We start from the raw sequence: 54,869 nt of genomic DNA, 5'->3' as shown, positions 1-54,869 counted from the left end.
GGCGATCACGATGCCACCCTTGATCGCGCCCGACACCTTGGCCTTGAGCGCACCCAGGATCGCCGCGATGACGACGATGGTCACGAGGGCGTACATCATCTCGGTGGTGATGGCGCGCAGCATGGAGTAGAACGGCGTGAAGTACCAGACCGGCGCAATGTGCAGCGGGGTCACCAGCGGGTCGGCCGGGATGAAGTTGTTGTATTCGAGGAAGTAGCCGCCGAACTCGGGGGCGAAGAAGACGATCGCCGAGAACACCATCAGGAAGACGGAAACGCCCAGGATGTCGTGCACCGTGTAGTACGGGTGGAACGGGATGCCGTCCAGCGGCTTGCCGGAGGCGTCCTTGGTCGCCTTGATCTCGACGCCGTCGGGGTTGTTGGAACCCACTTCGTGCAGCGCGATCAGGTGAGCCACCACCAGACCCAGCAGCACCAGCGGCACCGCGATCACGTGGAAGCTGAAGAAGCGGTTCAGCGTCGCATCGCCCACCACGTAGTCGCCGCGGATCAGCAGCGCCAGGTCAGGGCCCACGAAAGGAATGGCCGAGAACAGGTTGACGATCACCTGGGCGCCCCAGTAGGACATCTGGCCCCAGGGCAGCAGGTAGCCCATGAAGGCCTCGGCCATCAGGCACAGGAAGATCGCGCAACCGAACACCCAGACCAGCTCGCGCGGCTTGCGGTAGCTGCCGTAGATGAGGCCGCGGAACATGTGCAGGTACACCACCACGAAGAATGCCGAGGCACCGGTGGAGTGCATGTAGCGGATCAACCAGCCCCAGGGCACGTCGCGCATGATGTACTCGACCGACGCGAAGGCCAGGTTGGCGTCGGGCTTGTAGTGCATCACCAGGAAGATGCCGGTGACGATCTGGATCACGAGCACCAGCAAGGCCAGCGAGCCGAAGAAGTACCAGAAGTTGAAGTTCTTGGGCGCGTAGTACTCGGAGAGATGCTCTTTGTACAGCTTGGATGCCGGGAACCGGTTGTCGATCCAGTTCAGCGCTTTCTGACCGATCGGTGCGTCGGGGGAAATTTCTTTGAATTCAGCCATGGGGATGCCTCTGTGATCCGTTGTCTGTCAGCGCCGCTCAGGCCTGCTTCTCTTCACCCACCAGCAAGGTGGTGTCGGACAGGTAGTAGTGCGGCGGCACTTCCAGGTTGTCGGGCGCGGGCTTGTTCTTGAACACGCGGCCGGCCACGTCGAACGTGGAGCCGTGGCAGGCGCACAGGAAACCACCCTTCCAGTCGTCCGGCAGCGAGGGCTGCGGGCCGGGGGTGAGCTTGTCGCCCGGGGAACAGCCGAGGTGGGTGCAGATGCCCACGGTCACGAGGAATTCGGGCCTGATGGAGCGGTGGCGGTTCTTGGCATAGGCCGGCGTCGGGTAGGCCGTGCGATCCGAGTTCGGGTCGGCCAGTTGCCCTTCGATGGCCTCGAGCGCGGCGAGCTGCTCGGGCGTGCGGCGCAGGATCCAGACCGGCTTGCCGCGCCACTCGACGACGAGCTTCTCGCCCGGCTGGATGCCGGAGATGTCCACTTCCACAGCGGCGCCTGCGGCCTTGGCCCGCTCGGACGGCTGGAAGGTGCTCACGAAGGGAACGGCGACGGCGGCTGCACCAGCACCACCCATGGCGCAGGAGGTGATCAGCCAGGTTCTGCGGCTGCGATCGACAGTCGCACCGGCGGTTGCTTCACTCATGGGGATCTTTCAATGGAGTCGAGACGGGACACTAGGGACAACCCGGCATTGTACTGGAGCAGTCAAGGGGCTTTACCGCTTGTCGGGGTGTGGGACTTGGCTATTGCCCGAGAGCGCTCCAGACAAGCAGCCCTCGCGCACGACTGTGTGAGAATGCCTCTCGCATTTCCGCCATTCATTCAATCACTCGTCAACCGGAGGACCTCATGGGCATGTTGCAAGAGTTCAAGGAATTTGCCGTCAAGGGCAACGTGATCGACCTCGCCGTGGGCGTGATCATTGGCGGGGCCTTCGGCAAGATCGTCACCTCCATGGTCGACGATGTGATCATGCCCATCGTGGGCGCCATCTTCGGCAGCCTGGATTTCACCAACCTGTACCTGGCACTCGGCAAAGTGCCCGAGGGCACGCCCGCGACGCTGGCCGGCCTGAAGGCGGCTGGCGTGCCGACCCTGGCCTACGGCAACTTCATCACCGTGGCGCTGAACTTCACCATCATGGCGTTCATCATCTTCATCATGGTCAAGCAGATCAACCGCCTGAAGCGGGAAACGCCGCCCGCGCCGGCCGAGCCGCCGGCCACGCCGGAAGACATCGCCCTGCTGCGCGAGATCCGCGACAGCTTGCGCAAGTAAGAAGCACCGACCGCTGCCGGCCACGCCGCACCCCCTCGCGGGGCTGCGGCGTTTTTCATGCCTCAGCCGCCCGTGGCAGCCAGGGCGGCGTCGATGGCCGCCAGCAGGCTGGAGGCACTGGCCTGGCCGGTGCCGGCGATATCGAATGCCGTGCCGTGGTCCGGACTGGTGCGCACAAAGGGCAGGCCCAGCGTGGTGTTCACCCCGTGCTCCAGCCCCAGCAGCTTGACCGGAATGAGCCCCTGGTCGTGGTACATCGCCACCACCACGTCGAAAGCGCCTTGTCGGGCGCGCATGAACACCGTGTCGGGCGCATGGGGCCCACTGGCCTCCATTCCCTCCTTTCGAGCCTGCGCCACCGCCGGCTCGATGACCTCGATTTCCTCCCGCCCGAACAAGCCGCCCTCGCCGGCATGCGGATTCAGCCCGGCCACCGCGATGCGCGGCGCAGCCACCCCGGCCCGCCGGAAGTGCGCGTCGGTGATGCGGATGGTCTGCAGCACCTGCGCCTGCGTCACCGCCCGCAGCGCCTGCTGCAGGGACACATGGATGCTGACCAGCACCGTGCTCAGCCCGGGGCAGCTGAGCATCATGCGCACGGGCAGGGCCGAGACCGGCACACCGGCATGCGCGGCCGCAAGCGATTGCAGCAACTCGGTGTGGCCCGGATGGTCCACGCCCGCCGCCGCCAGCGCCTCCTTGTGGATCGGTGCGGTCACCAGCGCACGCGCCTGCCCCGACAAGGTGGCCTGCGCGGCCCAGCGGATGCAATCGGCCGCCGCCAGGCCGGCCTCTGCGCTCACGCGCCCCAGAGGCACCGGCTGCGCCAGTGAACACGCCTGCACCACCGCCATGCACTCCGGCGGCACGTCCTCCAGACCCGACAAAGCATCCACCTCGGCCAGCATGAGCGCCCCGGCGGCCGATCCCGGCTCGGATGCCGTGGCGCGCAAGGCCTGCCGCAAGGTCGCCACGTCGCCGGCCACCACCACCTGGCGGCCCAGCGCAGGCCTCTCGCGGAACGCCTTGGCAATGATCTCGGGCCCGATGCCGGCCGGATCGCCCATGCTCAGCACCAACGGAAGGGAGTGGAACGCCGGCATGCTGCGCCTCAGGCCGGGTTGTCGATGTCGATGAACACGTGCGCCAGCCCCAGCTGCGCCGCCACGTGGGCGCCGACCGCGGGCGCCCCATAGCGCTCGGACGCGTGATGGCCGCACGCAATGTAGGCCACTCCACACTCACGGGCGTAATGGGCCTGAGGCTCGGAAATCTCGCCGGTGATGAACACATCCGCGCCGGCGGCGATGGCCGCCTCGAAGTAGCCCTGGGCACCGCCCGTGCACAGCGCCACGTGTCGCAGCGGGCGATCGGGCTCTGCCACCAAGGTCACGTTGCGCGCCAGACACCGGGCCACGTGATCGGCGAGCGCGGCGGCCGATTCGCTGTGCCGCTCACCCATGAACCCCAGGGCCTGATCGCCGAAGCGGCCACGGGCGTCGGTGTACACCTGCACGCCCAGTTGCCGCGCCAGTTGCGCGTTGTTGCCCAGCTCGGGATGCGCATCCAGCGGCAGGTGGTAGGCGAACAAATTGATGTCGTGCGCCAGCAGCAAGGCCAGGCGCTGCTTCATCCAGCCGGTCACCCGGCCGTCCTGGCCCCGCCAGAACAGACCGTGGTGCACCAGGATCGCGTCGGCACCCTCCTCGATCGCAGCCTCGATCAGCGCCCGGCTGGCGGTCACGCCGCTCACCAGCTTGCGCACCTCGCCCCGGCCCTCGACCTGCAACCCGTTCGGCCCGTAGTCCTTGAACTGCGCCGGCTGAAGCAACTCGTCCAGCGCCTGGCTCAGGGCGGCGCGGGAAACGGCGGGTGGATGGGAGCTCGGGTCGGGCATGGACGGCTGGTGTGAGGCGGTGTGGAGCCCTCCATTCTGACACCGCACTCCCCATCGGCCGACCGGGTCGCCCTCGCTCTTGAAGCCATCGCCGTCCCCACCCATATGCGGGACAATATCGGCGCACGCGGCCCGCACCGCGCCCTTTCAACCCGCTCGACACCTCCATGAAACGTCTCTGGCTCCTGTTCGCCCAAACCGTCACCGTTCTTGTGGCGGCGCTGTTCGTGGTGAACACCTTGCAGCCCCAATGGTTGGGCCGCCAGGCCTCCATCGTGCCCGTGTTCGAGGCACCGTCCGGGGCGCCGGTGGCGACGGTGGAAGGCACCGGCAGTTTTCGTGCCGCCGCCCGCACCGCATCGGCCGCCGTGGTGAGCATCAACACCAGCAAGGCGCCGGTCAACAACCCCCAGAGCAGCGACCCCTGGTTCCGGTTTTTCTTTGGTGACCAGGCGCCCTCGCAGCAGCAGAGCGGCCTGGGATCGGGGGTGATCGTCAGCCCTGCCGGCTATGTGCTGACCAACAACCACGTCATCGAGGAAGCCGACGAGATCGAGGTCATCCTCAACGACGGCCGCAAGTCGGTCGCCCAGGTCATCGGTACCGACCCGGAAACCGATCTGGCGATCCTGAAAATCAACCTGACGGACCTGCCCGTGATCACCCTGGGCAACTCCGACGCGCTGGAAATCGGCGACCAGGTGCTGGCCATCGGCAACCCCTTCGGCGTCGGCCAGACCGTGACCAGCGGCATCGTCAGCGCCCTCGGTCGCACGCAACTGGGCATCAACACCTTCGAGAACTTCATCCAGACCGATGCGGCCATCAACCCCGGCAATTCGGGAGGTGCGCTGGTGGACGTGAGCGGCCAGCTGATGGGCATCAACACCGCGATCTACTCGCGCTCGGGTGGCTCCATGGGCATCGGCTTTGCCATCCCCACCTCCACCGCGCGCAGCGTCATGGAAGCCATCGTGAAGGACGGGCAAGTCACGCGGGGCTGGATCGGTGTGGAGCCGCAGGACCTGAGCCCAGAACTCGCCGAGAACTTCGGCATGCAGCCGGGCACCGGCGTCATCATCAGCGGCGTGCTGCAGAACGGCCCCGCCGCGCAGGCCGGCATCCGCCCGGGTGACGTGATCACCGCCGTGGCAGGCCGTCCGGTGAACAACGTGGCGCAGCTTCTGTCGGCCGTGGCAAACCTCACCCCCGGCACCCCCGCGTCGCTCGACGTGGTCCGGCGCGACGGCAAGACGAAGGTCGAAGTCACCCCGGGCAAGCGCAATCTGCCGCGTCAGCAAGCCACGCCGCGCTGAGGCGCGGTGCCCTGGATCAGGAAGCCGTTTCTTCCTTGGCTTCTTCGTCGGGCTTGGCAGAGACCTTGATGAACCACTGCGCACCCCAGATACCGAGCTCGTAGAGCAGGCACATGGGCACGGCCAGCGCCAGCTGGGAGATCACGTCTGGCGGCGTCACGACGGCGGCGATGACAAAGGCCACCACGATGAAGTAGCCCCGGAACTCCTTGAGCTTCTGCACCGTCACCATGTTCATCTTGACCAGCAGCACCACCACGATGGGCACCTGGAACGCCAGGCCGAAGGCGAGGTACAGCGACAGGATGGCCTCCACGTAAGAGGCAATGTCGGGCGTGGCCGCCACGCTCGCGGGCGTGAACTTCTGGATGAAGCCGAACATCTTGTCCAGCACGAAGAACTGCACGAAGGCGATACCAATGTAGGCCAGGAAGCTGCCCAGCACGATCAGCGGCACGGCGAAGCGCTTTTCGTGGCTGTACAGGCCGGGCGCCACGAAAGCCCACACCTGGTACATCCACCAGGGCAGGGACAGGAGCAAGGCCGCCATGGCCAGCACCTTGATGGGCACGAAGAACGGCGAAAAAACGCCCACGGCGATCAGTTTGGCGTCGGGCGGCATGTGGGCCCGGATGGGCACCGCGATCAGGTCGATCAAGCCGCTGGGGCCGGGCCAGACCGCCAGCAGTGCCATGCAGATGGCGAGGCCGATGACACCGCGCAGGAGCCGGTCGCGCAGCTCCATCAGGTGCTGGACGAACGGCTGTTCGGAACCGGCGAGTTCGTCGGTGGAGTCTTTGGGGTCGGACATCAACGGGGGGCGGAAGGGGAGCGGGGCCGGAAGCGGGCCACGCGGGCCGCACCGGATTGGGTGCGGGTGCGCACACCGGTGCGGGCCTTGAACCACTGGGGCATGGCCTTCTGCTTCAGGCGCCAGTTCTTCTTGGGGTGCTTGTAGACCGGAGGTGTTTCGAGCGAACCCATGGAGCTGCCCGAGTCGTAGGCGTTGGACGTGCCATCCAGCCCGGCTGTGGCTTCCGACCAGGATTTCTCGAAGTCGTTGGCGGTGTTCTGGACCGAGTTCTCCACGTCCCGCGCGGCCTCGGTCATCGATTCCTTCATCTTCTTGAGCTCTTCGAGCTCCATGGAGCGGCTCACCTCGGCCTTGACGTCCGACACGTAGCGTTGGGCCTTGCCAAGCAAGGCACCCACCGTGCGGGCCACGCGAGGCAGCTTCTCGGGACCGATGACGATCAACGCCACCGCCCCGATGAGCGCGAGCTTGGAAATGCCCAGATCAATCATGTATCGGCCGTTCTGCGGGCAGGAATGGGTGCGGGTTCACCCCGGGGAGTATGCCGTCGGACAAAAATGGTGCCGGCGGCAGCCAGGACATCAGCTTTTCTGCTTGGCCTCGACGTCGATGGCGTTCTTGTCGGTGCGGGTGTCCTGGGTGACCTGACCCGGGGCGGCGGCGTTGTCGGCGGCGTTCTGCCCGCCTTCCTTCATGCCGTCCTTGAAGCCCTTGACCGCACCGCCCAGATCAGAGCCGATGTTCTTGAGCTTCTTGGTGCCGAACACCATCACCACGATCAACAGCACGATCAACCAGTGCCAGATGGAAAACGAACCCATGAGTTACTCCAGATTGGGAAATAGGGAAGCGAGAGCCGCTGTGCGTGGGATTCTAAGCCCCGGTGGGAGTTCAGCCGCTCTCGCGGCGCAATACCAGAGCCCGCCGGACGGCACTTATCCACGCAACCAGGGTCGCGGGCCGCCCATGACGTGCACGTGGAGGTGATGGACTTCCTGCCCGCCCTCTGCACCGTTGTTGCACACGATGCGAAATCCGCCTTCGGGGTATGGATTGCAACCCTGTTCCAGCGCCAGGCGCGGGGCGAGGGTCATGATGCGGCCCATCAGCCGCTCGTGTTCGGGACCCAGCTGGGCCATCGACGGAATGTGCGCCTTCGGCACCATCAGGAAATGCACCGGCGCCCAGGGATGGATGTCGTGAAAGACGTAGATGTCCTCGTCTTCATAGACTTTTTTGGATGGAATCTGGCCGGCGATGATCTTGCAGAAGATGCAGTTCGGGTCGTGAGCGCTCATGGGATCGTTGGTCTTAGTCGGGCATGGCCTGGCTGGCGTTCATGCGCACCATGCCCTTGACGATGCGGTAGAGGAACCAGATGGAAATCAGGCACCAGGCGATCCAGCCGGGCGCCAGGAACAGCAGCCACAGCGGCAGGGTCACCAGGTACAGCACAGCCGCCCAGATGACGGTGCGGATGCGCCAGGAAAAATGGCTCGCCTGCCAGGTGCCTTCGGCATCGCCCTTTTTCACGAGATCGATGATCAAGGCGATGATGAGCAGGGCCGGGCTGGCCTGCGCGCCCGGCAGCACCGCCGCCACGGCCACGATCAGGTGCAGGGCGTAGCTGACCCAGCCCACGGTCTTGAGGGATTGGGCCTTCTCGCTGTCGATCGCCTTGACGTCAATGATGTCGCTCATCACAAGCTCCTTTCAACCGGCATCCGGTCCGGTGGCTTCCCGCTGCAGCACCTTGCGCATCGCCTTTTCCTCCAGGCCGCTGAGGCCTTCGCGCCGCACCAGCTCGGCCACCACGTCGGCGGCGCTCAGGTTGTAGTGCGCCAGCGCGATCATGCAGTGGAACCAGAGGTCGGCGGTTTCGTTGACCAGCTTCTGGCGGTCGCCGCCATGGTCGGCGTCCTTGGCCGCCATCACGGCTTCGGTGGCTTCCTCGCCGATCTTTTTCAGGAAGGTGTCGGGGCCCTTGTGCAACAGGCGGGCCACGTAGCTTTTCTCGGGATCGCCCCCGTTCGCCGGTTTGCGGCTTTCGATCACGGCACTCAGGCGCGCCAGGTCATCGGTGGTGGACATGTCGGTTTATTTGTAGATCGATTCAGGGTCTTTGAGCACGGGTTCGACGGCATGCCATTGGCCACCCTCGAAGCGCTGGAAGAAGCAGCTGTGGCGACCGGTGTGGCAAGCGATGCCAGGTTCGTGACCCAACTGCGTGACCTTGAGCAGCACCACGTCGTTGTCGCAGTCCAGGCGGATGTCGTGCACGGTCTGCACGTGGCCCGATTCCTCACCCTTAAACCACAGCCGTTCGCGCGAACGGCTGTAGTAGACCGCACGACCCAGTTCGGCCGTCTTCTGCAACGCCTCACGGTTCATCCAGGCGAACATCAACACGTCGCCCGAGGCGGCCTCCTGCGCGATCACCGGCACCAGGCCTTGCGCGTCCCACTTCACTTCATCGAGCCAGTTCATGGCAGGAATCTACCATGGGCCCAGGCCTTGATGCCCCCGGCAACCGGAATGCCGTTAGGATGGTCCTGCCACCACCACGACAAGGAACACCATGAAAATCCGCACCCTGCTCCTGGTCCTCTTCATCCTGTTCATCGCGGGCTTCGTGGCCCTGAACTTCGAACAGATCCTGCAACCCACCGCACTCAATTTCGGCTTCACCGAGGTGCAAGCCCCCATGGGCCTGGTGTTGCTGGGCATGCTGGCCCTGGTGCTGGTGGTGTTTCTCGCGGCGCTGGTGTACTACCAGACCCTGCACCTGATGGAGGTGCGCCGCATCACGCGCGAAGCGGCCGACCAGCGCCTGCTGGCCGACAAGGCCGAAGCCTCGCGCTTCACCGAACTGCGGCAGTACCTGCAGACCGAGTCGCAGGCCAGCGTGTCGCGCGAGCAGGCGCTGTCGGACCAGGTGCAGGCGAAACTGGACCAGGTTCAGGCCGCCTTGACCCAGGTGATCGAGCAGACGGGCAACGGCCTGAGCGCGAGCGTCGGCGAACTGGAAGACCGGCTGGAGCGGCAATTCCCCCCGCGAGGCGGCGACCACCTCTGAAAAGGAGGCTCAGCGCCGAACCGGGATGCCGCGTTCGGCCATACGCGCCTTGGCCTGCGCCACGGTGAACTCGCCGTAGTGGAAGATGCTGGCGGCCAGCACCGCGTCGGCCCCGCCCTGCTGCACCCCATCGGCCAGGTGGTCGAGGTTGCCGACGCCGCCCGAGGCGATCACCGGCACGCTCACCGCGTCGGCCACGGCGCGGGTCAGGGCCAGGTCGAAGCCGGACTTGGTGCCGTCGCGGTCCATGCTGGTGAGCAGGATCTCGCCGGCGCCGAAATCGGCCATCTGCGAGGCCCAGGCCACGACGTCCAGGCCGGTGTTCTTGCGCCCGCCGTGGCTGTAGACGTCCCAGCCTTCACCGCGCTGGGCGAGGTCGTCGCCCAGCCGGCGTTTGGCGTCGATCGCCACCACGATGCATTGCGCCCCGTACTTGTCGGACGCGTCGCGGATCACCTGCGGGTTGGCGATCGCGGCGGAGTTGAAGCTGGTCTTGTCGGCGCCGGCATTGAGCAGGCGGCGGACGTCTTCCACGGTGCGCACGCCGCCACCCACGGTCAGGGGAATGAAAACCTCGGAGGCGACGGCCTCGATGATGTGCAGGATCAGGTCCCGGCCGTCGGAAGTGGCGGTGATGTCCAGGAAGGTGAGTTCGTCGGCACCCTGCTCGTTGTAGCGGGCGGCGATCTCCACCGGGTCGCCCGCATCGCGCAACTCCACGAAGTTGACGCCCTTGACGACGCGGCCCCCGGTGACGTCCAGGCAGGGAATGATGCGCTTGGCGAGCATGGGCGGCGTTATCCGTTCAGGTCGTCGGCCAGCTGCTGCGCGGCCTCGAAATCGAGGTCACCGCTGTAGATCGAGCGGCCGCAGATCACGCCTTCGACGCCCTCGTCTTCCACCGCGCACAGCGCGCGGATGTCTTCCAGGTTGGACAGGCCACCCGAGGCGATCACGGGGATCGACAGCGCCTGCGCCAGCTTGACGGTGGCGTCGATGTTGATGCCCGAGAGCATGCCGTCGCGGCCGATGTCGGTGTAGATGATGCCTTCGACGCCGTAGTCCTCGAACTTCTTGCCCAGGTCCACCACCTCGTGGCCGGTGAGCTTGCTCCAGCCGTCGGTGGCGACCTTGCCGTCCTTGGCGTCCAGGCCCACGATGATGTGGCCGCCGAACGCGGTGCAGGCGTCCTGCAGGAAACCGGGGTTCTTCACGGCGGCGGTGCCGATGATCACGTAGCGCAGGCCGGCGTCCAGGTAGCGCTCGATGGTGTCGAGATCGCGGATGCCGCCTCCCAGCTGCACATCCACCTCGGCCCCGACCTCTTTCAGGATGGCCCGGATCGCCTGCTCGTTCTTGGGCTTGCCGGCGAACGCGCCATTGAGGTCCACCAGGTGCACGCGGCGCGCGCCCTTGTTGACCCAGCCGCGGGCAATGGCCGCCGGGTCGTCGCCGAACACCGTGGATTGGTCCATGTCGCCCTGTTTGAGGCGAACGCACTGGCCGTCTTTCAGATCAATGGCAGGAATCAGCAGCATGATGGTTTGAATGGAAGGCAGAGGGACTCAAGGGTTCCAGGACAGGAAGTTGCGGTAGAGCGCCAACCCCTGGTCGGCGCTTTTTTCCGGGTGAAACTGGGTGGCAAAAATATTATCGCGGGCAATGGCGGCCGCAAAGCGCCCGCCGTAGTCGGCTTCACCCACGCTGTGGACCGCCTGGGCGGGCCGGGCAAAGAAGCTGTGGACGAAATAGAAGTAGGCGCCATCCGCAATGCCCGACCACAGGGCGTGGGCCGGACCCCGGCCCAGCTCGTGGAACACCGGGTTCCAGCCCATCTGGGGCACCTTGAAGCGGCTGCCGTCGGCCTGCAGTCGCCCTTCGAGCTGAAAACGCACGACTTCGCCGGGAATCAGGCCCAGTCCGTCGGTCGGCCCCTCCTCACTGCGGTCCAGCAGCATCTGCATGCCCACGCAGACCCCGAAAAGGGGCTTGTTGGCGGCCGCATGCAGCACAGCGTCCAGCAGGCCGGAGGCGGCCAGTTCGCGCATGCAATCGCCCATGTGGCCCTGGCCGGGCAGCACCACGCGATCGGCGTCCAGCACATCCTGGGCCCGGGCCGTGACGAGCACGTCCACGTCCTGCGCGCGCGCCACGTGTTGCACCGCCTGCGATACCGAGCGCAGGTTCCCGCTGCCGTAGTCCACCACGGCGACCGTCTTGCGTTTCATCGGGGTGAGGAACTCAGAGCGAGCCTTTGGTCGAGGGAATCACATCGCCCATGCGCGGGTCGCGCTCCAGGGCCATGCGCAGGGCACGGGCAAAGGCCTTGAACACCGTCTCGGCCTGGTGGTGCGCGTTTTCACCGTGCAGGTTGTCGATGTGCAGGGTCACGCCGGCGTGGTTGACGAAGCCCTGGAAGAACTCGAAGGCGAGCTGCGTATCGAAGGCGCCGACCATGCCGCTCTTGAACGGCACGCGCATGTGAAGGCCCGGGCGACCCGAGAAGTCGATGACGACGCGCGAGAGCGCTTCGTCCAGCGGCACGTAGGCATGGCCGTAGCGGCGCAGCCCCCGCTTGTCGCCCACAGCCTGTGCAAAAGCCTGGCCCAGCGTGATGCCCACGTCTTCCACCGTGTGGTGCCCGTCGATGTGCAGGTCGCCCTTGGCCTGGACGTCGAGGTCGATCAGCCCGTGGCGGGCGATCTGGTCCAGCATGTGGTCGAAGAAACCGATGCCGGTGGACAGGTTGGCCTGCCCGGTGCCGTCGAGGTTGATGCGCACGCCGATCTGCGTCTCCGAGGTGTTGCGTTGCACATGGGCCACGCGGTCGGAGACGGAAGGGGCGAGAGGCGTCTGGGTCATAGGGCGGTCTGGAAAGCTCGGATCAGTTGGGCGTTTTCCGACGGTGTACCCACCGTCAGGCGCAGACAATGGGTCAGCAAAGGATGCATTCTAGAAACATTCTTCACCAGAATGCCCTGGGCCTTGAGCCCATCGAAGCAGCGTTGCGCATCGGGCACACGCACCAGCACCATGTTGCCCTCGCTCGGGAAGGGCGTGACACCCGGCAGGCGGGCCAGCGCGTCGATGAGCAGCGCACGCTGCTCCCGGATCTCGGCGGCCTGGCCAGCGAACACCTCGGCATGCTCCAGCGCGAACAGGGCGCACTCGGCATTGAGCACGCTCACGTTGTAGGGCGGGCGCAGCTTGTCGATTTCGTGCACCAGCGCCTGCGCACCCACCATGTAGCCGATGCGCACCCCGGCCAGGCCGAACTTGGACAGGGTGCGCATGAGCAGCACGTGCGCATGGGCCGCCGGCTGGGCGCGGATCTCGTCCAGCCAGCTGCGGCTGGAAAAGGGCTGGTAGGCCTCGTCCATCACCACCAGGCCGCCGAAACCGGCCGCCTCGGCGATCAGGCGGCGGATGGTGTCCGCGCTCCAGAGGTTGGCGGTGGGGTTGTTGGGGTAGGCGATGTAGGTGATGGCCGGCTTGTGTTCGCGCATCGCGGCCAGCATGGCCGGCTCGTCGAGCTCGAAATCGGCCGTGAGCGGCACACCGACGAACTTCAACCCCTGGAGCTGGGCGCTCATGGCGTACATGACGAAGCCCGGCAACGGCGCCAGGATGGTCGCGCCCGGCAGGTCGCAGCCCATGGCCAGCAACGAAATGAGCTCGTCCGAGCCGTTGCCCAGCATCAGGCTGCAACCCGCGGGCAGGTCCACGTAGCGGGCCAGTGCCTGCTTGAGGTCGTCGATGCGGGCACCGGGATAGCGGTGGATGGCCACGGCGCCCAGGCGAGCGCCCAGTTCGGCCTGCAACGCGGGCGGCAGCGAGAACGGGTTTTCCATCGCATCGAGCTTGACCATGCCGGTCGAGTCCTGGATGGCGTAGGCGTGCATGGACTGCACGTCCTGGCGGATCGCCTTCAAGGGGTTCGCGCTCATGCGGCACCCCGCATCGGCGGCACGTCCTTGAGCCGCATCTCGGCCGCCCGGGCATGCGCCTGCAGGCCCTCGCCGTAGGCCATCTCGGCCGCAATGGCACCCAGGCTTTGCGCGCCGGCCTGGCTCACCTCGATCAGGCTGCTGCGTTTCTGGAAGTCGTACACCCCCAGCGGCGAGGAAAACCGCGCGGTGCCGCTGGTGGGCAGCACGTGGTTGGGGCCGGCGCAGTAGTCGCCCAGGCTTTCGCTGGTGTACGCGCCGAGGAAGATGGCGCCGGCGTGCCGGAGCAGCGGCTCCCAGCGGTGCGGCTCGCTGCTGGACACCTCCAGGTGCTCCGGCGCGATGCGGTTGCTGATGGCGCAGGCCTCTTCCATGCTGCGGGTGTGGATCAAGGCGCCCCGGTCATTCAGGCTTTTGGCGATGATGGCCGCGCGCGGCATGGTCGGCAGCAGGCGGTCGATCTCGCGCTGCACCGCGTCGATGTAGGCGGCGTCCGGGCACAGCAGGATGCTCTGGGCCAGCTCGTCGTGCTCGGCCTGGCTGAACAGGTCCATCGCGACCCACTCGGCCGGCGTGCTGCCGTCGGCCAGCACCAGGATTTCGCTCGGGCCGGCGATCATGTCGATGCCAACGGTGCCGAACACGCGCTTTTTGGCGCTGGCCACGTAGGCATTGCCCGGCCCGGTGATCTTGTCGACCTTGGGCACGGTCGCCGTGCCATAGGCCAGCGCGGCCACGGCCTGCGCGCCACCGATGGTGAAGGCCCGGGTGACGCCGGCCACGTAGGCCGCCGCGAGCACCAGGTCGTTGCGCTCGCCGCGCGCCGAGGTGCCGGCGCCGCTGCCACCGGTGGCCACGCTGCCGCGCACGGGCGTGGGCACCACCATGATGATTTCCTGCACGCCGGCCACGTGCGCGGGCACGGCGTTCATGATCAGGCTGGACGGATAGGCCGCCTTGCCACCAGGCACGTAGATGCCCACGCGGTCCAGCGGCGTGACCTTCTGGCCGAGCAGCGTGCCGTCCTCGTCGCGGTAGCTCCAGCTCTCGCCGCCGGCCTTCTTCTGCGCCTCGTGGTAGCTGCGCACGCGGCGCGTCGCGGCTTCCAGGGCCTGCCGCTGGGCGGCGGGCAGGCCATCGAACGCGGCCTTGAAGTCGGCTTGTGTCAGCTCCAGGTCGGCCATGCCGTTCGCCGTCAGGCCGTCGAAACGCGCGGTGTACGCCAGGACGGCGGCATCACCGCGCTCGCGCACGTCGGCCAGGATGTCGGCCACGCGCTGCTCGATCGCCCCGTCGGTCTCGGCCGACCAATGCAGGCGGGCCGCGAACTGCGCCTCGAAATCTGCGGCGGTGGTGGACAGTCGGGCGGGGCGGGCAGAGAGGCTCATGAGGAGACGGAATCCTTTTCGATGGCTTGCGCGAAGGCGTCGATGATGGGGCGGATGGCCGCCTGCTTGAGTTTGAGCGAGGCCTGGTTCACCACCAGGCGCGCGCTGATGTCCATGATGCGTTCAACCTCGACCAGGTGGTTGGCCTTGAGCGTGTTGCCGGTGGACACCAGATCGACGATGGCGTCGGCCAGGCCGGTCAGCGGCGCCAGCTCCATGCTGCCGTAGAGCTTGATCAGGTCCACATGCACGCCCTTGCCGGCGAAGAAGTCGCGCGCGATGGCGGTGTACTTGGTCGCGACCTTCAGGCGCGACCCCTGGCGCACGGCCGAGGCATAGTCGAAATCGGCGCGCACCGCCACGCTCACCCGGCAGCGCGAGATGCGCAGATCCAGCGGCTGGTACAGGCCCTGGCCGCCGTGCTCGATCAAGGTGTCCTTGCCGGTCACGCCGATGTCGGCGCCGCCGTACTCTACGTAAGTCGGCACATCGGTGGCGCGCACCAGCACCACGCGCACCTCGGGGTTGCTGGTCGGCAGGATGAGCTTGCGCGACTTCTCGGGGTCTTCCAGCACCTCGATGCCAGCGGCCTTGAGCAGCGGCAGGGTCTCGTCGAAGATGCGGCCTTTGGAGAGGGCGAGAGTGATCATTTGATGCGTTCGATGTCCGCGCCGATGCCGCGCAGTTTGGCTTCCATCTGGTCGTAGCCCCGGTCCAGGTGGTAGATGCGGTCGACGATGGTTTCGCCGTCGGCCACCAGGCCGGCGATCACCAGGCTGGCCGAGGCGCGCAGGTCGGTGGCCATCACGGTGGCACCCGACAGGCGCGGAATGCCCTCGATGACCGCCACTTTGCCGTCGGTCTGGATGTGCGCGCCCAGCCGCACCAGCTCGTTGACGTGCATGAAGCGGTTCTCGAAGATGGTCTCGGTCACCTTGCTCGCGCCCTCGGCGATGCAGTTGAGCGCCATGAACTGGGCCTGCATGTCAGTCGGGAAGCCCGGGTACTCGGTGGTGCGGAAGCTCTGCGCCTTCAGGCGGCCCGAGGCGCGCACGCGGATGAAATCACCACCCGCGTCCTTGCCGGCATCGATCTGGGCACCCGCCTCATGCAATTTGTCGATCACGGCGTCGAGGTGGTCGGCGCGGCCATGGCGCAGCACCACGTCGCCGCCCGCCGCGGCCACGGCGCACAGGAAGGTGCCGGTCTCGATGCGGTCGGCCACCACCTGGTGCGTGCAGCCGTGCAGGCGGTCCACGCCCTGCACATGAATGCGGCTGGTGCCGTGGCCTTCGATCTTCGCACCCATGGCGATCAGCATCTCGGCCAGGTCGCCGATCTCCGGCTCCTGCGCGGCGTTCTCCAGCACCGTCTCGCCCTCGGCCAGCGCCGCCGCCATGAGGAAGTTCTCGGTGCCGGTGACAGTCACCATGTCGGTGGCGATGCGCGCACCGTGCAGGCGCGTCTTGCCCGCAGGCAGCCTGGCGACCATGTAGCCGTGCTCGACCACGATCTCCGCGCCCATGGCCTGCATGCCCTTGATGTGCTGGTCCACCGGCCGCGAGCCGATGGCGCAGCCGCCCGGCAGCGACACGCGCGCATGGCCGAAGCGCGCCAGCAGCGGCCCGAGCACCAGCACCGACGCGCGCATGGTCTTGACCAGCTCGTACGGTGCCTCGGCCTGGATCGGGTCGGCCGCCTGCAGCGTGATGCCGCTGCGGTCGGCCCGGGTCTGCGTCTGCACACCCATGTTGTCGAGCAGCTTGCGCATGGTGACCACGTCCTGCAGACGCGGCAGGTTGTTCAGCGTCACCGGCTCGGACGTGAGCAGTGCGGCGCACAGTTCGGGCAGCGCGGCGTTCTTGGCGCCGGAGATGGTCACCTCACCCTGCAGGGTGCGGCCGCCGTTGATTCGCAGTTTGTCCATGGGGCGCGTCAGTTACGGGGTTGGGTGGCCCATTCGTCGGGCGTGTAGGTCTTCATCGACAAGGCATGCACTTCGTCGGTCTGGATGCGCGTGCCCAGCGTGCCGTAGACCGCCTGGTGGCGCTTAATCAGCCGCAGCCCCTCGAACGCGGGCGAGACGATGACCGCCGCCCAGTGGCGGCCGTCACCGGTGACTTCGAGGTGCTCGCAGGGCAGGCCGGCGGCGATGAGGGATTGCAGTTCTTCGGCGGTCATGGGGTTTCGTCAGTGCCGGATCTTGTAGCCGGTCTTGAGCAGGTGCAGCGCGATCGCGCTCACCACGGCCAGCGCGCCACCCACCAGGGCCAGGCTGATCCAGGGGGAGACGTCGCTCACCCCGAAGAAGCCATAGCGGAAGCCGTCGATCATGTAGAAGAACGGGTTGAGGTGGCTCACGCGCTGCCAGAAATCGGGCAGGGAATGGATGGAGTAGAACACGCCCGACAGGAAGGTCATGGGCATGATGATGAAGTTCTGGAACGCGGCCATCTGGTCGAACTTCTCGGCCCAGAGCCCGGCGATCAGGCCCAGGGTGCCCAGCAGCGCCGCGCCCATGAAGCCGAAAGCCAGGATCCACAGCGGCGCCACCAGCGAGGGCTGCGCGAACCACCAGGTGACCAGCATCACGCCCAGGCCCACGGCCAGGCCGCGCACGATGGACGAACCCACGTAGGCCACGAACCAGGCGCGGTGCGACAGCGGCGTGAGCAGCAGGAACACCAGGTTGCCCATGATCTTGCTCTGGATCAGCGAGGACGAGCTGTTGGCAAAGGCGTTCTGCAGCACGCTCATCATCACCAGGCCGGGCAGCAGGAAGGCGGTGTAGCTCACCGACTCGTAGACCTGCACCCGGTCTTCGAGCACGTGGCCGAAGATCATGAGGTACAGGATGGCCGTGATCACGGGTGCCGCCACGGTCTGGAAGCCGACTTTCCAGAAGCGCAGCACCTCTTTGTAGAACAGCGTCTGCCAGCCGGTCATGCCGTCACCTCCGCGGGCGCGGCGGTGCGCGGTTGCGCACCGGTGAGGTCCAGGAAGACGTCTTCCAGGTCCGCCTTGCGGATCTCGATGTCCTCGGGCGAGACGCCCACCTCGCGCAGGCGCGCCAGAATGCGCTCGACCGCCAGCGCGTCGTTGGCCGGCAACTGCACCACCCGACCGGTGATGCGGGCCTGCACGGCCAGGTCAATCGGCAAGGCCGCGTCGGTCTTGAAGCGCAGCACGTTGGACGCCGCGCGCGCCAGCAGCGCCGAGGTGGTTTCGAGCGCCACCACCCGGCCCTGCTTGAGCATGGCGATGCGGCCGCACAGGGCTTCGGCCTCTTCCAGGTAGTGCGTGGTCAACAGCACGGTGCTGCCCATGCGCTTGTTGAGATCGGACACGAACTGCCACAGGGTCTGGCGCAGCTCCACATCCACGCCGGCGGTGGGCTCGTCGAGCACGATCACCGGCGGCTTGTGCACCAGCGCCTGCGCGATCAGCACCCGGCGCTTCATGCCACCCGAGAGCTGGCGCATGTTGGCCGTGGCCTTGTCGGCCAGGCCGAGGCCTTCGAGCAGTTCGTCGATCCAGGCGTCGTTGCGCTGAATGCCGAAGTAGCCGGACTGGATGCGCAAGGCCTCGCGCACGTTGAAGAAGGGGTCGAACACCAGTTCCTGCGGCACCACGCCGAGTTGCCGGCGCGCAGTGGCGTAGTCGGCCTGGACGTCGGCGCCGTGCACCAGCACGCGGCCCGAGGTGGCGCGCGCCAGGCCCGCGAGCACGCTGATGAGCGTGGTCTTGCCCGCGCCGTTGGGGCCGAGCAGGCCGAAAAACTCGCCGGGCTCGATGTCGAAGGACACCGATTGCAGCGCGTGCAGGTCGCCGCGCGGGGTCGAGTAGGTTTTGGAAACTTGCTGGAAGGAGACGGCTGGCATGCGCGGGCGGAACCCATGGGTCACCGGCCACGGGGCAGGACATCTGGCGGCCGCCGGTGAACCGGGTATTTTATGCGCCCCCCTCCCGCCGCGCTGGCGCGGGGTCGCTTGGCCGCCCTCAGGCCGCGAGCAGTTCGTGCACGCCGTAGAGCGAGGCGAGGTCTTCCAGCCGCCGGGGCCAGCCGCTGACCTGCAGGGCCTTGCCCTGGGCCAGCACACGCCGGCGCAGCTCGAGCAGCACCGACAGCGCCGAGGAGTCGAACACCTGGAGCGCGCCGGCGTTGACCACCACGGTGGCCTCCGACTGACCCGCCAGTTCGCCGCCGAGACGGGCCAGGGTCTGGTCCGCCTCGGCCAGGGTCAGCCGCTCGGGCAATTCAAGGCTGGCCATGGTTCAGCTGGCCTTGGGGGCCGCACCGCTCTTGTTGCGCTGCGCCAGCGACGCGATCAGGCCGTCGATGCCCTTGCTGCCGATTTCCTGGGCAAACTGGGTGCGGTAGGTTTCGACCAGCCAGACGCCCAGCACGTTCAGGTCATAGATCTTCCAGCCGGTGGGCGTCTTCTCCATGCGGTAGTCGAGCTGGATCGGATCGCCCTTGCCGCGCACCTCGGAACGCACCACCACCTCGGTGTCTTCGGGCTTGGAGCGCATCGGGCGGAAGCTCAGGGTCTGGTCCCGGACCTCGCCGAGCGCACCGGAATAGGTGCGCACCAGCAGGGTCTTGAACTCGTCCTGCAGTTGCTTCTGCTGCTCGGGCGTGGCCTGGCGCCAGTAGCGGCCCACCACCGAGGCGGTCATGCGCGAGAAATTCACGTTGGGCATGATCTTGCTGTCCACCAGCGCCACGATGCGGTTCACGTCGCCCGCCTGGATCGCCGGATCGGCCTTGATGGTGGCCAGCACCTCGGAAGACAGGCGCTTGACCATGGCATCCGGCGCCTCATCCTGGGCGAAGGCCGGGAGAGAGAAAGCGCCCGCCGCGGCGGTCATCAAAAAGGCGGCAAGCCAGGAGCGGCGTTTCATCATGTGGTTCCTTTCGAGGCCAGACGGCCTTGCTGCAGACACCGCAGCGTAGTTCATCGGAGCGCCCGGATTGTGAAGCGCGCCCCTTTCAATCGTTGCGATTCGTATCCGTGTGACGGGCTTCACCGCTCACCGTCGCCCAGACCGATGCCCTTGTCGATCAGGTCGTCGATCTGGTTTTGCCGGCGGTTCAGGTAGAAATCGCGCATGAAGCTGTATTTATCCAGTGCGGCGTCATCCAGCAAGGTGCCGGCGCGCAGCAGCCCGGCACGGGTGTCGACCACGCGCAGCGCCATGAGGGAATTGCGCGACGGCACGTGGTTCACGCTCGACACCGGGTCCCCGACGAAGTCCACCACCAGGCCGGTGCCGTCGCGCACGGACGACGGGCCCAGCAGCGGCAGCACCAGGTAAGGACCCGACGGCGCGCCCCAGCGCCCCATCGTCTGCCCAAAGTCCAGGCGCGTGCGGGGGATGCCCATCTCGCTGGCGATGTCGAGCACGCCGGCGATGCCGAACACCGTGTTCACACTGAAACGCATGAGATTTTCGGTTGCCTCGCGCGGGCGCAGCTGGAGGCCGGCATTCACCGAGGACCAGAGGTCGCCGAGGTTGCTGAAGAAGTTGCTCACGCCGGTGCGCACCGGGCTGGGCGTGACCTTCTGGTAGGCGGTCGCCACGGGTTTGAGCACGGCCGTGTCCACGGCGTCGTTGAACTGGTAGACCCCGCGGTTGAACGGTTCGAGCGGGTCGCGCGGGTTGGCGTCGGGCCCGGTGGCGCAACCGGCCATCAGCGAGACGGTCAGCGCCAGCGCGGCGCCTTTGAAGACGGCCCCGGCGGGGCTGTGGTGGAGATTTTTCATGGTGTGATTTCCCTGAGTTGTGCACCCGGCTGTCGTGTTGTTATGCGAACAGCCTACATTCTCGGTGCCCAGGGAATACCCTCGCGAGGGGGCGTTGCAAAGCCCCCACAGGCTTATTTCGCCGTTTCGGCTTCCTTGCTGCCGCTTCCATCGGCGGCCCGACTGAAGAGGAACTGGCTGATCAGGTTCTCGAGAACGATGGCCGACTGCGTCTGGGTCACCACGTCACCGTCCGCGAAGTTGCGCTCGTCCCCGCCCGGCTCGATGCCGATGTATTGCTCGCCGAGCAGGCCGCTGGTGAGGATCTTGAGCGAGCTGTCCTTGGGGAAGGCATAGCGAGACTGCAGCTCCAGGCGGATGTTGGCCTGAAACGTCTTGTCGTCGAAGGTGATGGACTCGACGCGCCCAACCAGCACGCCGGCGCTGCGCACAGCCGCCTTGGGTTTGAGGCCGCCGATGTTGTCGAAGCGCCCGACCACGTGGTAGGTCTTCTCGAAGTTCAGGCTGAGCAGATTGGCCGACTGCAGCGCAAGAAACAGGATGGCCACCGCGCCGATCAGCACGAACAAGCCCACCCAGACGTCATTTTTGGAAGTTTGCATGTCCATCCACTCCAATCAGATGCTGAACATCATGGCGGTGAGGACGAAGTCCAGCGCCAGCACGCTCAGCGAAGCCACCACCACGGTGCGGGTGGTGGCACGAGAAACCCCTTCAGGCGTCGGGTGCGCCTGGAAGCCCTGTAACAGGGCCACGAAGGTGACGGCAAAGCCGAACACCACGCTTTTGATGATGCCGTTGCCGACGTCGGCCCAGACGTCCACCCCGCCCTGCATCTGGCTCCAGAAGGCCCCGCTGTCCAGGCCGATGAGCAGCACGCCCACCACCCAGCCGCCCACGATGCCGATGGCACTGAAGACCGCCGCGAGCAAGGGCATGACGATGGCGCCGGCCACGAAGCGCGGGGCCAGCACGCGGCGCACCGGGTCCACCGCCATCATTTCCATGGCACTGAGCTGTTCGCCGGCCTTCATGAGGCCGATCTCGGCGGTGAGCGAGGTGCCGGCGCGCCCCGCGAACAGCAGGGCCGTGACCACCGGGCCCAGCTCGCGCATGAGCGAGAGCGCCACCAGCAGACCGAGCGCCTCGGTGGCGCCGTAGCGTTGCAGCGTGTAGTAGCCCTGCAGGCTGAGCACGAAACCGACGAACAGGCCGGAAACGCCGATGATGGCCAGCGAGTGGTTGCCCAGGAAATGGATCTGGTCGCGCACCAGCGCGGGGCGGCGCAGCGCGGCCCCCATCAGCCACACCAGGCGGCCGAACAGGCGGGTGCCCCGGCCGATGGCGGCGAGCTGCAGGCGCACCGCACGGCCCACGCGGGCGGGATGCAGGGCGTTCATGGGCGAGCTCCCCGACGGGTCGGGCCGAAATCCTCCAGGAGGTCCGGGCCCGGGTGGTGGAAACGCACCGGCCCGTCGGGCAGCGCGTTGACGAACTGGTGCACCAGCGGGTCCTGGCTGTGCCGCACTTCCTCGGGCGTGCCCTGGGCGGCGATCTTGCCATTGGCCAGCACGATCACCTGGTCGGCAATGTGGAAGGTTTCGTCCAGGTCGTGCGAAACCACGATGCTGGTCAGGCCCATGGCGTCGTTGAGCTGGCGGATCAGGCGCGCGGCGGTGCCGAGCGAGATCGGGTCCAGGCCCGCGAAGGGCTCGTCGTACATCACGAGTTCGGGGTCCAGCGCGATGGCACGGGCCAGCGCGACGCGCCGGGCCATGCCGCCGGAGAGCTCGCTGGGCATGAGGTCGCGCGCGCCGCGCAGCCCCACGGCGTTGAGCTTCATCAGCACGATGTCGCGCACCATGGCTTCGGGCAGTTGCGTGTGCTCGCGCAGCGGAAAGGCCACGTTGTCGAACACGCTCATGTCGGTGAACAGCGCACCGAACTGGAACAGCATGCCCATGCGGCGGCGCGCCGCGTACAGCGCCTTCTCGCCCATGATGGTCACGTCCTGCCCGTCGAACAGCGTCTGGCCGGACTGGCCGCGGATCTGCCCGCCGATCAGGCGCAGCACCGTGGTCTTGCCACCGCCGGACGCGCCCATGAGCGCCGTGACCTTGCCACGCGGCACGGTCAGCGAGATGTTGTCGAGGATGGCGCGCTCGCCGTACCCGAAGGTCAGGTTGCGCAGCTCGACAAGAGGGGATGTGGAATCGGTGGGCATCAAACAAAAACCGGGCAGTTCAGCGCCCGGTTTTTGGATGATACGGGATTCAGGGTTGACCCTGATCCGTTACCAGCGGTATCAGCGCGGCAGGTCGGAGAAACCCATCAGGAACTCGTCGACCGAGCGGGCGGCCTGGCGGCCTTCGCGGATCGCCCACACCACCAGGCTCTGGCCGCGGCGCATGTCGCCAGCGGCGAAGACCTTGGGCACGTTGGTGACGTAGCCGCCGGTGAAGTCCGTGCTGGCCTTGGCATTGCCGCGCGCGTCCTTCTCGACCCCGAAGCCGTCCAGGATGGTGGCGACCGGGTTCACGAAGCCCATGGCGAGCAGCACCATGTCGGCCTTGTAGGTCTTTTCCGTGCCGGGAATTTCGACCAGCTTGCCGTCCTTCATCTCCACATGAACGGTGGTGAGACCGGTGACCTTGCCCTTTTCGCCGATGAATTCCTTGGTGGAGATGGCGAACTCGCGCACACAGCCTTCCTCGTGGCTGGAGCTGGTGCGCAGCTTGAGCGGCCAGTACGGCCACACCAGGGGCTTGTTTTCCTCTTCCGGCGGCTGCGGCATCACCTCGAACTGCGTGACGCTGACCGCACCATGGCGGTTGCTGGTGCCCACGCAGTCGCTGCCGGTGTCGCCGCCGCCGATGACGATGACGTGCTTGCCGTCGGCGCGAAGCTGGCCCTTGAGCTTGTCGCCGGCGTTGACCTTGTTCTGCTGCGGCAGGAATTCCATGGCGAAATGGATGCCGTCCAGATCGCGGCCGGGCACAGGCAGATCCCGGCTCTGCTCGGAACCGCCAGTCAGCAGCACGGCGTCGAAGTCCTTCTGCAGCTGCTCGGGCGAGATGGTTTCCTTGGCCCAGTTCGTGACTTTGCTGCCCTTGGGCAGGGCGCCGACCATGACGCCGGTGCGGAACACCACGCCTTCGGCCTCCATCTGCTTCACGCGCAGGTCGATGTGGCTCTTCTCCATCTTGAAGTCGGGAATGCCGTAGCGCAGCAGGCCGCCAACCCGGTCGTTCTTCTCGAACAGGGTCACGTCGTGGCCGGCGCGCGCCAGCTGCTGCGCCGCCGCCATGCCGGCCGGGCCAGAGCCCACGACGGCGACCTTCTTGCCGGTCTTGTGGCGCGGCGGCTGTGGCTGCACCCAGCCTTCGGCCCAGGCGCGGTCGATGATGGCGTGCTCGATCGACTTGATGCCCACGGCGTCGTCGTTCACGTTGAGCGTGCAGGCGGCCTCGCACGGGGCGGGGCAGATGCGGCCGGTGAACTCGGGGAAGTTGTTGGTGCTGTGCAGCACGGTGATGGCGTTCTGCCAGTCGCCCTGGTACACGAGGTCGTTGAAGTCCGGAATGACGTTGTTGACCGGGCAGCCGCTGTTGCAGAACGGCGTGCCGCAGTCCATGCAGCGCGCGGCCTGGACCTTGGATTGCGGCTCATTGAGGCCGACGACGAATTCCTTGTAATGCTTCAGGCGCTCGGGCACGGGCTTGTAGCCCTCTTCCAGACGCTCGTATTCCATGAAGCCGGTGACTTTTCCCATGATGCGATTCCTTCGTGTTCGTGCGTGCGGCGGGCTTACTTGGCGGGCGCCGTGGCTTTCTTCGCCGTGGCCTGGGCCTTGGTGGTGACGTCAGCCGCGGCCTTGCGGGCGTTGATCTCACCCAGGGCGCGCTTGTATTCGTTCGGGAACACCTTCACGAACTTGCCGCGCGACTGCGCCCAGGTGTCGAGCAGTTCGCGCGCACGCTTGCTGCCGGTCCAGCGGTTGTGGTCTTCCAACAGCTTTTTCAGCTGCGCCTCGTCGCTCTGGTCGCGGTGCCAGATGGCCCGGTCCAGCGTCGCCTCCTGTTCGGCGGCGGGCAGCACCTTTTCCAGGCTGACCATGGCCGAGTTGCAGCGCTTGGCGAAGTCGCCGTCCTCGTCGTACACATACGCAATGCCGCCGCTCATGCCGGCGGCGAAGTTGCGGCCGGTCTTGCCGAGCACGACCACGGTGCCGCCGGTCATGTATTCACAACCGTGGTCGCCCGTGCCTTCCACCACGGCGGTGGCACCCGACAGGCGCACCGCAAAGCGCTCACCGGCCACGCCGCTGAAGAAGGCTTCGCCGGTGGTGGCGCCGTACATCACGGTGTTGCCGACGATGATGTTGCGCGTGGCTTCGCCGCGGAAATCGATGCTGGGTCGCACCACCACACGGCCGCCGGAAAGGCCCTTGCCGGTGTAGTCGTTGGCGTCGCCGATCAGGTACAGCGTGATGCCGCGCGTGAGGAAGGCGCCGAACGACTGGCCGCCCGTGCCCTCGAGCTGGATGCGGATCGTGTCGTCCGGCAGGCCTTCGGGATGCACCTTCGTCACGGCGCCCGAGAGCATCGCGCCCACCGAGCGGTTGACGTTGCGCGCCACCTCGATGAACTGCACGCGTTCGCCCTTGTCGATCGCCGCGCGGGACTTCTGGATCAGGATGTTGTCCAGCGACTTCTCCAGCCCGTGTTCCTGGCTCTGGGTGTGCAGGCGCGGCACGTCGGCCGGCACCATCGGCTGTGCCAGCAGGCGGCCGAAGTCCAGGCCGCGCGCTTTCCAGTGCTCGATACCCTGCTTCATGTCCAGCAGGTCGGCGCGACCGATCAGGTCGTCGAACTTGCGGATGCCCAGCTGCGCCATGATCTGGCGCGCTTCTTCGGCGATGAAGAAGAAGTAGTTCACCACGTGCTCGGGCTTGCCGCTGAACTTCTTGCGCAGCACCGGGTCCTGCGTGGCCACGCCCACCGGACAGGTGTTGAGGTGGCACTTGCGCATCATGATGCAGCCCTCGACCACCAGCGGTGCGGTGGCGAAGCCGAACTCGTCGGCACCGAGCAGCGCGCCGATCACGACGTCGCGACCGGTCTTCATCTGGCCGTCGGCCTGCACGCGGATGCGGCTGCGCAGGCGGTTGAGCACCAGCGTCTGCTGCGTTTCGGCCAGACCGATTTCCCAGGGGCTGCCGGCGTGCTTGATGGACGACCAGGGCGAGGCGCCCGTGCCGCCGTCATGGCCGGCGATCACCACGTGGTCGGCCTTGCACTTGGCCACGCCGGCGGCGATGGTGCCCACACCGATCTCGGACACCAGCTTGACGCTGATGCTGGAGTGCGGCGCGACGTTCTTCAGGTCGTGGATCAGCTGCGCCAGGTCCTCGATGGAGTAGATGTCGTGGTGCGGGGGCGGCGAGATCAGGCCCACGCCCGGCACGCTGTGGCGCAGCTTGCCGATGTAGTCGCTGACCTTGCCGCCGGGCAGCTGGCCGCCCTCGCCGGGCTTGGCGCCCTGCGCCATCTTGATCTGGATCTGGTCAGCGCTGTTGAGGTACTCGGCCGTGACACCGAAGCGGCCCGAGGCGACCTGCTTGATCTTGGAGCGCATCGAATCGCCCGCCTGCAACTCGTAGTCCACCTCAAAGGTGTCCTTGCCCAGCAGGTCCGACATGGTCTGGCCCTGCTTGATCGGGATGCCCTTGAGCTCGTTGCGGTAGCGCAGCGCATCCTCGCCGCCTTCACCGGTGTTGCTCTTGCCGCCGATGCGGTTCATGGCGACGGCCAACGTGGCGTGCGCCTCGGTCGAGATGGAGCCCAGCGACATGGCGCCGGTGGCGAAGCGCTTGACGATCTCGGCCGCCGGCTCGACCTCGTCGATCGAAATCGCCGTGCTGGGGTTGATCTTGAACTCGAACAGGCCGCGCAGCGTCATGTGGCGACGGCTCTGGTCGTTGATGATCTGCGCGTACTCCTTGTACGTGTTCCAGTTGTTCGCGCGCGTGCTGTGCTGCAGCTTGGCGATGGCGTCGGGCGTCCACATGTGCTCTTCGCCCCGGGTGCGCCAGGCGTATTCGCCGCCGGTTTCCAGCATCGTGGCCAGCACCGGGTCGTCACCGAAGGCCGCCTTGTGCATGCGGATGCCTTCTTCGGCGATCTCGAACACACCGATGCCGCCCACGCGGCTGGCGGTGCCGGTGAAGTACTTGTCCACGGTTCCGCTGTTGAGGCCGATCGCCTCGAACAGTTGCGCGCCGCAGTAGGACATGTAGGTCGACACGCCCATCTTGGACATGATCTTGGACAGGCCCTTGCCGATGGCCTTGACGTAGTTGTAGATCGCCTTGTCGGCGCTCAGGTCGCCCGGCAGGCCCTGGCTGATGGCGGCCAGGGTTTCCATCGCAAGGTAGGGGTGCACGGCCTCGGCGCCATAGCCGGCGAGCACGGCGAAGTGATGCACTTCGCGGGCCGTGCCGGTCTCCACCACCAGACCGGCGCTGGTGCGCAGGCCCTCGCGCACCAGGTGCTGGTGGATCGCGGACAGCGCCAGCAAGGCGGGAATGGCGATCTGCGTGGCGCTGATGGCGCGGTCGCTGATGATCAGGATGTTCTTGCCGCCCTTGATGGCGTCCACCGCGCTCGCGCACAGCGAAGCCAGCTGGGCTTCCACGCCTTCGCGGCCCCAGGCAGCGGGGTAGGTGATGTCCAGCGTGTGGCTGCGGAACTTGCCCTGCGTCACGGCGTCGATGTCGCGCAGCTTGGCCATGTCGGCGAAGTCCAGCACCGGCTGGCTCACCTCCAGGCGCATCGGCGGGTTGACCTGGTTGATGTCGAGCAGGTTGGGCTTGGGACCGATGAAGGACACCAGCGACATCACAATCGCTTCGCGGATCGGGTCGATCGGCGGGTTGGTCACCTGCGCGAACAGCTGCTTGAAGTAGTTGTACAACGGCTTGTTCTTGTCGGACAGCACGGCCAGCGGGCTGTCGTTGCCCATGGAGCCGATGCCCTCTTCGCCGTTGGCGGCCATGGGGCTCATCAGGAACTTGATGTCTTCCTGCGTGTAGCCGAAGGCCTGCTGGCGGTCCAGCAGCTCGGGCGCCACGCGCTCGACGCCGGCCGACTGCGGCTCGGTGGCCGTGATGCGCTGCTCCTGAGCGGCCTCGCCCGCCACGGGCGTTTCCACGTCATCGAGGCGGATGCGCAGGTTGTCGATCCACTGCTTGTAGGGCTTGCTGTTGGCGAGGTTGGCCTTGAGCTCCTCGTCGTCGATCATGCGGCCCTGTTCCAGGTCGATCAGGAACATCTTGCCGGGCTGCAGGCGCCATTTGCGCACGATCTTGTTTTCCGGCACGGGCAGCACGCCCGACTCGGAACCCATGATCACGAAATCGTCGTCGGTGATGCAGTAGCGCGAAGGGCGCAGGCCGTTGCGGTCCAGCGTGGCGCCGATCTGGCGACCGTCGGTGAACACGATGGAGGCAGGGCCGTCCCAGGGCTCCATCATCGCGGCGTGGTATTCGTAGAAGGCCTTGCGACGGCCGTCCATGGTGGTGTGCTGTTCCCAGGGCTCGGGAATCATCATCATCACGGCCTGGGCCAGCGGATAGCCCGCCATGGTGAGCAGCTCGAGGCAGTTGTCGAAGGTGGCGGTGTCGGACTGGCCGGCGAAGCTGATCGGGTACAGCTTCTGCAGATCGGCGCCCAGCACCGGCGAGGACATCACGCCCTCGCGCGCCTTCATCCAGTTGTAGTTGCCTTTGACGGTGTTGATCTCGCCGTTGTGCGCGACGTAGCGGTACGGGTGGGCCAGCGGCCACTCGGGGAAGGTGTTGGTCGAGAAGCGCTGGTGCACCAGGCCCAGGGCGGAGACGCAGCGCTCGTCTTCCAGGTCGCGGAAATAGGTGCCCACCTGGTCGGCCAGCAGCAGGCCCTTGTAGACCACGGTGCGGCTGCTCATGCTGACCACGTAGTACTCTTTGCTGTGGGTCAGCTTGAGGCGCTGGATGTTGGCGCTGGCCGTCTTGCGGATCACGTAGAGCTTGCGTTCCAGCGCGTCCTGCACGATCACGTCGTTGCCGCGGCCGATGAAGACCTGGCGGATGATCGGTTCCTTTTCGCGCACCGTGGGCGACATCGGCATGTCGCGGTTGACCGGCACATCGCGCCAGCCCAGCAGCACCTGGCCTTCGGCGGCGATCGCGCGCTCCATCTCCTGTTCACAAGCCAGGCGGCTGGCGTGTTCCTTGGGCATGAAGATCATGCCCACGCCGTACTCGCCCGCCGGCGGCAGTGCCACGCCCTGGGCCGCCATCTCCTCGCGGTACAGCGCATCGGGCAGCTGGATCAACAGCCCTGCCCCGTCGCCCATGAGCTTGTCGGCACCGACCGCGCCCCGGTGGTCCAGGTTCTCCAGGATCTTCAGGCCCTGCTTCACGATGGCGTGGCTCTTCTCGCCCTTGATGTGGGCCACGAAGCCCACACCGCACGCGTCGTGCTCATGCGAAGGGTCGTACAGACCGTGTTGCTGGAGGTGCTGCTGTTCGGCTGCCGTGGTCATGGCGCTTCCTTCTCGGTTCGTGGGGCGTAAAGCAAAAACGGGATTGCGAGCTTATTGCATTGCAACAACAATGCCAAGCAGATTAATAGGGGTCAGATTCCAATTAAATCCCGACAAATTTGATCGGCGTTTTATTGGGGACAGATTAAAAGTAGCGAGACGAATCGTTTGAACAGGGTGTTGGGTGTGTTCAGCCCTCGTCGGAGGGCGTGGACGCGGGGCGCCCGGGGCGGCCACGTGCGATGCGGCGCGGTGTGCGCTTTTGCAACTCCGCCGCGAAGTCCGCATCCCCCAGGGCCCAGCCGTGCAAGGTGGCGTCGGTGATGGCGCCCTGCTGCGCGCCGGTCTGTCCCGCGTGCACCAACTCGGTGTACGCCGCTTCCCGGGCGAAGGGGGTGTTGCCCAGCGCCCAGTAAACGGCCGGCGGCGTGATGCGGCGGTCCGGGGCCTGCCCGATGTAGTGGCGGTGGCTGGACCAGGGGTGGTTTTTCGGGTCCACCACCATGCCGGCCCGCACGGGGTTGAGGTCCATGTAGACCATGCAGGCCAGGAGGTAGCGTTCGGTCTGGACCAGGGTGGACTTGTAGCGCCCTTCCCACAAAGTGCCGGTGCGTTGGTAGCGGTCGTTGAAGTAGCGCACGTAACGCCGCCCGACGGCCTGCATCATCAGCGGCACGCCTTCCGCCGTTTCCGGCGTGAGCAGCAGATGGAAATGGTTGTCCATCAACACGTAGGCGTTGAAGGCCACACCGTGCTTGCGCGCGTTCTCGCCAAGCAACTCCAGCAGGAACTCGCGGTCGGCATCGCTGCGCACGATGTCCTGGCGGTTGTTGCCACGCTGGATGACATGGTGCGCGTAACCTGCAACGGTCAGGCGGGGAAGACGGGCCATGAAAGCAGTCGAAAGGGGCGCCGCACAGCGGCTCGGGGGAATCCGACCCCGATTATGGTCGGGCGCGCCAGGCGGCCTGCAGCCGGCCCGCGAGCATCACGCCCAGCAACGAGGAGGCGCCGGTCACCGTCCAGGTCCATTGCCAGCCGCCGACCAGGGTGGCCACCCAGGCCACCAGCGGCGGCCCGAGGAATTGACCGAGGGCAGAGAACTGTTGCATCCAGCCCACCGTGGTGGACACGGTCTCGTTGTCGGGGGCGAGTTTGACCGCCAGGCCAAACAGCGTGCCGGGAATCAGCCCACCCACCCCGGAGAAGACCAGCACGGCGAGGTACTGCGCCACCGGGTACCCCTCGGCGCCAAAGGCCACCCAGGCTCCCACGCCCATCGCGACGTAGGCCAGCGCCAGCACCACCCCTGGGCGCGCGCCCCTGGCGAGCCACCAGCCCCCGCCGATGTTGCCGACCATGTTGATGCCCGCGGCCAGGGCGCTGAGCACGGCCACCGTGGCACCGGTGTACCCCGCCTGGTGGTAGATCGTCGGCAGGAAACCGACCACGGCCAGCCATTGGCCCGAATACAGGAAGAACGCCAGGGCCATCAGCCACGGGCCCGGGGCCTTCAGCGTGCGTCGAAGGCGCGGGCCCAGGGCGGTGGCCACCGGTGCGGTGCCGGACTGCGCCTGTGCATCGGGCGGCACCCACTTCGCCAACCCGACCGCAGCCAGCAAAGACAGCAGCGCCAGCAGCAACCAGGCCCAGCGCCAACCAACGGCGGACAGCAAGGGCACACCGAGCAACAGGGCCAACGATGTACCCAGGGGCATGTACGCCCCCCACCAACCCAGCGAACGGGACAGCGTGGGCGCATGGTGCACGCGCTGTCGAAGCAAGCCGGGCGCTGGCAGAACCGCCGACAGGAACCCCATGCCTTCGATCACGCGCGTGGCCAGCAACACATGAACGTTGGGGGCCAGGGCACCCAACGCACTCCCCACCGCGAGCAGCAACAGCCCGGCCAGCATGACGCGGCGCGGCCCCAAACGATCCGCCATCAGCCCCACCACGAGGCCCAGCGTCATGCCGGCGAGCTGCACCAGCGACAGCAGGAAGCCGGCCTGCACCAGGCTCAGGCCCAGGCTTTCCCGCAGCACGGGAATGGCGACAGGCAGCTTGCCCACGTGCAGGGCGCAGGTAACGCCCACGGCGACCACCAGGGCCGCGAGGGGTCTGGCTGCGAGACCTGTCGATGCCGTCATGGGAACAGCACCGCGCCATAGAGGCGCTCATGTTCACGGATCGCAAAGCGGTCCGTCATGCCGGCGATGTAGTCGGCCACCGCCCGGGCCAGGTGTTGCTTGCGCCCATGCGCTTCGGGCAATTCACCAGGGGCGTTCATGTAGCGATCAAACAGATCGCTGACCACGCGGCGCGCGCGGTCGGTGGTTTCCATCACCTGCGGATGCCGGTAGAGATTGCGAAACAGGAAGCTCTTCAGCACCTGCGAGCGCTCCCGCATGCCGTCGGAGAAAGCCACCAGGGGCGGGCGCGCCCGCACGGCTTCCACACTGTGGACCTGCGCTGCCGAAAGCCGCGCGCGCGTCGTGTCGATCACGTCATAGACCTGATCGCTGAGCATCAGCCGAATGGACTCGAACAACAGCCTGCGGCCTTGCAACTGCGGGTGCGCCTTCAAGGCCGTGCGGCGGTAGTGCTCGAACAACTCCACATCGGCCATCTGATCCATGGTCAACAAACCCGATCGCACGCCGTCGTCGATGTCGTGCGCGTTGTAGGCGATCTCGTCGGCCAGGTTGCACAGTTGCGCCTCCAGCGAGGGTGACCCGCCGTGAAGGAAGCGCGAGGCCACGCCACCCGGCTCCTGCTGCTCCAGCCGCAAGGCATTGGCCTTGGAGCAGTGCTTGAGGATGCCTTCTCGGGTCTCGAAACACAGGTTCAATCCGTCGAAGGCGGGGTAACGCTCTTCCAGCTCATCGACCACGCGCAGGCTCTGAAGGTTGTGCTCGAACCCCCAGCTGTCCGTGTCGCCCGGGGCGGCTTGTGCGGACGCGGCCTTGAGGCAGGCGTTGAGGGCATCCTGTCCGGCATGCCCGAACGGCGTGTGCCCCAGATCGTGCGCCAGGGCGATGGCTTCGACGAGGTCTTCGTTCAAATGCAGCGAACGCGCGATGCTCCGGCCCAGTTGAGCCACTTCCAGCGAATGGGTGAGGCGCGTGCGAAACAGGTCGCCCTCATGGTTCAGGAACACCTGGGTCTTGTAAACCAGCCGCCGGAACGCGGTCGAGTGGATCACGCGGTCCCGATCGCGCTGAAACGCCGTGCGGGTCGGCGCCTCGGGTTCGGGGTGTCGGCGGCCACGGCTGTGCGCCGGACTGCTGGCGCAATCCGCGAGTCCGGCGGGCATCGCGGGGGAGGTCATGGCCATCAGGCCCGGCAGCTGGTTTCGATCACCTGGGCCACGGTCGCATCGGGGGCGCTGCGCACGGCGGCATGGCCCGGGGTATCGATCAACACGAACTTGATGGCCCCGCCTTCGGACTTCTTGTCCACTCGCATGAGGTCGAGGTAGCGACCCACGTTGTCGCGGCTGTCGAGCACGGGTGCCACCGTGGGCAGTCCCGCGCGCCGCACCAGGGCAACCAAGCGCTCGACGAACGCGGCGTCCACCAGACCGAGCGCGGCCGACAGGCGCGCGGCCATCACCATGCCGCACCCCACAGCCTCACCGTGCAACCAGGCGCCGTAGCCCATGCCAGCCTCGATGGCGTGCCCGAAGGTGTGGCCGAAATTGAGGATCGCGCGCATGCCCGCTTCGCGTTCGTCCTGCCCCACCACCCCGGCCTTGATCTCGCAACTGCGGCGCACCGCAAAGGCCAGTGCGGCGGCATCGCGCGCCATGAGCGCGTCGATGTTGGTTTCAATCCAGTCCAGCAGGGCCATGTCGGCGATCGGCCCGTACTTGATGACTTCGGCCAGCCCCGCGCTGAGCTCGCGCTCCGGCAAGGTCATGAGCACGTCGAGGTCGCACAACACGCGCTGAGGCTGGTAGAAGGCCCCGATCATGTTCTTGCCCAGGGGGTGGTTGATGGCGGTCTTGCCCCCCACCGACGAATCCACCTGCGCGAGCAGCGTGGTGGGCACCTGCACAAAGGGCACGCCCCGCATGTAGCTCGCCGCGGCGAAGCCGGTCATGTCGCCGACCACGCCGCCGCCCAGCGCGAAGAGCACCGTCTTGCGGTCGCAGCCGTGCGACAGCAAGGCGTCAAAAATGAGGTTGAGCGACTCCCAGGTCTTGTAGGCCTCGCCGTCGGGCAACACCACGGTGTGGATCACGGCATAGTGCGGTGCCAGCACCTTGAGCAGCCGCTCCTGGTACAGCGGGGCCACCGTCTGGTTCGTGACGATCATGGCGCTGGCGGCGCGAGGCAGATCCGCGTAGCTCTCTGGTGCGTCCAGCACACCGGGGCCGATCACGATGCCATAGCTGCGGTCACCGAGATCGATGTTCACCTGTTGAACGCGCGGGGTCGTGGGCTGTGAGGTCATGGGCACCGAGTTTATTCGGTGCGAGGGCCATGGCCCGGCGGCTACAAGGCGCCAGGGTCCGGGGACTCCGCCGCGGCAGGCGGCACCGCACCGGCGAGCTCCAGCTGCATCACGATCATGTTGACCAGCGTGGCCACCGAGGGGCGCCCGGTTTCAATGACGAAATGCGCGGTTTCGCGATAGAGCGGATCGCGCGCATCGAACAGGTCGCGGATGCGCTGCAAGGGATCGTCCACCTGCAACAGGGGCCTGTTGCGGTCGTACCGGAGCCGGCGGTACACCTCTTCCGGTGTGGACTTCAGGTAGAAGACCTTGCCGCGGTCGTGCAGGCACGCTCGGTTCTCAGGCCGCAACACCGAGCCGCCACCGGTGGACACGATGGCCGACGGACCCTGGGTCAATTCGTCGATGACCGCCGCCTCGAGGTCGCGAAAACGCGCCTCGCCCTCCCGCTCGAAAAACTCACGGATCGAACAACCCAGGCGTTGCTCGATGACGTGGTCGGAATCGAAGAAAGGGAGGGCGAGGCGCCGGGACAGTTGTCGCCCGACCGTCGACTTGCCGGACCCCGGCAAGCCGATCAGGAAACTGGATGAGCCGCTCAATTGATCGCTGAGCGCCCCAACACACGTGGCGTGATGAAGATCAGGAGCTCCGATTTGTTCGCAATGCGGTTGCGCGACTTGAACAGGTTGCCCACCGCGGGCAAATCACCCAGCAAGGGCACCTTGTTGACCTCGTCGCGCTCGGTCTGCTCGAAGATACCACCGATCACCACCGTACCGCCGTTCTCCACCAGGACCTGCGTCTGCACGTGCTTGGTGTTGATCGCGATACCGTCCGGCGTCGATTCGCCGCGGCTGTCCTTGTTGATGTCCAGGTCCAGAATGATGTTGCCCTCAGGCGTGATCTGCGGCGTCACTTCCAGCTTCAGGTTGGCCTTGCGGAACGCAATGGCCGTGGCACCGCTGGAGGTCGCCGTCTGGTACGGGAATTCCGTCCCTTGTTCGATCAAGGCCTTGACCTGATCGGCCGTGACCACACGCGGGCTCGACACGATGCGGCCCTTGCCGTCCGATTCCAGGGCGGAAATCTCGAGGCTCAGGAACCGGGAGGCGCTGGGGTTGAAGAGCGACAGCGCGAAGGAAGCCGCCTGAGCCGTGCTCGGGTTGGCCGGCAGGTTCACGAATGGCGCCGACGTCAGCGTGGGGCCCGTCGTGGCAGCACCGTAGTTTGAACCGAAATTGCCCTGGATCGGGTTGCCGTTGGCCGAACCCGCGTTGAATCCACGCACGCCGCCGCCCAAACGAACGCCCAGGGATTTGCCGAAGGTGTCGTCGGCTTCCACGATGCGTGCTTCGATCATCACCTGACGGATCGGGATGTCGAGCTTGCGGATCAGCTCCTGCACCTGCTCCAGGCGCGACGCGATGTCGGTCACGAAGAGCTGGTTGGTGCGAGGCTCGGAAATCACGCTGCCGCGATCGGACAGAATGCGGGCACTCGTGCTGCCGGAGCCACCGCTGCCGGTCGAGGTGAGCTGTGTCGCAATGTCGGCCGCCTTGGCGTAGTTCATCTGGAAGCCCTGCGTCCGCAGCGTTTCCAGGCTCTCGATGGACACCTTGGATTCGAGTTCCTGCTTCTCACGGGCCGCGATCTCGTCCTTCGGGGCGATCCACAGCACGTTGCCGGACTTGCGCATGCCCAGCCCCTTGGCCTGCAGGATGATGTCCAGCGCCTGGTCCCAAGGCACGTCCTTGAGTCGCAGCGTGACGGCGCCGGTGACCGAGTCGGAGGTCACGATGTTGAAGTTGGTGAAGTCCGCGATGACTTGCAGCAGCGACCGCACTTCGATGTTCTGGAAATTGAGCGACAGCTTTTCGCCGCTGTAGCCCGGGCCTTGCGTCAGCTTGGTGGAGTCGATCTTTTGCTCGCGCACTTCCAGCACGAACTGGTTGTCGCTCTGGTACGCGGAATGCTCCCAGTTGCCGGTCGGGCTGACCACCATGCGCACGCGGTCACCCGCCTGCGAGGTGGTGACGCTTTGAATCGGCGTGCCGAAGTCGCTGACGTCCAGCCGGCGGCGCAGACCCTCCGGCAGCGAGGTCTTGAGGAATTCGACCACCAGGTTCTGGCCCTGCTGGCGAATGTCCACACCGACCTGGTTGTTGGCCAGCTCGACCACCACCCGGCCCGCATTGCCCACGCCGCGGCGGAAATCGATGTCTCGCAAGGCCGCCACATCGCGGTTGCGGTTTTCGGCAAAGGCCGAAGAAGGCGGTGCCGACGCAGCGCTCACCGACTGGGTGCGCTCCAGCACCACCAGCAGGGTCTTGCCTTCGATCCGGGCTTCGTAGGCGGCCGACTGCTTCAGGTTGATGACCACGCGCGTGCGGTCACCGGCCTGCACCACGTTGGCCGACCGGAGGTTGCCTTCATTGATGTCCACCGCATTGCGGCCGATGGCATTGGCCACGCCGGGAAAATCCAGCGCGATGCGCGCAGGGGCCTGAATGGTGAAACCGGTCGGCAACGCCGTCAGCGGCTGGGTGGTGTTGATGCGAATGACTTCGACGCCACCCTGGATGCCCCCCGTGATCGACTGGATCGCGTTCTGAGCCTGCGCCCACACGGCCGTCAGCGTCATGCAGGCAAACACGGCCCCCTTGAGCAGCCCTTGCCCCACTGCTGCGATTCCCGTTGCCCTGTTTGGCTTGTTCATTTAGAAGCACCCTCTTGTAGTTGCAGCGCCGCAGCGCGCTCGATCCATTCCCCTGCCGAATCCTGCACGATCTCGCGCATCACCACCTCGGTCTCGGTGATGCGGGTGACGCGTCCGAAGTTTTGGCCCAGGTAGTTGCCGGGCCTGACCTGGTACAACAGGCTATCCACTTTCACCAACGCGACCAGCTTGCCATCGCGGTTGAGGCTGCCGACCATGACCATCGCGTCCAGCGGATGGGCTTCGAGCGGTTGCTTGCGGCGGTTCAATTCAGGTTCGATGAGCCCCGCGTTGGCCACGGGCGACGGCTGGGCACCGCGCAGCACGCTGGCCAGCTTCTCTTCGCTGAACGGCGGCAACTGACGCTCGCCCAGGTAGGCCTGGGGCACGAACTTGGTGGGTTCGGGAATCGGCTGAACCGAAGGCTTGATCGAGTTGCGCTCGGTCTGCATCCAGACCTGGAGTTCATCCTGGCCGGACGAGGTACAGGCCGTCAGGGTCGATGCCAGCAGCACGGTGGCAACCGTTGGGATCCATCGGCGGTGCGTCACTTCTTGGCTCCCTTCGGTGCGGCAGCCTTCTGCTGGGCGGCGATCTCTTCCTGATCCAGGTAGCGGAATGTCTTGGCCGTGCCATCAAGCGTCAGGACGCCTTCGCGGTCCCTGATAGGCGTAAGCGTCAGATTGTTCAGGGTCACGATGCGCGAGAGGTTCGCGATGTCGGCCGCAAACAGCCCGATGTCGTGGTAGGTGCCGGTCACGCGCACCGAGATCGGCAGTTCCGCGTAGTACTCCTTCACACTCACCTGACCGGGGCGAAAGAGCTCAAACTGCAGGCTGCGGCCCAGGCCTGCCTGGTTGATGTCCGACAGCAGCGCGTCCATCTCGGCCTTGCTCGGCAGCTGCTTTTCGAGCTGCGTCACGTATTGCTGCACCTGCTCCAGCTGTTTGCGCAAGGCGTCCAGATTGACCGCCTGCACGAGCTTCTTGCGGTAGTCCTCGCGCAGCTGAACTTCGCGTGCCTTCTCAGCAATCAGTTCTTCGTCCGAGTTCTTGAGCCAGGCGAACCACAGCGCAGCCACGAAAGCCACACACACCGCCACAAACAGCAGGTTGCGGGGCAACCCAGGCCATTGCGATGGGTCATTGGGGTCCAGTCCGGTGAACTGGGCTTTGAGCTTGTCCTGGATTCCTTTGAAATCCACGTTGATCTTGGGCGTTTTGGCCATGTTGCGCGGGTCCCTTGATCAGACTTTGCGCGGCGCGGCAGGCGCAGCGGTGGCCGGTCCGGCCGCAGGCGGCGCGGAAGGACGCTTCAGCGAAACCCGGATGGTGAAGTTCGACACACGGCGTTGATCGCGGTTGCCTGCCGTGGGCTTGGCCGCCACAATCTCCACCAACTCCGGTCGCACCAGCCAGGGGCTGTTGTTCGACAGGTTGCGCAGCAGATCGGACACGCGTTCCTGGGACTGGGCCACGCCCACCAGCAGCACGCTCTGGTTGTCCTGCTTCATGCTGGTGAGGTAGATACCGTCGGGCAGTTGCGCGACCAGCTCGTCCAGCAGGTGCACCGGCAGATTGCGGTCGCCCTGCAGGTTTTCCACCGCGGTCTGGCGTGCCCGCAAGGAGGCGATTTCCCGCTGAAGGTTGGCAATGTCCTTGATCTCGGCGTCCAGCTTCGCGATCTCACCCTGGAGAAAGGTGTTCCGATCCTGCTGCGCAGAGATCTGGCCTTGGTACCAGGTGAAAACGGCACCGCAGATGACCCCACCCAGCAACGCGGACAGGCCCAGCTGCGTGAAGAACTGGTCCTTCTGGCGCTTGCGGGTTGCCTCACGGTGAGGCAACAGGTTGATGAGGATCATTGGTAGAACCTCCGCAGCGCCAACCCGGTGGAGGTCAGGTACGAAGGCGCCTCGCGAGACATCTTCCGCGCCTGCACGGAGGCGGCCATTTCCATGGCGTCAAAAGGATTGATCACCATGCAGGCAAACGAGGTCTGGTGGGTCACGGCCTCGGTCAGGCCCGGCAGCGCGGCGCTGCCGCCGGCCAGGAGGATGTGATCGACCTTGTTGTAAGGCGTGCTGGTGAAGAAGAACTGGAGGGCGCGGCCGACTTCCTGGGCCATGCTTTCGATGAAGGGGTCAAGCACCGCGGAACGGTAGTCGTCGGGCAGATCGCCCGAGCGCTTCTTGGCCTCGGCTTCGTCTGAGGAAAAGCCGTACTGGCGCACGATGAGTTGCGTCAGCTGGGCACCGCCAAAGGCCTGATCCCGCTCGTACAGCACGTCGTCGTTGCGCATCACCTGCATGCTGGTGGTCAAAGCGCCCACCTCGAACAAGGCCACCAGCGAGTCCACCCCCTGGTTGGGCAAGGTTTCGATCACGCGGCCAGCGGCCATGCGGGACGCGTAGGACTCCACGTCCATCACCACCGGTTTGAGCCCGGCCGCTTCGGCCAGACCCTGGCGATCCGAGACCTTCTCCTTGCGCGACGCGGCAATCAGCACCTCCACGTCACCCACGGAGTTGGCGCTGGGGCCGATGACGCAGAAGTCGAGACTCACTTCATCGAGCGAGAACGGGATGTATTGGTTGGCTTCCGACTCGACCTGGGCCTCGAGCTCCTTGTCGGACAGTCCGCCCGGCAGAATGATCTTCTTCGTGATCACGGCCGAGGCCGGCAAGGCAAGCGCCACGTTCTTGGTCTTGCTGCCACTCTTGCGGACCACGCGGCGCACCGCTTCAGCCACCTCGTCGAATTTTTCGATGTTGCCATCGGTGATCCAACCACGCTCCAGGGGCTCCATGGCGCAACGCTCCAGCACCAGATCGCCCGAACGGTTGCGGCTCAACTCCACCAACTTGACACTGGAAGAGCTGACATCGATGCCCAGCAAGGGCGCCGGTTCACGGCTGAATAACGACCCCAATGAGATCAAGGTGGCCCCCAAAAAACGGTGACAAAAAGCGTCGCCAAACTTAACAATTCACTTGAATGCTAGCAGTAAGCCCCTTGTCCAGCAAAGATTTTTTGCCTTTGAGACAAACTGCAACGTTGTCAAAAGCATACGCATCCTGGACCCGGTGTTCACCGCTTCATCGGCTGTTTGGCCGGGAAATACACAACAACTCACAATATGCCGGGCGAGCCCTTCGGTGCTCGGCATCCCGATTTTTATAATCACGGGCTCCGGCTCTGAACGACTGCATGCCCAAGAACGACACTTCTTCGACCCGCCCCTCCGACACGTCATCAGTATTGACCGGGCACACAGCACTCATCTGGATCGGTCGCTTGGTGGTGGGTCTGGCCGGACTGGCGGTGGCAGGTGTTGCGTGCGTGTTGATGGCCGTGGGCATCGCGCTGGCGGTGGCTTACCCCAACCTGCCCGAAGTCGCCGGCCTGGCCGACTACCGGCCCAAGCTGCCGCTGCGCGTGATCTCTTCCGACGGATCGCTGATCGGCGAGTTCGGCGAGGAGCGGCGCAACCTGCTCACCATCAACGAGATTCCCGCAGTGATGAAGAACGCGGTGCTGGCCATCGAGGACGCACGGTTCTTCGAGCACAACGGCGTCGACTACCGCGGCATGATGCGCGCCGCGCTGGCCAACCTGCGCCAGGCCAAGAGCCAGGGTGCCTCCACCATCACCATGCAGGTGGCCCGCAACGTGTACCTCTCCGCCGAGAAGAGCTACACCCGCAAGATCTATGAGGTGCTCCTGACGTTCAAGCTGGAGCACATGCTCACCAAGGAGCAGATCCTCGAGATCTACATGAATCAGATCTTCCTGGGCCAGCGGGCCTACGGCTTCTCCGCCGCCTCGCAGATCTACTTCGGCAAGTCGCTGAAGGACGTGACCATCGCGGAAGCGGCCATGCTCGCCGGCCTGCCCCAGGCGCCGTCGGCCTACAACCCCGTCAAGAACCCGCGCCGGGCACGCGCCCGCCAGCTGCACATCATCGACCGGATGGTGGAGAACGGCTTCATCACGCCCGAAGAGGCCGAGGTGGCCAAAGCCGAGCAGCTCAAGCTGAGGGCCACGAATCCGTCGAACCGGCCCCACGCGGAATTCGTGGCCGAGATGGTGCGCCAGTCCATCGTCTCCCAATACGGCGAGGAAGCCTACACGCGCGGCCTGGTCGTGACGACCACGATCAAGGCGAACGAGCAGCTCGCGGCCTACCGTGCGGTGCGCCAGGGCGTGCTGGACTACGAGCGGCGCCAGTTCTACCGGGGCCCGGAGCTGTTCATCGACCTGCCGGAAGACAAGGCGGCTCGCGACGACGCCATCGACGAGGCCCTGACCGACCGACCGGACAACGACGACCTGCTGTCCGCCGTGGTGCTGGAAGCCAATGCCAAGCGCGTGGTGGCGGTGCGCCAGGATGGCGAACCGTTCGAGATCACCGGCGAAGGCCTCAAGCCCGTGCAATCCGGCCTATCCGACAAGGCAGGCCCCAACGTCAAGATCCGGCCGGGCGCCGTGATCCGCGTCGTGCAGACGGCGCCCAAGGTCTGGCGCATCACACAACTGCCCGAGGTCGAGTCGGCCTTCGTGGCACTCGACCCGCGCTCCGGCAAGGTGATCGCGCTGGTCGGCGGGTTCGACTTCCAGAAGAGCAAGTTCAACCACGTCACACAGGCCTGGCGCCAGCCCGGCTCGAGCTTCAAGCCGTTCATCTACTCCGCGGCGCTGGAAAAGGGCGTGACGCCCATGACGGTGGTGAACGACGCACCGCTCTTCTACTCCGCCGGCGAAACCGGCGGCAAGCCCTGGGAACCGAAGAACTACGACGGCCAGTTCGAAGGCCCGATGTCGGTGCGGCGCGCGCTGGCCAAATCCAAGAACATGGTGTCCATCCGCGTGCTCCAGCTGGTGGGAACGCAGAGTGCCCAGCAGTGGGTGTCGCGCTTCGGCTTCGACGCCGACAAGCACCCCCCGTACCTGACGATGGCCCTGGGCGCAGGTTCGGTCACACCGATGCAGATGGCCACCGGCTACTCGGTGTTTGCCAATGGCGGCTACCGCATTGCGCCCACGCTCATCCTGCGGGTGAGCGACCACAAGGGCAAGCTGCTGTACGAGGCCCCGGAAGTGAGCCCCACCGAGGAGCAACGCGCGATCGAGCCCCGCAACGCCTTCATCATGAACAGCCTGCTGCAGGAAATCACCCGGTCCGGCACGGCCGCGCGGGCGCAGGCCACCCTGAAGCGGACGGATCTTTACGGCAAGACCGGCACCACCAACGACTCGGTGGATGCCTGGTTCGTGGGTTACCAACCCACGCTGGTGGCGGCGGCCTGGGTGGGCTACGACTCGCCACGCAACCTCGGCAGCCGCGAAACCGGCGGCGGGCTGAGCCTGCCGATCTGGATTTCCTTCATGACGGAGGCCCTCAAGGCCGTTCCCGTGGCCACCTACACCCCGCCCGCCGGCGTCATCAACGTGGGCGGTGAGTGGTACTACGAGGAGTTCGGCCCCGGACGCGGCGTGCACAGCCTGGGTCTGCAAGACCCCATGCCAGGCGCCACCGGGGCGGCACCCGAGCTGGACGCCAATGGGGTCCCTGTGTCCAAACCACCTGCAGCGCCCACCGAGGAGCGCCGCAGCATCCTGGATCTCTTCAGGAACTGAAGCTCAGCGACAACCCTGCCTGTTCCGAGGCACAACGGGACAGGTGGGCGAAGAACTCGCCCTGCCCCTTGGTGTCCATCCAGGCGCTGCCATCGTGCTTGTAGTGAAAGCCGCCGGCGCGAGCGGCCATCCACACCTCGTGCAACGGCTTCTGGAGGTTGATGATGATCTGGCTTCCATTGGCAAACGTCAGGGTGATCATGCCGCCCACCCGCTGGTTGTCGACGTCGGCATCGGTGTCGTCGTTGATGCGGTCGCAGGCCAGTTCAATCGCCCGCAGCAGGGCTTCTGCGCGGTCCTGATATTCGGTGTCGGTCATTACAATGCGTCGATGTTTGGTTTGAAACGCATTCTAGGTCGGGGCATCGGCCCCTCGCGGCTCATGGCCATCGCCATCACCGCGCTGGTGCTCTCGGCCTGCGGCCAAAGGGGCCCGCTGTACCTGCCGGGCCCCGACGAGCCCAAAACAACCCGGAAGCCTGCCGCCCCGGCGACTCCCGCAGACACCTCGGCCACGCCAGCCCAACGCTGACCCGCCGCCCTCCTCGCTTCGCATCGCATCGCATGACCACTCTTGCCGGCCTGCCCGCCACCTCGCTGCCTCCCTTTGTCGGCTATCAGGACCACCAGCTCATGATCGAAGGCGTGTCCCTGGCCGCGCTCGCGCAAGAACACGGCACGCCGCTGTTCGTGTACAGCCGCGCGGCCATGTTGCAGGCGCTGGCGGCGTACCAGCGGGGGCTGGCCGGCCGTCGGCACCTGATCTGCTACGCCATGAAGGCCAACTCGTCGCTGGCGATCCTGCAAGCCCTGGTGGCCGCCGGCTGTGGGCTGGACATCGTCTCGGGCGGTGAACTCGAACGCGCCCTGGCGGTCGGCGTCGAACCGGCCAAGGTCATTTTTTCCGGCGTGGGCAAGACCCGCGCCGAGATGCGGCAGGCGCTCGCCGTCGGCATCGGGTGCTTCAACGTGGAGAGCCGGGCCGAACTCGACGTGCTGGACGAGGTGGCCCAAGGCATGGGCCTGCGCGCGCCGGTGAGCATCCGGGTCAATCCCAACGTGGATGCGCAGACCCACCCCTACATCTCCACCGGCCTCAAGGGCAACAAGTTTGGCATCGCGCACGAAGACGTGGTGTCGACCTACCGCCACGCGGCGGCGTGTGACGGCCTGCGCGTGGTCGGCATCGATTGCCACATCGGCTCCCAGATCACGCAGACCGGGCCCTACCTCGACGCCATGGACCGCGTGCTCGACCTCGTGGAGCAGATCGAGGGCGCGGGCGTGCCCATCGACCACATCGACTTCGGCGGCGGCCTGGGCATCGACTACCAGGGCGACAACCCGCCCGAGGCCGACGTGCTCTGGCAGGCCCTGTTGCAGCGCATGGACGCGCGCGGCTTTGGTGATCGCCGGATCTGCATCGAACCCGGCCGCTCGCTGGTGGGCAACGCCGGCGTGTGCCTCACCGAGGTGCTGTACCTCAAGCCCGGCGAACAGAAGAACTTCCTCATCGTGGACGCCGCGATGAACGATCTCCCGCGCCCGGCGATGTACCAAGCCTTCCACCGCATCGTGCCGGTCGCACCCCGTGCGTCGGCCGAGACCCTCACCTGGGACGTGGTCGGCCCGGTGTGCGAAAGCGGCGACTGGATCGGCCGCGACCGCGCGCTCGCAGTGCAATCGGGTGACCTGCTGGCCGTGCTGTCGGCCGGCGCGTATTGCATGAGCATGGCCAGCAACTACAACACGCGCGGCCGTGCTGCCGAGGTGCTGGTGGACGGCGCACAGGCCCATCTGATTCGCGCGCGCGAATCCCTCGCCGATCAGACGCGGCTCGAACGCCTGCTCTGACATCGCGAGCGGTCGCGCGCGCGACACCGCGGCGTGCATGCCCTCTCATGGTGCAGCCACACCCGATACTCCCCTCGGTGTTTGCACCTATAGGCCGGTCAGGGACCGTCCTCCAGAATCCGTCCACATTGTGCACAGCAACATGGATCGACTGCCTTCTGGAAGCGCCCCCACCCCATGCACGACAAGACCGCCGACACCATTCTGGAAACGCGCCAGCTCACCAAGTCCTTCAAGGGTTTCACCGCCGTCAATGACGTCAATCTGCGCGTCCAGCGCGGCGCGATCCATGCCCTGATCGGACCCAACGGTGCCGGCAAGACCACCTGCTTCAACCTGCTGACCAAGTTCCTGGAACCAACGCAGGGCCAGATCCTGTTCAACGGCCAGGACATCACGCGCGAACAACCGGCGCAGATTGCGCGCCGCGGCATCATCCGCTCCTTCCAGATCTCGGCGGTGTTTCCCCACCTCAGCGTGCTCGAGAACGTGCGCGTCGGCCTGCAGCGCCAGTTGGGCACGGCCTATCACTTCTGGAAGAGCGAACGCTCTCTCAACCAGCTCAACGAACGGGCCCACCAGTTGCTGACCGAAGTCGGCCTGCAGGACTTCGCGCGCGAGACCACGGTCAACCTGCCCTACGGCCGCAAGCGCGCGCTGGAGATCGCCACCACCCTGGCCATGGAGCCCGAGCTGATGCTGCTGGACGAACCCACCCAGGGCATGGGGCACGAGGATGTGGACCGCGTCACCCAGCTCATCAAGAAGGTGGCCGCCGGGCGCACCATCCTGATGGTGGAGCACAACATGGGCGTGGTGTCGAACATCGCCGACACGATCACGGTGCTGCAACGCGGCGCCGTGCTGGCCGAAGGCTCTTACGCCCAGGTCTCGGGCAACCCCGCCGTGATGGAGGCCTACATGGGCACCACCGACGGCCAGCTCCAGGGAGCGCACTGATGACCGCACCGGCGCTGGAGATCAAAAACCTGCAAGCCTGGTACGGCGAATCGCATGTGCTGCACGGCGTGGACATGGTGGTGCAACCGGGCGAGGTCGTGACCCTGCTGGGACGCAACGGCGCGGGCCGCACTTCCACACTGCGCGCCATCCTGGGGCTGACCGGTTCGCGCAAGGGCTCCATCCAGAGCAACGGCCAGGAGCTCATCCACCTGCCCACCCACCGCATCGCGCGCCACGGCATCGGCTACTGCCCCGAGGAACGCGGCATTTTCGCCAGCCTGTCCTGCGAGGAAAACCTGCTGCTGCCGCCCACGCTCAAGGGCTCGGGCAAGGGCATGTCGCTGGCGGACATCTACGAAATGTTCCCCAACCTGGCCGAGCGCCGGCACAGCCAGGGCACGCGCCTGTCGGGTGGCGAGCAGCAGATGCTGGCCGTGGCCCGCATCCTGCGCACCGGTGCCCACCTGCTGCTGCTCGACGAGATCTCCGAAGGCCTCGCGCCCGTGATCGTGCAAGCCCTGGCCCGCATGATCAAGATGCTCAAGAGCAAGGGCTACACCGTCGTCATGGTGGAGCAGAACTTCCGCTTCGCCGCCCCGCTGGCCGACCGCTTCTACGTGATGGAGCACGGCCGCATGGTCGAGCACTTCAGCGCTTCCCAGCTGACCGAGAAGATGCCCGTTCTTCACGAACTGCTGGGCGTCTGAGGCCTCCCCCGTTCACCGTTCGCCCCTTTTCCCCAACCGCCACTTCTACGGAGACTGACAGCATGAAACACACCGTCAAACTGCTCACCCTGGCCCTGGGTACCGCAGGGCTGCTCACCGCGGCTCATGCACAGGACAAAGTGCGCATCGGCTTCACCACCGACATGTCGAGCCTGTACTCCGACGTGGACGGCAAGAACGGCGCGATGGCGATCCAGATGGCCATCGACGACTTCGGCGGCAAGGTGCTGGGCAAGCCCATCGAGCTGCTGAGCGCCGATCACCAGAACAAGGCCGACATCGCGGCGTCCAAGGCCCGCGAATGGATCGACACGCAAAACCTGGACGTCATGATCGGCGGCACCAACTCCGGCACCGCCCTGGCCACGGCCAAGGTGGCAGAGGAGAAGAAGAAGCTCTACATCGTCAACGGCGCAGGTTCATCGGCACTGACCAATGCCGCCTGCTCGCCCTACACCGTGCACTATGCCTACGACACCGTGGCGCTGGCCAAGGGCACCGGCGGCGCCGTCGTGAAGCAAGGTGGCAAGGACTGGTTCTTCCTGACCGCCGACTACGCCTTCGGCCACGCATTGGAAACCGACACCGCCAACGTCGTGAAAGGCGCTGGTGGCACCGTCAAGGGCGCCGTGCGCGCACCGCTCAACACCTCCGACTTCTCCTCGTTCCTGCTGCAGGCGCAGAGCTCGGGCGCGAAAATCCTCGGCCTGGCCAACGCCGGTGGTGACACCATCGCCTCGATCAAGGCTGCCAGCGAGTTCGGTATCACCAAGACCATGAAGCTCGCCGGCCTGCTGATGTTCGTCACCGACATCCACAGCCTGGGTCTGAAGGACACGCAAGGCATGTACCTCACCGACAGCTGGTACTGGGACAAGGACGACGCCAGCCGCGCGTTCGCCAAGAAGTTCTTTGAAAAGGCCAAGCGCATGCCCACCAGCATCCAGGCCGCGAACTATTCGGCCACCACCACCTACCTCAAGGCGGTGACGGCGGCCAAGACCACCGACAGCGACAAGGTGATGGCACAGCTCAAGAGCATGAAGATCGACGACTTCTTCGGCAAGGGCACCATCCGTCCGGACGGCCGCTACGTGCACGACATGTACTTGCTGGAAGTGAAGAAACCGGCCGACTCCAAGAGTCCTTGGGACTACATGAAGGTCGCCGCCACGCTCAAGGGCGAGGATGTCTTCACGACCAAGGCCGAATCGAAATGCGCGCTCTGGAAGTGATCTGACGCAGCGGCGCGGGCCCCGGCCCGCGCTGCCTGCCACTGCAACGCCTGACCCACCCAACCCACGCACCGCCGATGGACTTCTTCGGAATACCCCTGTCCGCCCTGATGGGCCAGTTGCTGCTGGGCCTGGTCAACGGCTCGTTCTATGCCATCCTGAGCCTGGGCCTGGCGGTCATCTTCGGCCTGCTCAACGTCATCAACTTCGCGCACGGCGCGCTGTTCATGCTAGGGGCGGTGCTGACCTGGATGGGCCTGAACTACCTGGAACTCAACTTCTGGGTGATGATCGTGCTGGCCCCTCTGCTGGTGGGTCTGCTGGGCGTCGTCATCGAGCGGCTGTTCCTGCGCTGGATCTACCGGCTCGACCACCTCTACGGGCTGCTGCTCACGCTCGGCCTCACGCTGATGCTGGAAGGTGTGCTGCGCTCGGCCTATGGGGTCTCGGGCCTGCCCTACAGCGCCCCCATTTCCGGCGCCACCAACCTGGGCTTCATGGTCATGCCGAACTACCGCGGCTTCGTGGTGCTGGCCTCGCTCGTGGTGTGTTTCGCCACCTGGTACGTGATCGAGAAAACCAAACTGGGCGCCTACCTGCGCGCCGGCACCGAGAACCCCAGGCTGGTGGAAGCCTTCGGCATCAACGTGCCGCTGATGGTCACCCTGACCTACGGCTTCGGCGTGGCGCTGGCCGGTCTGGCGGGCGTGCTGGCCGCGCCCATCATGCAGGTGTCCCCGCTCATGGGGCAGAACCTCATCATCATCGTCTTTGCCGTGGTCGTGATCGGGGGCATGGGCTCCATCCTCGGCACGATCCTCACCGGCCTGGGCCTGGGCATCGTCGAAGGATTGACCAAGGTGTTTTATCCCGAGGCCTCGTCCACCGTGGTCTTCGTCATCATGGCCATCGTGCTGCTGATCCGGCCGGCCGGCCTGTTCGGCAAGGAAAAGTGAAGCCAGCCGCATGAACACGACTTCCAAGAACATCCTCTACGGCTTGCTGCTGCTGGTGCTGCTGGCCGTGCCCTTCATCGGCATCTACCCCGTGCTGGTGATGAAGCTCCTGTGCTTCGCGCTGTTCGCGTCGGCCTTCAACCTGCTGCTGGGCTACACAGGCTTGCTCTCGTTCGGCCACGCGGCCTTCCTGGGCGGCTCGGCCTATGTCGCGGGCCACGCGCTGAAGGTCTGGGGCGTGCCGCCCGAACTGGGCCTGGTGCTCGGCACGCTCACGGGCGCGGTGCTGGGTTGGCTGGTGGGCTCGTTGGCGATCCGCCGCCAGGGCATCTACTTCACCATGATCACCCTGGCGCTGGCGCAGATGCTGTTCTTCTTCTGCCTGCAGATGCCCTTCACCGGCGGTGAAGACGGCCTGCAGGCTGTGCCGCGCGGCCGCCTGCTGGGCTTCATCGAGCTCGGCAACGACATGACCATGTACTACTTCACCTTGCTGATCACGGTGGCGGCGTTCCTGCTGATCATGCGCATCGTGCACTCCCCTTTCGGTCAGATCCTCAAGGCGATCAAGGAGAACGAGCCGCGCGCCATCTCCCTGGGCTACGACACGCAGCGCTTCAAGCTGCTGGTGTTCGTGCTGTCGGCGGCCCTGTCCGGCCTGGCGGGCTCGCTCAAGACCCTGGCCATGGGCTTTGCCACACTCACCGACGTGCACTGGACCATGTCCGGCTCGGTGGTGCTGATGACGCTGGTGGGGGGCCTGGGCACCCTGTCCGGTCCGCTGGTGGGTGCCGCGGTGGTGATCGCGCTGGAGAACAAGCTCGGCGAAATCGGCCATTTCCTGGCGGGTGTGACCGGTATCGACTGGTTCAACGGCCTGGGCGAGTCGGTCACCATGGTGATCGGCTTCATCTTCGTGGTGTGCGTGCTCGCCTTCCGCCGCGGCATCATGGGCGAGGCCATCGCGCTGGTGGAACGCTGGCGCGGCAAGCAGGCCTGAACGGACTCAGCTCCTCAAGCGGCGCCACAGGCGCCAGGCCAGCAGACTGCCCAGGATCACGGCGTACACGGCCACCTCGGCAAAATCGTTCTTGCCGGCGCGCATCCAGAAGAAGTGCAACACCGCGAGGCAGGCGATCACATACACCGCACGGTGCAACAGCTGCCAGCGCCGCGCCCCCAGGGTGCGGATGGCGCGGTTGAACGAGGTGGCGGCCAGTGGCAGCAGCAACAGCCAGGACAGGAAACCCACCAGGATGAACGGGCGCTTGACCACATCGGCCGCGATGCCCGTCAGGTCGAATTCCATGTCGAACCAGGCGTAGGCCAGCAGGTGCATGCAGGCATAGAAAAATACGAACAGCCCCACCATCCGCCGCAGGCGCAGGAGCGCCGGCCAGCCCAGGCTCACGCGCAAGGGCGTGATCGCCATCACCAACACCAGGAAGCGCAGGGTCCAGTCACCCAGCGAGCGGATCAGGGCCTCGGCCGGGTTGGCCCCCAGGCGATCGGCAAAGGCCGCGAACACCAGCCACACAAAAGGCAGGCTCGCGAGCAGGAACGCCACCGGCTTGGTGGCACCGTGGCTGAGCACGCGGTTGGCCGTCCCCCCGGCAGGCGGGCGCTGCATGCGGCTCAGTACAGCTTGCGAAGGTCCAGGCCGGCGTAGAGCTGACCGACCTGGGGCGCGTAGCCGTTGAACATTTGCGTCTGGCGCCGTTTGGCAAACAGGCCGCCGCCTTCACCGATGCGGCGTTCGGTGGCCTGGCTCCAGCGCGGGTGCGAGACCTCGGGATTGACGTTGGAGTAGAAGCCGTACTCCTGCGGTGCCGCCACATTCCACGCGGTGCGCGGCTCCTTGTCGGTGAAGCGGATCTTCACCAGCGATTTGCCGCTCTTGAAACCGTACTTCCAGGGCACCACCAGGCGCAGCGGCGCTCCGTTCTGGTTCGGCAGCACCTCGCCGTACATGCCGAAGGCCAGCAGCGTCAGCGGGTGCATGGCCTCGTCCAGGCGCAGGCCTTCCACATAGGGCCAGCCGAGCACATTGGAGCGCAGGCCAGGCATCTGCTTGGGGTCTGCCAGCGTCACGAATTCAACGTACTTCGCGCTGCCCTGCGGCTGCACCTGCTTGATGAGCTCGCTGAGCGAGTAACCCACCCAGGGAATCACCATGGACCAACCCTCGACACAGCGCAACCGGTAGATGCGCTCCTCCATCGGGCTGAGCTTGAGCAAGGCGTCCAGATCGAACGTGGCGGGCTTGTTCACCAGGCCCTCGACCGCCACCGTCCAGGGACGGGGTTTGAGCGTCTTGGCGTAGGCCACGGGATCGGACTTGTCGGTGCCGAACTCGTAGAAGTTGTTGTAGGAACTGGCGTCGTCGTAGGAGGTCAGCGCCTCCATCGTCACCGCGCCGTCCACCGCAGAGCGCTTGCCGGGCAGCGCGCCAAGCTTGCCGGGTTTGGGGGTGGCCGAAGCGCCCTGCGCCCAGGCGTCGCGCCCGGCCCAGGAGGCCAGTCCGCCCCCCACCGCAGCCGCGGCCAGCAACCATTGGCGCCGGTTCCGATAGGCCGCCGGTGGCGTTATTTCGCTGGACAGGGGGTGATCAAAACCTTGGTCGTGCGTGCGAATGAGCATGGAGCCATCCTTGCTGAAGACACCCGACGGCGGAAGATGCCGCGTCGCTGGTTCGACGATCTTAGGACCGAAGCGGTCCTGACAAGTTCCTGCGCCGCCAGCGTCAGAGTTCGCCGTAGCTGTGCAGGCCGGAGAGGAACATGTTCACGCCGAGGAAGGCGAAGGTCGTCACCGCCAGGCCGACCAGCGCCCACCAGGCCGCCACCGTGCCGCGCAGGCCCTTCATGAGGCGCATGTGCAGCCAGGCCGCGTAGTTGAGCCAGACGATCAGCGCCCAGGTTTCCTTCGGGTCCCAGCTCCAGTAACCGCCCCAGGCCTCGGCGGCCCAGAGGGCGCCCAGCACGGTGGCGATGGTAAAGAAGGCAAAGCCCACCGCGATGGCCTTGTACATCACGTCGTCCAGCACCTCGAAGCTGGGCAGGCGCTCGGCGATGCGGCGGCGACCGAACAGGATGGTGGCGACGATCAGGGCCGAAATGCCGAAGTACACGAACCAGTAGCTGCCGCCGTTCTCTGCCGCCGACTGGCGGAACACGATGGGCTCGAAACACAGCACCACGCCCAGCAGCCACAGCGGCGCGAGCTTGTACCAGCGGCTCTCGGTGGCGCTCTGCTTGATCAGGTAGGCGAAGGCCAGCATCGCGGCAATGGCGAAGGTGCCGTAACCAATGAAGTTGGCCGGCACGTGCAGCTTCATCCACCAGCTCTTGAGCGCCGGCACCAGCGGCTGGATGGCGTGTGCCTCGCGCACCACCGTGTACCAGAGCAGGAAGCCCACCGCCGCGCTGACCACCAGCATCACGAAAGCGCCCATGCCGCGCGTCTTGTACTGGTCTTCGTAGTACAGGTAGAAAGCGGCGGTCATCCAGCAGAACAGCACGAACACCTCGTACAGGTTGCTCACCGGGATGTGGCCGATGTCGGGACCAATCTGGTGGCTCTCGTACCAGCGCACCATGGTGCCGATCAGGGCCAGCGTCACCGCCACCCAGGCCATGCGCGAGCCGAGCAGTTCAAAGGTGTCGCCTGCGCGCTTGAACATGCCGACCCAGTAGAACGCGGTGCTCATGAAGAACAGCACGCTCATCCACAGGATGGCGGACTGGCTGGAAATGAAGTACTTCAGCATGAAGACCTGATCGGCGCGCGCCAGGTCGGCCGTACCGGCCGGCGTCTGGTACAGCCAGATCGCCAACAGCGACACGGCGGTCACCACCACCGTGAGTGTGCGCAGCGGGCGCCAGAACCAACCCAGCCAGATCATGCAAGGCACGGTGCCCACGAGGATGGCCTGCTCGTAGCCGTCCATGGCCGCGTTGTAGCGCATGAAAGCCAGGACAGCGCCCGCGATCACGAACACGGCGAACAGCCAGTCCCAGACATTGCGGCGCGCGAAATACCCCGGCTCCAGGCCCTGGCCGTGATGACCACCCTTCTTCAGCTCGATGGTCTGCGTGGCGGTGACGGTATTCATGGTTGCACCTTCAACAATTGGGTCTTCAACATTTCAAATTCGCGGTCGGCATCCATCGTCTTGCGGTTCGACGACAGCGCCATGCGGGCCTGCGAGGCCTGCTCGCCCGAGGGCGAGAGCCAGACCCAGAGGCGGCGCTCGCGGACGTAGAGCATGGCAAAAACGCCCAGAATCAGCAACAGGCAGCCGAGGTAGACGATGTTCTGGCCCGGCGCGCGGGCGACCTGGAACACGCTGGCCTGCACGTGCGTGAAGTCCTTGAGCTGGAAGGTCATGGGCGCCGGATAGAAGAAGGTGTCGCTCAGGCTGATCACGGCCTGCGACATGAACTGCTGCGAGGCCTCGCTGCGTTCCAGCGGCGGCAGGCCGGCGCGCTCGCGGCTGATCTGCATCAGCTCGAACAGGGTGCCGTTGAGGATGCGCACCAGCACGTCGCTCGCGCGCTCACGTTCGGCGGCAGGCACATTGTTTTCCAGGAAGGCCGACACGGCCTGCAGGCCGCCGCGGATCGGTTTCTCGCCGGCGCCGTTGGCCACGGGCTGCACGCCGGGGGCGCTCACCGATTCGGCACCGGCGAACAAACCAAGGGCACGCGCGGCCGAGGCGGCCAGCGCTTCGGCCAATTCGGGGCGGCCATCTTCCACCGCAGAGGCCGCGTAGCGGCGCACTGCCAGATCGCGCATCTGGGCGTCGCTCAGCGCGGCGCGCAGGCGCACGAAGCCGTCGAGGCCGTCTTTGTCGTCCACCGGAATGCGCAGGTAGCGGAACGGCTCGGCCGGCGTCTCGCGCAAGCCCAGCAGGTAGACGCGCGCACCGTCGATCTCCACCGGCAGCATGTAGTTGTGGTACTCGACCGCCTGGCCGGCCGCATCGCGCAGCTTGTACGACACGCTCGGCCCCACGTTGCGCAGCGTCTTCTCGGTCACGGTCTTGTGGCCCGAGCCCAGGCGGCTCTCGATTGAACCGCGCAGGTCCACCTTGCGCACATCGACGCCGTCGGCGGCGTTGCTGGAGGCGAAGTTCTCCACGTTGATCACGCGCAGACCGGTGTACTCCAGCGTGAGCTTGTCGTCGCCGTTGCTCAGCGCGGTCGAGCTGCCGATGGTGCCCTCGATCTCGAACGGCCGCGTGGGCCCGTTCAGCGGCACGGCCTGCAGCTTCACGCGCGAACCGCCGTCATCGAAGCTGGACTGGTAGATGTTGATGCCCCGATGGCTGGCCGGGTGGTTCACCTCCACGCGCGCGTCCTTGCTCTCGCCGGTCTCGTTGTCGTGGATCACGATTTCGCTGGCGAACAGCTTGGGCATGCCCGTGTCGTAATACTCGACGATGAACTTCTTGAGCTCAACCGAGAAGGGCAGGTCTTGCAGCAGCACGCCCTGAGGCTGCGCAAGGATCGCCGTGCCCGCCGTCGTGCCCTCGGTCACCAGGAGGTTGCCGCGGAACGTGGGGTTGCTGGCCGAGAGCCGGTGCTGGGCCGGCACGTCGGCGATAAGACCGCCCCCCATGAACGGGGTTTTGCCGTTGAACCAGGTCTGCGCGCGCACCATCAGGTCACCGTCCAGCAGGCCGCCGATGCACACCAGCACGATAGCGCTGTGCGCCGCGAGGTAACCGATCTTGTTGGCCGCACCGGCCTTGGCCGCCACCATCCAGCCCGTGCCCGCCGCGGTGGTGCGCGACTGCAGCTTGACCTTCCAGCCCGATCCCAGCAAGGTCTGGCCGATGCGGTTCGCGGCGGCTTCGGGTGTTTCGCCCAGTTCGCCTTCGGCGCGGTGCGGAAACGCCTTGAGACTCTGCTCCCGGATGTTTTCCTTGTAGGCCTTGAAGTCGGCCAGGATCTTGGGCGTGTTGCGGGCGATGCACAGGCTGGTGCTGATGACCAGGAACGCCAGGATGAGCAGGAACCACCACGCGCTGTACACCGAGTACAGGTGTGCGCTGGCGAACACGTCGGCCCAGAAGGGGCCGAACTGGTTGACGTAGTTGATGAAAGGTTCGTGCTGTTTGACCACCGTGCCGATCACCGACGCGATGCAGATCACGGTGAGCAGCGAAATGGCAAACCGCATCGACGACAGCAGCTCCACCAGTTCGCTGACGATGCGCGAGCCGGTGCGGATGTGCAGGCCTTGGGTGGAGACGGTCATGGAGGAAGGGAAGGCAGAAGAACGGTCAACAAAAAAGGGCGGCCCCGGAAGTCCCGGAACGCGCCCTGATGTGATGTGTTTTGTGGCTGGCGGTTCAACGCCCGGTGGGGTTTATTGCATTGTGCCGGCAAATATTCATGTCCGCTTATATCCCGGCCAGGCCCGAGGGGCTTGCGCCCCCCGGCGACCGATCAGCGCAGGCCGGCGATGTAGTCCGACACCGCCTGGATTTCGCGGTCGTTCATCTTGGCGGCCACGCCCGTCATCTGTGCGTTGTTCTTGCGGGTGCCGTCACGGAAGTGCTTGAGCTGCGTGGCGGTGTACTCCGCCTGCTGGCCCGACAGGCGCGGGTACTGCGCCGGAATGCCGGCGCCGTTGGGGCTGTGGCAGCCGGCGCAGGCAGCGATCTGGCGGTCGGCGATGCCGCCGCGGTAGATGCGTTCACCCAGGCGCACCAGGTCCTTGTCGGTGGCAGCGCCGCCCTTAGCCTTCTGATCGGCCAGCCAGTAGGCGATGTTGCGCATGTCGGCATCGGACAGGGCCGACGCAAAGCCCTTCATGATGGCGTTGTCGCGCTTGCCCGACTTGAATTCCTGCAGTTGCTTGACGAGGTACTCGGGGTGCTGCTGGGCGAGCTTCGGGTTGGCCGGCGTGGTCGAGTTGCCGTCCGCTGCGTGGCAAGCCACGCAGGCCTGACCGTACATGGCGCTGCCCTTGGCCAGATCGGGCTTGGCCGATTGCGCCTGGGCGCTGAACGACAGGGCTGCGGCAGCAGCGGCGCAAAGGAAGGAAACAGGCAATTTCATGACGGGGCGGGCGTCGGTTGCGACGGGTTCGGTTTGTGGGAATTCTCGGTTTGTCTGGACAAAGCCAATCGATTTTACAATGTCCCACCGGGAAAACCCCCAAATGACCCACCGC

The 54,869-nt window shown here is 66.0% G+C and carries 57 protein-coding genes (1 of these 57 running past the window's edge); 11 read left to right on the top strand and 46 right to left on the bottom strand.

Features of this window, described 5'->3' with window-relative positions; translation table 11 throughout:
* Both AC07ZS_RS15165 and petA read right to left on the bottom strand, forming a co-directional pair.
* Positions 1–1,056, bottom strand: partial view of a cytochrome b gene (locus AC07ZS_RS15165; protein ID WP_494799370.1) — the 5' portion only. The gene continues 345 nt to the left of window position 1, outside the view; 1,056 of the gene's 1,401 nt are visible here — the first part of the coding sequence; its start codon is at positions 1,054–1,056; the stop codon falls past the left edge of the window.
* A gap of 37 nt (positions 1,057–1,093) precedes the next feature.
* Positions 1,094–1,702 (bottom strand): ubiquinol-cytochrome c reductase iron-sulfur subunit, encoded by a 609-nt coding sequence (gene petA, locus AC07ZS_RS15160; protein WP_494799369.1) that lies wholly within the window; start codon positions 1,700–1,702, stop codon positions 1,094–1,096.
* A gap of 206 nt (positions 1,703–1,908) precedes the next feature.
* Here petA and mscL point away from each other — a divergent pair, with 206 nt between their 5' ends.
* Positions 1,909–2,337, top strand: a complete 429-nt coding sequence (gene mscL / locus AC07ZS_RS15155; RefSeq protein WP_494799368.1) for a large conductance mechanosensitive channel protein MscL — start codon at positions 1,909–1,911, stop codon at positions 2,335–2,337.
* A 62-nt stretch (positions 2,338–2,399) separates the two neighbouring features.
* Here the strand turns inward: mscL and pdxA are convergent, their stop codons facing one another.
* On the bottom strand, positions 2,400–3,440 hold the full coding sequence (gene pdxA, locus AC07ZS_RS15150) for a 4-hydroxythreonine-4-phosphate dehydrogenase PdxA (protein ID WP_494799367.1): 1,041 nt from the start codon (positions 3,438–3,440) through the stop codon (positions 2,400–2,402).
* An 8-nt stretch (positions 3,441–3,448) separates the two neighbouring features.
* Positions 3,449–4,234 carry a Nif3-like dinuclear metal center hexameric protein gene (locus AC07ZS_RS15145; RefSeq protein ID WP_494799366.1) on the bottom strand — a complete coding sequence of 262 codons (786 nt, stop codon included), beginning with the start codon at positions 4,232–4,234 and terminating at the stop codon, positions 3,449–3,451.
* Positions 4,235–4,401: 167 nt separating this feature from the next.
* On the opposite strand from AC07ZS_RS15145, the gene AC07ZS_RS15140 reads away from it, so the two are divergent.
* Entirely contained in the window at positions 4,402–5,550 is a 1,149-nt protein-coding gene (locus tag AC07ZS_RS15140) for a S1C family serine protease (RefSeq protein ID WP_494799365.1), read from the top strand.
* Positions 5,551–5,566: 16 nt separating this feature from the next.
* On the opposite strand, the gene tatC is transcribed toward AC07ZS_RS15140, so the two are convergent.
* The 7 genes from tatC to hisI form a co-directional block, all read right to left on the bottom strand.
* On the bottom strand, positions 5,567–6,361 hold the full coding sequence (gene tatC, locus AC07ZS_RS15135; protein ID WP_494799364.1) for a twin-arginine translocase subunit TatC: 795 nt from the start codon (positions 6,359–6,361) through the stop codon (positions 5,567–5,569).
* Positions 6,361–6,855 (bottom strand): Sec-independent protein translocase protein TatB, encoded by a 495-nt coding sequence (gene tatB / locus AC07ZS_RS15130; protein ID WP_494799363.1) that lies wholly within the window; start codon positions 6,853–6,855, stop codon positions 6,361–6,363. The genes tatC and tatB overlap by 1 nt, the downstream gene beginning before the upstream one ends.
* Positions 6,856–6,945: 90 nt before the next feature.
* Positions 6,946–7,185, bottom strand: a complete 240-nt coding sequence (tatA, locus tag AC07ZS_RS15125; protein WP_494799362.1) for a Sec-independent protein translocase subunit TatA — start codon at positions 7,183–7,185, stop codon at positions 6,946–6,948.
* Between the two features lie 114 nt (positions 7,186–7,299).
* On the bottom strand, positions 7,300–7,662 hold the full coding sequence (locus AC07ZS_RS15120; RefSeq protein WP_494799361.1) for a histidine triad nucleotide-binding protein: 363 nt from the start codon (positions 7,660–7,662) through the stop codon (positions 7,300–7,302).
* Between the two features lie 13 nt (positions 7,663–7,675).
* Complete coding sequence (locus tag AC07ZS_RS15115; RefSeq protein ID WP_494799360.1) at positions 7,676–8,065, bottom strand: DUF4870 family protein; 390 nt, start codon at positions 8,063–8,065, stop codon at positions 7,676–7,678.
* A gap of 12 nt (positions 8,066–8,077) precedes the next feature.
* Positions 8,078–8,455, bottom strand: coding sequence for a phosphoribosyl-ATP diphosphatase (locus tag AC07ZS_RS15110; protein WP_494799359.1), 378 nt, complete (start codon positions 8,453–8,455; stop codon positions 8,078–8,080).
* Between the two features lie 6 nt (positions 8,456–8,461).
* Complete coding sequence (gene hisI, locus AC07ZS_RS15105; RefSeq protein WP_494799386.1) at positions 8,462–8,860, bottom strand: phosphoribosyl-AMP cyclohydrolase; 399 nt, start codon at positions 8,858–8,860, stop codon at positions 8,462–8,464.
* A gap of 82 nt (positions 8,861–8,942) precedes the next feature.
* Between hisI and AC07ZS_RS15100 the strand changes: the two genes are divergently transcribed.
* Positions 8,943–9,440: a LapA family protein gene (locus tag AC07ZS_RS15100; RefSeq protein WP_494799358.1), complete on the top strand. Its 498-nt coding sequence runs from the start codon at positions 8,943–8,945 to the stop codon at positions 9,438–9,440.
* Positions 9,441–9,449: 9 nt separating this feature from the next.
* On the opposite strand, the gene hisF is transcribed toward AC07ZS_RS15100, so the two are convergent.
* The 29 genes from hisF to AC07ZS_RS14955 all read right to left on the bottom strand — a co-directional run bounded on the left by hisF (position 9,450) and on the right by AC07ZS_RS14955 (position 39,249).
* Positions 9,450–10,229, bottom strand: coding sequence for an imidazole glycerol phosphate synthase subunit HisF (hisF, locus tag AC07ZS_RS15095; protein WP_494799357.1), 780 nt, complete (start codon positions 10,227–10,229; stop codon positions 9,450–9,452).
* A gap of 8 nt (positions 10,230–10,237) precedes the next feature.
* A complete protein-coding gene (hisA, locus tag AC07ZS_RS15090) occupies positions 10,238–10,978 on the bottom strand; it encodes a 1-(5-phosphoribosyl)-5-[(5-phosphoribosylamino)methylideneamino]imidazole-4-carboxamide isomerase (protein ID WP_494799356.1) in 741 nt (246 codons plus the stop codon).
* A gap of 27 nt (positions 10,979–11,005) precedes the next feature.
* The gene (gene hisH / locus AC07ZS_RS15085) at positions 11,006–11,668 is read right to left on the bottom strand and encodes an imidazole glycerol phosphate synthase subunit HisH (protein ID WP_494799355.1); all 663 of its coding nucleotides are present in this window, start codon (positions 11,666–11,668) and stop codon (positions 11,006–11,008) included.
* 13 nt (positions 11,669–11,681) lie between these two features.
* Positions 11,682–12,302, bottom strand: coding sequence for an imidazoleglycerol-phosphate dehydratase HisB (hisB, locus tag AC07ZS_RS15080; protein WP_494799354.1), 621 nt, complete (start codon positions 12,300–12,302; stop codon positions 11,682–11,684).
* Entirely contained in the window at positions 12,299–13,387 is a 1,089-nt protein-coding gene (gene hisC / locus AC07ZS_RS15075) for a histidinol-phosphate transaminase (RefSeq protein ID WP_494799353.1), read from the bottom strand. Before hisC ends, hisB begins: the two co-directional genes overlap by 4 nt.
* Positions 13,384–14,775, bottom strand: coding sequence for a histidinol dehydrogenase (gene hisD / locus AC07ZS_RS15070; protein ID WP_494799352.1), 1,392 nt, complete (start codon positions 14,773–14,775; stop codon positions 13,384–13,386). Before hisD ends, hisC begins: the two co-directional genes overlap by 4 nt.
* Complete coding sequence (hisG, locus tag AC07ZS_RS15065; protein ID WP_494799351.1) at positions 14,772–15,425, bottom strand: ATP phosphoribosyltransferase; 654 nt, start codon at positions 15,423–15,425, stop codon at positions 14,772–14,774. The genes hisD and hisG overlap by 4 nt, the downstream gene beginning before the upstream one ends.
* A complete protein-coding gene (murA, locus tag AC07ZS_RS15060; protein WP_494799350.1) occupies positions 15,422–16,702 on the bottom strand; it encodes a UDP-N-acetylglucosamine 1-carboxyvinyltransferase in 1,281 nt (426 codons plus the stop codon). The genes hisG and murA overlap by 4 nt, the downstream gene beginning before the upstream one ends.
* An 8-nt stretch (positions 16,703–16,710) precedes the next feature.
* Entirely contained in the window at positions 16,711–16,956 is a 246-nt protein-coding gene (locus AC07ZS_RS15055; RefSeq protein WP_494799349.1) for a BolA family protein, read from the bottom strand.
* A gap of 9 nt (positions 16,957–16,965) precedes the next feature.
* On the bottom strand, positions 16,966–17,721 hold the full coding sequence (locus AC07ZS_RS15050; protein ID WP_494799348.1) for an ABC transporter permease: 756 nt from the start codon (positions 17,719–17,721) through the stop codon (positions 16,966–16,968).
* Positions 17,718–18,656, bottom strand: coding sequence for an ABC transporter ATP-binding protein (locus tag AC07ZS_RS15045; RefSeq protein WP_494799347.1), 939 nt, complete (start codon positions 18,654–18,656; stop codon positions 17,718–17,720). The genes AC07ZS_RS15050 and AC07ZS_RS15045 overlap by 4 nt, the downstream gene beginning before the upstream one ends.
* Before the next feature lie 118 nt (positions 18,657–18,774).
* A complete protein-coding gene (locus AC07ZS_RS15040; protein WP_494799346.1) occupies positions 18,775–19,047 on the bottom strand; it encodes an STAS domain-containing protein in 273 nt (90 codons plus the stop codon).
* A 3-nt stretch (positions 19,048–19,050) separates the two neighbouring features.
* Positions 19,051–19,680, bottom strand: coding sequence for an MlaC/ttg2D family ABC transporter substrate-binding protein (locus AC07ZS_RS15035; RefSeq protein ID WP_494799345.1), 630 nt, complete (start codon positions 19,678–19,680; stop codon positions 19,051–19,053).
* Positions 19,681–19,802: 122 nt separating this feature from the next.
* Entirely contained in the window at positions 19,803–20,543 is a 741-nt protein-coding gene (locus tag AC07ZS_RS15030) for an MlaA family lipoprotein (RefSeq protein ID WP_494799344.1), read from the bottom strand.
* A gap of 113 nt (positions 20,544–20,656) precedes the next feature.
* Positions 20,657–21,145, bottom strand: a complete 489-nt coding sequence (mlaD, locus tag AC07ZS_RS15025; RefSeq protein ID WP_494799343.1) for an outer membrane lipid asymmetry maintenance protein MlaD — start codon at positions 21,143–21,145, stop codon at positions 20,657–20,659.
* A 15-nt stretch (positions 21,146–21,160) separates the two neighbouring features.
* Positions 21,161–21,943, bottom strand: a complete 783-nt coding sequence (gene mlaE, locus AC07ZS_RS15020; protein ID WP_494799342.1) for a lipid asymmetry maintenance ABC transporter permease subunit MlaE — start codon at positions 21,941–21,943, stop codon at positions 21,161–21,163.
* Positions 21,940–22,767: an ABC transporter ATP-binding protein gene (locus tag AC07ZS_RS15015; RefSeq protein WP_494799341.1), complete on the bottom strand. Its 828-nt coding sequence runs from the start codon at positions 22,765–22,767 to the stop codon at positions 21,940–21,942. Before AC07ZS_RS15015 ends, mlaE begins: the two co-directional genes overlap by 4 nt.
* Positions 22,768–22,848: 81 nt before the next feature.
* Positions 22,849–24,315, bottom strand: coding sequence for a glutamate synthase subunit beta (locus AC07ZS_RS15010; protein WP_494799340.1), 1,467 nt, complete (start codon positions 24,313–24,315; stop codon positions 22,849–22,851).
* Between the two features lie 35 nt (positions 24,316–24,350).
* Positions 24,351–29,129, bottom strand: coding sequence for a glutamate synthase-related protein (locus tag AC07ZS_RS15005; RefSeq protein ID WP_494799339.1), 4,779 nt, complete (start codon positions 29,127–29,129; stop codon positions 24,351–24,353).
* 190 nt (positions 29,130–29,319) lie between these two features.
* Complete coding sequence (locus AC07ZS_RS15000) at positions 29,320–30,021, bottom strand: transposase (RefSeq protein ID WP_494799338.1); 702 nt, start codon at positions 30,019–30,021, stop codon at positions 29,320–29,322.
* A gap of 52 nt (positions 30,022–30,073) precedes the next feature.
* The gene (locus AC07ZS_RS14995) at positions 30,074–31,279 is read right to left on the bottom strand and encodes an MFS transporter (protein ID WP_494799337.1); all 1,206 of its coding nucleotides are present in this window, start codon (positions 31,277–31,279) and stop codon (positions 30,074–30,076) included.
* On the bottom strand, positions 31,276–32,466 hold the full coding sequence (locus tag AC07ZS_RS14990; RefSeq protein WP_494799336.1) for a deoxyguanosinetriphosphate triphosphohydrolase: 1,191 nt from the start codon (positions 32,464–32,466) through the stop codon (positions 31,276–31,278). The genes AC07ZS_RS14995 and AC07ZS_RS14990 overlap by 4 nt, the downstream gene beginning before the upstream one ends.
* The gene (gene aroB, locus AC07ZS_RS14985) at positions 32,466–33,587 is read right to left on the bottom strand and encodes a 3-dehydroquinate synthase (RefSeq protein ID WP_494799335.1); all 1,122 of its coding nucleotides are present in this window, start codon (positions 33,585–33,587) and stop codon (positions 32,466–32,468) included. The genes AC07ZS_RS14990 and aroB overlap by 1 nt, the downstream gene beginning before the upstream one ends.
* 41 nt (positions 33,588–33,628) lie before the next feature.
* Complete coding sequence (locus AC07ZS_RS14980) at positions 33,629–34,192, bottom strand: shikimate kinase (RefSeq protein ID WP_494799334.1); 564 nt, start codon at positions 34,190–34,192, stop codon at positions 33,629–33,631.
* Positions 34,189–36,309, bottom strand: coding sequence for a type IV pilus secretin PilQ (locus tag AC07ZS_RS14975; RefSeq protein ID WP_494799333.1), 2,121 nt, complete (start codon positions 36,307–36,309; stop codon positions 34,189–34,191). The genes AC07ZS_RS14980 and AC07ZS_RS14975 overlap by 4 nt, the downstream gene beginning before the upstream one ends.
* On the bottom strand, positions 36,306–36,860 hold the full coding sequence (locus AC07ZS_RS14970) for a pilus assembly protein PilP (RefSeq protein ID WP_494799332.1): 555 nt from the start codon (positions 36,858–36,860) through the stop codon (positions 36,306–36,308). Before AC07ZS_RS14970 ends, AC07ZS_RS14975 begins: the two co-directional genes overlap by 4 nt.
* On the bottom strand, positions 36,857–37,537 hold the full coding sequence (locus AC07ZS_RS14965) for a type IV pilus inner membrane component PilO (RefSeq protein ID WP_494799331.1): 681 nt from the start codon (positions 37,535–37,537) through the stop codon (positions 36,857–36,859). The genes AC07ZS_RS14970 and AC07ZS_RS14965 overlap by 4 nt, the downstream gene beginning before the upstream one ends.
* Before the next feature lie 18 nt (positions 37,538–37,555).
* Positions 37,556–38,173, bottom strand: a complete 618-nt coding sequence (locus tag AC07ZS_RS14960; RefSeq protein WP_494799330.1) for a PilN domain-containing protein — start codon at positions 38,171–38,173, stop codon at positions 37,556–37,558.
* Positions 38,170–39,249 carry a pilus assembly protein PilM gene (locus AC07ZS_RS14955; protein WP_291113824.1) on the bottom strand — a complete coding sequence of 360 codons (1,080 nt, stop codon included), beginning with the start codon at positions 39,247–39,249 and terminating at the stop codon, positions 38,170–38,172. The genes AC07ZS_RS14960 and AC07ZS_RS14955 overlap by 4 nt, the downstream gene beginning before the upstream one ends.
* A 269-nt stretch (positions 39,250–39,518) precedes the next feature.
* Here AC07ZS_RS14955 and AC07ZS_RS14950 point away from each other — a divergent pair, with 269 nt between their 5' ends.
* On the top strand, positions 39,519–41,948 hold the full coding sequence (locus AC07ZS_RS14950) for a penicillin-binding protein 1A (protein ID WP_494799329.1): 2,430 nt from the start codon (positions 39,519–39,521) through the stop codon (positions 41,946–41,948).
* On the opposite strand, the gene cyaY is transcribed toward AC07ZS_RS14950, so the two are convergent.
* Positions 41,938–42,267, bottom strand: coding sequence for an iron donor protein CyaY (cyaY, locus tag AC07ZS_RS14945; RefSeq protein ID WP_494799328.1), 330 nt, complete (start codon positions 42,265–42,267; stop codon positions 41,938–41,940). The two genes, AC07ZS_RS14950 and cyaY, sit on opposite strands and share 11 nt — an antisense overlap.
* A 12-nt stretch (positions 42,268–42,279) precedes the next feature.
* Here cyaY and lptM point away from each other — a divergent pair, with 12 nt between their 5' ends.
* The 7 genes from lptM (at position 42,280) to AC07ZS_RS14910 (ending at position 48,684) form a co-directional block, all read left to right on the top strand.
* Positions 42,280–42,480, top strand: coding sequence for an LPS translocon maturation chaperone LptM (lptM, locus tag AC07ZS_RS14940; protein ID WP_494799327.1), 201 nt, complete (start codon positions 42,280–42,282; stop codon positions 42,478–42,480).
* Between the two features lie 32 nt (positions 42,481–42,512).
* Positions 42,513–43,802 carry a diaminopimelate decarboxylase gene (lysA, locus tag AC07ZS_RS14935; protein ID WP_494799326.1) on the top strand — a complete coding sequence of 430 codons (1,290 nt, stop codon included), beginning with the start codon at positions 42,513–42,515 and terminating at the stop codon, positions 43,800–43,802.
* A 177-nt stretch (positions 43,803–43,979) separates the two neighbouring features.
* Positions 43,980–44,762, top strand: a complete 783-nt coding sequence (locus AC07ZS_RS14930; RefSeq protein ID WP_494799325.1) for an ABC transporter ATP-binding protein — start codon at positions 43,980–43,982, stop codon at positions 44,760–44,762.
* Positions 44,762–45,472 (top strand): ABC transporter ATP-binding protein, encoded by a 711-nt coding sequence (locus AC07ZS_RS14925; protein WP_494799324.1) that lies wholly within the window; start codon positions 44,762–44,764, stop codon positions 45,470–45,472. Before AC07ZS_RS14930 ends, AC07ZS_RS14925 begins: the two co-directional genes overlap by 1 nt.
* Positions 45,473–45,534: 62 nt before the next feature.
* On the top strand, positions 45,535–46,728 hold the full coding sequence (locus tag AC07ZS_RS14920) for an ABC transporter substrate-binding protein (RefSeq protein WP_494799323.1): 1,194 nt from the start codon (positions 45,535–45,537) through the stop codon (positions 46,726–46,728).
* 77 nt (positions 46,729–46,805) lie between these two features.
* Positions 46,806–47,684 (top strand): branched-chain amino acid ABC transporter permease, encoded by an 879-nt coding sequence (locus tag AC07ZS_RS14915; protein ID WP_494799322.1) that lies wholly within the window; start codon positions 46,806–46,808, stop codon positions 47,682–47,684.
* A 10-nt stretch (positions 47,685–47,694) separates the two neighbouring features.
* Positions 47,695–48,684 (top strand): branched-chain amino acid ABC transporter permease, encoded by a 990-nt coding sequence (locus tag AC07ZS_RS14910; protein ID WP_494799321.1) that lies wholly within the window; start codon positions 47,695–47,697, stop codon positions 48,682–48,684.
* 6 nt (positions 48,685–48,690) lie between these two features.
* On the opposite strand, the gene msrQ is transcribed toward AC07ZS_RS14910, so the two are convergent.
* The 5 genes from msrQ to AC07ZS_RS14885 form a co-directional block, all read right to left on the bottom strand.
* The gene (gene msrQ / locus AC07ZS_RS14905) at positions 48,691–49,314 is read right to left on the bottom strand and encodes a protein-methionine-sulfoxide reductase heme-binding subunit MsrQ (protein WP_494799320.1); all 624 of its coding nucleotides are present in this window, start codon (positions 49,312–49,314) and stop codon (positions 48,691–48,693) included.
* A gap of 5 nt (positions 49,315–49,319) precedes the next feature.
* On the bottom strand, positions 49,320–50,324 hold the full coding sequence (gene msrP, locus AC07ZS_RS14900; protein ID WP_494799319.1) for a protein-methionine-sulfoxide reductase catalytic subunit MsrP: 1,005 nt from the start codon (positions 50,322–50,324) through the stop codon (positions 49,320–49,322).
* A 103-nt stretch (positions 50,325–50,427) separates the two neighbouring features.
* Positions 50,428–51,798, bottom strand: a complete 1,371-nt coding sequence (gene ccsB, locus AC07ZS_RS14895; RefSeq protein WP_494799318.1) for a c-type cytochrome biogenesis protein CcsB — start codon at positions 51,796–51,798, stop codon at positions 50,428–50,430.
* Positions 51,795–53,948 carry a cytochrome c biogenesis protein ResB gene (locus AC07ZS_RS14890; RefSeq protein ID WP_494799317.1) on the bottom strand — a complete coding sequence of 718 codons (2,154 nt, stop codon included), beginning with the start codon at positions 53,946–53,948 and terminating at the stop codon, positions 51,795–51,797. The genes ccsB and AC07ZS_RS14890 overlap by 4 nt, the downstream gene beginning before the upstream one ends.
* A gap of 191 nt (positions 53,949–54,139) precedes the next feature.
* The gene (locus AC07ZS_RS14885; RefSeq protein WP_494799316.1) at positions 54,140–54,754 is read right to left on the bottom strand and encodes a c-type cytochrome; all 615 of its coding nucleotides are present in this window, start codon (positions 54,752–54,754) and stop codon (positions 54,140–54,142) included.
* Positions 54,755–54,869 lie beyond the last annotated feature (115 nt).

The sequence above is a fragment of the Hydrogenophaga sp. GW456-12-10-14-TSB4 genome (genome assembly GCF_059424305.1).
Note: the sequence above shows the minus strand (reverse complement) of the source record. Positions and strands in the feature narration are given on the sequence as shown.

Bases quoted from the DNA above. Each gene is read 5' to 3' on its own strand.
- petA (WP_494799369.1), bottom strand. From the start codon at position 1,702: ATGAGTGAAGCAACCGCCGGTGCGACTGTCGATCGCAGCCGCAGAACC.
- mscL (WP_494799368.1), top strand. From the start codon at position 1,909: ATGGGCATGTTGCAAGAGTTCAAGGAATTTGCCGTCAAGGGCAACGTG.
- pdxA (WP_494799367.1), bottom strand. From the start codon at position 3,440: ATGCCGGCGTTCCACTCCCTTCCGTTGGTGCTGAGCATGGGCGATCCG.
- AC07ZS_RS15145 (WP_494799366.1), bottom strand. From the start codon at position 4,234: ATGCCCGACCCGAGCTCCCATCCACCCGCCGTTTCCCGCGCCGCCCTG.
- AC07ZS_RS15140 (WP_494799365.1), top strand. From the start codon at position 4,402: ATGAAACGTCTCTGGCTCCTGTTCGCCCAAACCGTCACCGTTCTTGTG.
- tatC (WP_494799364.1), bottom strand. From the start codon at position 6,361: ATGTCCGACCCCAAAGACTCCACCGACGAACTCGCCGGTTCCGAACAG.
- tatB (WP_494799363.1), bottom strand. From the start codon at position 6,855: ATGATTGATCTGGGCATTTCCAAGCTCGCGCTCATCGGGGCGGTGGCG.
- tatA (WP_494799362.1), bottom strand. From the start codon at position 7,185: ATGGGTTCGTTTTCCATCTGGCACTGGTTGATCGTGCTGTTGATCGTG.
- AC07ZS_RS15120 (WP_494799361.1), bottom strand. From the start codon at position 7,662: ATGAGCGCTCACGACCCGAACTGCATCTTCTGCAAGATCATCGCCGGC.
- AC07ZS_RS15115 (WP_494799360.1), bottom strand. From the start codon at position 8,065: ATGAGCGACATCATTGACGTCAAGGCGATCGACAGCGAGAAGGCCCAA.
- AC07ZS_RS15110 (WP_494799359.1), bottom strand. From the start codon at position 8,455: ATGTCCACCACCGATGACCTGGCGCGCCTGAGTGCCGTGATCGAAAGC.
- AC07ZS_RS15100 (WP_494799358.1), top strand. From the start codon at position 8,943: ATGAAAATCCGCACCCTGCTCCTGGTCCTCTTCATCCTGTTCATCGCG.
- hisF (WP_494799357.1), bottom strand. From the start codon at position 10,229: ATGCTCGCCAAGCGCATCATTCCCTGCCTGGACGTCACCGGGGGCCGC.
- hisA (WP_494799356.1), bottom strand. From the start codon at position 10,978: ATGCTGCTGATTCCTGCCATTGATCTGAAAGACGGCCAGTGCGTTCGC.
- hisH (WP_494799355.1), bottom strand. From the start codon at position 11,668: ATGAAACGCAAGACGGTCGCCGTGGTGGACTACGGCAGCGGGAACCTG.
- hisB (WP_494799354.1), bottom strand. From the start codon at position 12,302: ATGACCCAGACGCCTCTCGCCCCTTCCGTCTCCGACCGCGTGGCCCAT.
- hisC (WP_494799353.1), bottom strand. From the start codon at position 13,387: ATGAGCGCGAACCCCTTGAAGGCGATCCGCCAGGACGTGCAGTCCATG.
- hisD (WP_494799352.1), bottom strand. From the start codon at position 14,775: ATGAGCCTCTCTGCCCGCCCCGCCCGACTGTCCACCACCGCCGCAGAT.
- hisG (WP_494799351.1), bottom strand. From the start codon at position 15,425: ATGATCACTCTCGCCCTCTCCAAAGGCCGCATCTTCGACGAGACCCTG.
- murA (WP_494799350.1), bottom strand. From the start codon at position 16,702: ATGGACAAACTGCGAATCAACGGCGGCCGCACCCTGCAGGGTGAGGTG.
- AC07ZS_RS15055 (WP_494799349.1), bottom strand. From the start codon at position 16,956: ATGACCGCCGAAGAACTGCAATCCCTCATCGCCGCCGGCCTGCCCTGC.
- AC07ZS_RS15050 (WP_494799348.1), bottom strand. From the start codon at position 17,721: ATGACCGGCTGGCAGACGCTGTTCTACAAAGAGGTGCTGCGCTTCTGG.
- AC07ZS_RS15045 (WP_494799347.1), bottom strand. From the start codon at position 18,656: ATGCCAGCCGTCTCCTTCCAGCAAGTTTCCAAAACCTACTCGACCCCG.
- AC07ZS_RS15040 (WP_494799346.1), bottom strand. From the start codon at position 19,047: ATGGCCAGCCTTGAATTGCCCGAGCGGCTGACCCTGGCCGAGGCGGAC.
- AC07ZS_RS15035 (WP_494799345.1), bottom strand. From the start codon at position 19,680: ATGAAACGCCGCTCCTGGCTTGCCGCCTTTTTGATGACCGCCGCGGCG.
- AC07ZS_RS15030 (WP_494799344.1), bottom strand. From the start codon at position 20,543: ATGAAAAATCTCCACCACAGCCCCGCCGGGGCCGTCTTCAAAGGCGCC.
- mlaD (WP_494799343.1), bottom strand. From the start codon at position 21,145: ATGCAAACTTCCAAAAATGACGTCTGGGTGGGCTTGTTCGTGCTGATC.
- mlaE (WP_494799342.1), bottom strand. From the start codon at position 21,943: ATGAACGCCCTGCATCCCGCCCGCGTGGGCCGTGCGGTGCGCCTGCAG.
- AC07ZS_RS15015 (WP_494799341.1), bottom strand. From the start codon at position 22,767: ATGCCCACCGATTCCACATCCCCTCTTGTCGAGCTGCGCAACCTGACC.
- AC07ZS_RS15010 (WP_494799340.1), bottom strand. From the start codon at position 24,315: ATGGGAAAAGTCACCGGCTTCATGGAATACGAGCGTCTGGAAGAGGGC.
- AC07ZS_RS15005 (WP_494799339.1), bottom strand. From the start codon at position 29,129: ATGACCACGGCAGCCGAACAGCAGCACCTCCAGCAACACGGTCTGTAC.
- AC07ZS_RS15000 (WP_494799338.1), bottom strand. From the start codon at position 30,021: ATGGCCCGTCTTCCCCGCCTGACCGTTGCAGGTTACGCGCACCATGTC.
- AC07ZS_RS14995 (WP_494799337.1), bottom strand. From the start codon at position 31,279: ATGACGGCATCGACAGGTCTCGCAGCCAGACCCCTCGCGGCCCTGGTG.
- AC07ZS_RS14990 (WP_494799336.1), bottom strand. From the start codon at position 32,466: ATGGCCATGACCTCCCCCGCGATGCCCGCCGGACTCGCGGATTGCGCC.
- aroB (WP_494799335.1), bottom strand. From the start codon at position 33,587: ATGACCTCACAGCCCACGACCCCGCGCGTTCAACAGGTGAACATCGAT.
- AC07ZS_RS14975 (WP_494799333.1), bottom strand. From the start codon at position 36,309: ATGAACAAGCCAAACAGGGCAACGGGAATCGCAGCAGTGGGGCAAGGG.
- AC07ZS_RS14965 (WP_494799331.1), bottom strand. From the start codon at position 37,537: ATGGCCAAAACGCCCAAGATCAACGTGGATTTCAAAGGAATCCAGGAC.
- AC07ZS_RS14960 (WP_494799330.1), bottom strand. From the start codon at position 38,173: ATGATCCTCATCAACCTGTTGCCTCACCGTGAGGCAACCCGCAAGCGC.
- AC07ZS_RS14950 (WP_494799329.1), top strand. From the start codon at position 39,519: ATGCCCAAGAACGACACTTCTTCGACCCGCCCCTCCGACACGTCATCA.
- cyaY (WP_494799328.1), bottom strand. From the start codon at position 42,267: ATGACCGACACCGAATATCAGGACCGCGCAGAAGCCCTGCTGCGGGCG.
- lptM (WP_494799327.1), top strand. From the start codon at position 42,280: ATGTTTGGTTTGAAACGCATTCTAGGTCGGGGCATCGGCCCCTCGCGG.
- lysA (WP_494799326.1), top strand. From the start codon at position 42,513: ATGACCACTCTTGCCGGCCTGCCCGCCACCTCGCTGCCTCCCTTTGTC.
- AC07ZS_RS14930 (WP_494799325.1), top strand. From the start codon at position 43,980: ATGCACGACAAGACCGCCGACACCATTCTGGAAACGCGCCAGCTCACC.
- AC07ZS_RS14925 (WP_494799324.1), top strand. From the start codon at position 44,762: ATGACCGCACCGGCGCTGGAGATCAAAAACCTGCAAGCCTGGTACGGC.
- AC07ZS_RS14920 (WP_494799323.1), top strand. From the start codon at position 45,535: ATGAAACACACCGTCAAACTGCTCACCCTGGCCCTGGGTACCGCAGGG.
- AC07ZS_RS14915 (WP_494799322.1), top strand. From the start codon at position 46,806: ATGGACTTCTTCGGAATACCCCTGTCCGCCCTGATGGGCCAGTTGCTG.
- AC07ZS_RS14910 (WP_494799321.1), top strand. From the start codon at position 47,695: ATGAACACGACTTCCAAGAACATCCTCTACGGCTTGCTGCTGCTGGTG.
- msrQ (WP_494799320.1), bottom strand. From the start codon at position 49,314: ATGCAGCGCCCGCCTGCCGGGGGGACGGCCAACCGCGTGCTCAGCCAC.
- msrP (WP_494799319.1), bottom strand. From the start codon at position 50,324: ATGCTCATTCGCACGCACGACCAAGGTTTTGATCACCCCCTGTCCAGC.
- ccsB (WP_494799318.1), bottom strand. From the start codon at position 51,798: ATGAATACCGTCACCGCCACGCAGACCATCGAGCTGAAGAAGGGTGGT.
- AC07ZS_RS14890 (WP_494799317.1), bottom strand. From the start codon at position 53,948: ATGACCGTCTCCACCCAAGGCCTGCACATCCGCACCGGCTCGCGCATC.
- AC07ZS_RS14885 (WP_494799316.1), bottom strand. From the start codon at position 54,754: ATGAAATTGCCTGTTTCCTTCCTTTGCGCCGCTGCTGCCGCAGCCCTG.